22 protein-coding genes are annotated in these 51,623 nt (G+C 73.8%); 10 read left to right on the forward strand and 12 right to left on the reverse strand.

Annotated elements, in window-relative coordinates:
* Positions 1-448: 448 nt before the first annotated feature.
* Together AB0O82_RS31180 and AB0O82_RS31185 are read right to left on the reverse strand one after the other, a co-directional pair.
* On the reverse strand, positions 449-1,249 hold the full coding sequence (locus AB0O82_RS31180; protein WP_363587257.1) for a hypothetical protein: 801 nt from the start codon (positions 1,247-1,249) through the stop codon (positions 449-451).
* A gap of 67 nt (positions 1,250-1,316) precedes the next feature.
* Complete coding sequence (locus tag AB0O82_RS31185) at positions 1,317-1,823, reverse strand: SigE family RNA polymerase sigma factor (protein ID WP_363587258.1); 507 nt, start codon at positions 1,821-1,823, stop codon at positions 1,317-1,319.
* 272 nt (positions 1,824-2,095) lie between these two features.
* On the opposite strand from AB0O82_RS31185, the gene AB0O82_RS31190 reads away from it, so the two are divergent.
* Positions 2,096-5,044 carry a BTAD domain-containing putative transcriptional regulator gene (locus AB0O82_RS31190; RefSeq protein WP_363587259.1) on the forward strand — a complete coding sequence of 983 codons (2,949 nt, stop codon included), beginning with the start codon at positions 2,096-2,098 and terminating at the stop codon, positions 5,042-5,044.
* A 43-nt stretch (positions 5,045-5,087) separates the two neighbouring features.
* Here the strand turns inward: AB0O82_RS31190 and AB0O82_RS31195 are convergent, their stop codons facing one another.
* Positions 5,088-6,944 carry a protein kinase gene (locus AB0O82_RS31195; RefSeq protein ID WP_363587260.1) on the reverse strand — a complete coding sequence of 619 codons (1,857 nt, stop codon included), beginning with the start codon at positions 6,942-6,944 and terminating at the stop codon, positions 5,088-5,090.
* A gap of 612 nt (positions 6,945-7,556) precedes the next feature.
* Here AB0O82_RS31195 and AB0O82_RS31200 point away from each other — a divergent pair.
* From AB0O82_RS31200 to AB0O82_RS31210, 3 genes are all read left to right on the forward strand, one after another.
* Positions 7,557-7,904, forward strand: coding sequence for a hypothetical protein (locus tag AB0O82_RS31200; RefSeq protein ID WP_363587261.1), 348 nt, complete (start codon positions 7,557-7,559; stop codon positions 7,902-7,904).
* Between the two features lie 175 nt (positions 7,905-8,079).
* Positions 8,080-8,580 (forward strand): hypothetical protein, encoded by a 501-nt coding sequence (locus tag AB0O82_RS31205; protein ID WP_363587262.1) that lies wholly within the window; start codon positions 8,080-8,082, stop codon positions 8,578-8,580.
* The gene (locus AB0O82_RS31210) at positions 8,577-10,649 is read left to right on the forward strand and encodes an alkaline phosphatase family protein (RefSeq protein WP_363587263.1); all 2,073 of its coding nucleotides are present in this window, start codon (positions 8,577-8,579) and stop codon (positions 10,647-10,649) included. The genes AB0O82_RS31205 and AB0O82_RS31210 overlap by 4 nt, the downstream gene beginning before the upstream one ends.
* Before the next feature lie 56 nt (positions 10,650-10,705).
* On the opposite strand, the gene AB0O82_RS31215 is transcribed toward AB0O82_RS31210, so the two are convergent.
* From AB0O82_RS31215 to AB0O82_RS31250, 8 genes are all read right to left on the reverse strand, one after another.
* Positions 10,706-10,897, reverse strand: a complete 192-nt coding sequence (locus tag AB0O82_RS31215) for a hypothetical protein (RefSeq protein ID WP_244293816.1) — start codon at positions 10,895-10,897, stop codon at positions 10,706-10,708.
* Between the two features lie 33 nt (positions 10,898-10,930).
* Positions 10,931-11,668, reverse strand: a complete 738-nt coding sequence (locus AB0O82_RS31220; RefSeq protein WP_363587264.1) for an SRPBCC domain-containing protein — start codon at positions 11,666-11,668, stop codon at positions 10,931-10,933.
* A gap of 30 nt (positions 11,669-11,698) precedes the next feature.
* Positions 11,699-12,958, reverse strand: a complete 1,260-nt coding sequence (locus tag AB0O82_RS31225; protein WP_363587265.1) for a cytochrome P450 — start codon at positions 12,956-12,958, stop codon at positions 11,699-11,701.
* A gap of 11 nt (positions 12,959-12,969) precedes the next feature.
* Complete coding sequence (locus tag AB0O82_RS31230) at positions 12,970-13,185, reverse strand: MbtH family protein (RefSeq protein WP_363587266.1); 216 nt, start codon at positions 13,183-13,185, stop codon at positions 12,970-12,972.
* A 3-nt stretch (positions 13,186-13,188) separates the two neighbouring features.
* Positions 13,189-37,143 (reverse strand): non-ribosomal peptide synthase/polyketide synthase, encoded by a 23,955-nt coding sequence (locus AB0O82_RS31235; protein WP_363587267.1) that lies wholly within the window; start codon positions 37,141-37,143, stop codon positions 13,189-13,191.
* A 106-nt stretch (positions 37,144-37,249) separates the two neighbouring features.
* Positions 37,250-39,544 (reverse strand): ATP-binding cassette domain-containing protein, encoded by a 2,295-nt coding sequence (locus AB0O82_RS31240; RefSeq protein ID WP_363587268.1) that lies wholly within the window; start codon positions 39,542-39,544, stop codon positions 37,250-37,252.
* A gap of 188 nt (positions 39,545-39,732) precedes the next feature.
* Positions 39,733-40,074 carry a DUF5132 domain-containing protein gene (locus AB0O82_RS31245; protein WP_363587269.1) on the reverse strand — a complete coding sequence of 114 codons (342 nt, stop codon included), beginning with the start codon at positions 40,072-40,074 and terminating at the stop codon, positions 39,733-39,735.
* Positions 40,075-40,383: 309 nt separating this feature from the next.
* Entirely contained in the window at positions 40,384-42,084 is a 1,701-nt protein-coding gene (locus AB0O82_RS31250; protein WP_363587270.1) for a DUF885 domain-containing protein, read from the reverse strand.
* Between the two features lie 353 nt (positions 42,085-42,437).
* Between AB0O82_RS31250 and AB0O82_RS31255 the strand changes: the two genes are divergently transcribed.
* The 6 genes from AB0O82_RS31255 (at position 42,438) to AB0O82_RS31280 (ending at position 50,262) form a co-directional block, all read left to right on the forward strand.
* Complete coding sequence (locus AB0O82_RS31255; protein WP_363587271.1) at positions 42,438-43,472, forward strand: beta-ketoacyl-ACP synthase 3; 1,035 nt, start codon at positions 42,438-42,440, stop codon at positions 43,470-43,472.
* An 87-nt stretch (positions 43,473-43,559) separates the two neighbouring features.
* A complete protein-coding gene (locus AB0O82_RS31260; RefSeq protein ID WP_363587272.1) occupies positions 43,560-45,155 on the forward strand; it encodes an ABC transporter substrate-binding protein in 1,596 nt (531 codons plus the stop codon).
* Between the two features lie 74 nt (positions 45,156-45,229).
* The gene (locus AB0O82_RS31265) at positions 45,230-46,192 is read left to right on the forward strand and encodes an ABC transporter permease (protein ID WP_363587273.1); all 963 of its coding nucleotides are present in this window, start codon (positions 45,230-45,232) and stop codon (positions 46,190-46,192) included.
* Positions 46,193-46,199: 7 nt separating this feature from the next.
* Positions 46,200-48,140 (forward strand): dipeptide/oligopeptide/nickel ABC transporter permease/ATP-binding protein, encoded by a 1,941-nt coding sequence (locus AB0O82_RS31270; RefSeq protein ID WP_363587274.1) that lies wholly within the window; start codon positions 46,200-46,202, stop codon positions 48,138-48,140.
* Complete coding sequence (locus AB0O82_RS31275) at positions 48,137-48,928, forward strand: ATP-binding cassette domain-containing protein (protein ID WP_363587275.1); 792 nt, start codon at positions 48,137-48,139, stop codon at positions 48,926-48,928. The genes AB0O82_RS31270 and AB0O82_RS31275 overlap by 4 nt, the downstream gene beginning before the upstream one ends.
* The gene (locus AB0O82_RS31280; RefSeq protein ID WP_363587276.1) at positions 48,925-50,262 is read left to right on the forward strand and encodes an FAD-dependent oxidoreductase; all 1,338 of its coding nucleotides are present in this window, start codon (positions 48,925-48,927) and stop codon (positions 50,260-50,262) included. The genes AB0O82_RS31275 and AB0O82_RS31280 overlap by 4 nt, the downstream gene beginning before the upstream one ends.
* Here AB0O82_RS31280 and AB0O82_RS31285 read toward each other — a convergent pair.
* Entirely contained in the window at positions 50,252-51,340 is a 1,089-nt protein-coding gene (locus AB0O82_RS31285) for an alpha/beta hydrolase (protein ID WP_363587277.1), read from the reverse strand. The genes AB0O82_RS31280 and AB0O82_RS31285 overlap by 11 nt on opposite strands.
* Between the last annotated feature and the right edge of the window lie 283 nt (positions 51,341-51,623).

Genomic DNA, 51,623 nt, shown 5'->3' on the forward strand with positions numbered 1-51,623 from the left:
CGGGCCCTCCGGGCGCTTCGTTCTTTCGTGTTCCCAGCTTACCAGATGTTTTCCGCTCCGTTTCCGGCGCTTCGTTCATCCAACTCGCTGGTGTCCTCTGCGGCTTGACGCCCCGTCCGACGTTTCAAACTCTAGCCGATCTCCACTCCGAAAAGCGAATCGACCGCAATCCAATAAAACGAGCACACCGATATACACACCGGGCCTCGCTCGCACATAGCAAGCCGACCCGGCCCGAACCCGGGACGTGGTGTTTCGAAAGGATTGGCCGCCCCGGGACCGTCCGCGCCGATGCGTGTCCGGTGCTCCCTGCCGAGCGACTGGCTGACAGTACCCCTACTCAGCGCCCGAAACAAATGCCCAGCCCAAGGCGCGCCCGCCAAGGCGAGCACGGACAGACCGTGCTCGACCTCGGCGGACGCAATCCCTACGAACGCGACGCGCAGGGTCAGCCGACGGCGCCGAGGATCGGCGCCCAGGCGGCACCGGTGAGTGCGGCCACCGCCTGCTGCTCGGAGAGCGGAGGAGCGGCACGGGTCGGCTTCGGCGTCTCGGCGCCGGTGCCGCCGCCGGTGCTGTTCCACTGCACCATCTGAAGCTGCGCGCCGGTCGACTTCAGGGTCACCGTCACCGTCCAGCGGCGGGCGGTGTCGGGACGGACCGGGTGCGCGGCCGCGTTCTGCTGGAACATCACCAGGGCCCCGCCGGGAATCTCGGCGCTGCTCGGCAGCTCGCTCATCTTGCAGGTGTCACCGTCACGCTTGGGCTGCCACTCGCAGCTCAGCCCGTCGCCGTCCTTGAGCGGCAGCTGGAGCCGCACGGCCGAGACACCGACGAAGGCGGCGCCGTGCCCGTCGTCGAGGACCAGTCCGCCGTTGGCGACGCGCCCGTTGGACGGATCCGAGGGGTTGTTGCTCTGCCCGCTCTCCGCGCTGAACCGGCCGCCGGGGAACGACGCCTCCAGAGCCTGGATCATCTGGGTGTCGGTGATCGCGGAACGCGGCATCGCCATCGCCGCCACCCTGATGTCGGATCCTTCGGAGTGCATCCCGGCGAGCACGTCGGGGATCACCAGGCCGGCCGCCGCGATCACGGTGCAGGCGCCGACCCCGGCGATGACGCCGGCCGTGCGCCGACGCCGGCGGCTTCGCCCGCGCTGGACGGCTCCGCGCATGAGCGTGGTGAGGTCTGGTTCGAGGGAGTCGGTCGTGCGGTCCAGGGCGTGTGCGAGGTCTGCTTCGAACGGCATGCTGGCGTCACCTATTTCTGTCGCTGATGGGGGCTTCGTGGCGGTTTCGACCTGCGCGCACCGATGCTCAGTGCGGAACCAGGTCGGACAGGCTGTCGCCGAGCAGGGCACGCACCCTGCCGAGCGCCCGGGTGCCCTGGGAGCGGACCGCGCTGCTGCTCAGCTTGAGCATCCGGGCGGTCTCCTCGATGCTGCGGTCCTCCCAGTAGCGCAGCAGCAGCACCGCCCGGTCGCGGGGCGGAAGTTGGCCGAGCGCGTCCAACAGGGTGAGTCGCAGTGCGGTGTCGGGGCCGGCCGCCGCGCTGTCGGGCATGTTCCCGATGGGGCGCTCGCCGCTGCTCCGTCGACGCCGCAGGCTGAGGAAGGTGCGGACCAGGACCGTCTGGGCGTAGGCGGCCGGGTTGTCCGCCTTGGCCACCCGCTTCCAGTGCACGTACACCCGGCTGAGGGTCTCCTGGACCAGGTCCTCGGCAAGATGCGCGTCGCCGGCCGCGAGGACGTACGCGGAGCGGTACAGCGCCTTCGCCCTCGCCGCCACGAACGCCAGGTACTCATCCTCCTGTGCTGATTTCACTCGGTTCCCGCCTGTTCCCTTGTCCTGTGATCCCCGTGCATACCCCTCATGACTACGTAAGGCGTCAGCATGTCGCGCGGGCGGGGCACCTTCTTTTTTTTCACCGCTGCCGCGTCGGCCGCCCTCTACGGACACCTTCGTCTCCCCTTCGTCTCCCCGCGGCCGACCCCGCGAGAAGCAGCCCCGGCCAGCGGTGATGCGGTCGGTATCATGCGCCCGGGGGTTCGTTTGCAGGCAGAGGGGAACGGTCGGTGGGTGGGTTGCGGTTCACGGTGCTGGGACCGATACGGGGGTGGCGGGACGGCGGCGAACTCGCACTCGGGTCGCCGCAGCAGCGGAACCTGCTGCTCTCGCTGCTGCTGAGGGCCAACCACCCCGTGTCGACCGGTCAGCTCGTCGACGACCTGTGGGGCGAGGAGCCGCCCGCCAAGCCCGTAGCCGTGATCCGGACGTACGTCCACCGCCTGCGCCGCGTCCTCGGGCCCGCCCCGCTGACCTCGCTCAGCGGGGGCTACCTGCTCACCGTGGATCCCGGGGAGCTGGACACCCACCGCTGCGAGGAGCTCGTCGGCGCGGCGAAGGAGCTCAGCGGCGCCGGGGAGCACGCCCGCGCCGCCGCGACGCTGCGCCTGGCACTGGCCCTCTGGCAGGGCGAGCCGATGTCCGGACTCTCCGGCCCCTATGCCGAGCGGCAGCGCGGCGAGTGGACCGAACGCCGGGTGACCGTCCTGGAGTCGTGTCTGGAGGCCGAGATCGAGGCCGGACCGTCCGGCGAGGCCGTCGCCGAACTGACCGCGGTCGCGGCCGAGCACCCGCTCAGGGAACGGTTCTCCGAGCTGCTGATGCTCGCCCTCTACCGGGCCGGGCGGCAGGCCGAGGCCCTGAGCGTGTACCGCGACACGGACCGGCGGCTGCGGGCGCAGCTCGGCGTCGCCGCCGGGCCCGGTCTGCGCGAGTTGCAGCGCCGGATCCTGGTGGCCGACACCGCCCTCGTGGCGCCCGCGCCGCCCAGGCCCGACACCACCACCACGGCCCGCCCGCCGTACCACGCGCCGATCCGGCCGACCCAGGTACCGGCCGACCTCGCCGACTTCACCGGCCGCGAGGCGCAGACGGAAGCGGTGCGGGCCGTCCTGCTCGCGCCCCGCACCGTGCCCGTGGCGACGGTGTCGGGCCTGGGCGGCATGGGCAAGACGGCCCTGGCCGTCCATGTCGCGCACGGCCTGGCCGCCGACTTCCCCGACGGCCAGCTCTACGTCGACCTGCACGGGGCCGACGGCCGCCCGACCCCGCCCGAGGAGGTGCTGGGCGCCTTCCTCCGCGCCCTCGGCGTGCCGGCGGAGGCGCTGCCCGCCGGGCTCGCCGAACGCTCCGCCCAGTTCCGCTCGCTGCTCTCCGGCCGACGCGTGCTGATGGTCCTCGACAACGCCCGGGACGCCGAACAGATCAGGCCGCTGCTGCCCGGCCGGCCCGGTTGCGCCGTGCTCGTCACCAGCCGGGCCAGGCTCGGTTCACTTCCCAACGCGCACGTCGTCGAGCTGCCGGCCTTCGCCCCGGAGGAGGCCCTCGACCTGCTCGGCCAGGTGGTCGGCGGGCAGCGGTTGCGGGCCGAGGCGGACACGGCCAGGGAGCTCGTGCGGCTCTGCGGTCACCTCCCGTTGGCCGTGCGCATCCTCGCCGCCCGCCTCTCCTGCCGGCCGGGCTGGACCATGGCCCGGCTGCTCGACAAGCTGTCCGAGAATCGTCGCCGGCTGGACGTGCTGCGCACCGAGGACCTCGCCGTCGAGTCGGCGTTCCGCTTCGGCTACGACCAGCTGACGCCCGACCAGGCCCGGGCCTTCTGTCTGTTGGCGGTGCCGGACGTGCCCGACCTGTCGCCGGGCGCGGTCGCGGCGGTGCTCGACCTGCCCGAGCACGAGGCCGAGGAGCTGGCCGAGTCGCTGGTCGACTGCTCGATGCTGGAGACCGCGCCGCCGGACCGCTACCGGTACCACGACCTGCTGCGCGCCTTCGCCCAGCGGCTCGTCCCGGAGACAGCGGCCGACGTCGAGGCCGGCACGGGCTCGGCCCCGGAGGCGGACCGCCCGGCCGCCGTCCTCACCCGCCTGGTGATCCGCCAGCACGCCGAGACCGTCGCGGCCCTCGGCCCGGCCGCCACCCGCGCGGCCCTGACCGGCGCCGGTGCACCGTACGCTCCCGACTGCCGCGCGGTGGCCCGCGGTCGCGGCGAGTACCACGGCATCGGCGCTCTGGTCGGCCAGTACGCCGGGCTCCCCCGGCCACCCCGGCTCGATCTGGTGGCCGAACTGCTGCTCGGGGGCAGCCTGTTGTGCGAGACCGGCCAGGCCGCCCGGCCGCTGGGGCACGCGGCCAAGGTCCTGCTCCAGGCCGCCGTCCGGCAGGGCGACCGAACGGCCGAGGTCAGGGCCCGGCTGGTGCTCGGTCGGCTGCTGACCGAGGTCGGCTCCGAACCCGCGGCCCTCGGCGAGCTGATCAGGTCCCGCGACCTGTGCATCGCCCACGGCCTGCCGGGGCCGCTGCTCGCCCTGGCCCACGCCTCGCTGGCCGCCCTGTTCCTCCAGGTCGGTCGGCCGGGCGACGCGGTCGACGGCTTCGCGGCGGCGATCGCGGTCTGGGAACGGCTCGGCGACCGGCGCTCGGTGGCGGGCGAACTGCTCAACCTGGCCGGTGCGTTCACCGAGCTCGGCCGGCCCGAGGCGGCGGTCCGCGTCGTCGACCAGTCCCTGCTGATCTGCCACCAGCTCGCCGACCACGAGCTCCAGGCGCTCGCCCTCGACTCGTTGGGGACGATCGCCCACGATCGCGGCGAGTTCGAGCAGGCCCTGCGCCACCACCGCGGCGCCCTCGCCCTGCTGCGGCCGGACGACCGGCGCCGGACGGGCCGCACGCTCCTGCGGCTCACCGAGTCGCTGCGAGCCGTCGGCCGCGGCGACGAGGCGGTGGAGGCGGCCGACCGGGCGGTCGAGGTGCTGACGCTCGACGGCGACCGCCGCGGGCGGGGGCTGGCCCTGGCGGCGCTCGGTGACGCGCTCGCCGACCGCGGCGGCGCCGAGGACGCGGCCCGGGCGTGCCGGTCGGAGGCCTACGACATCCTGGCCTCCATCGGCTCCCCCGAAGCCGACCGGCTGCGCGCCCTGATCGGTCTCGGCGGGGCCGCCGACCGGCCCCGCCGGCAGTGGCCGTCCTGGCTGCCGGCGTGATCCTCCCCTCGCCCCGGGGGTGTTCGGCTGGCGGGCCGACGGCTCAGCGCAGCTCCCACACCTGGTTCTCCGCGTTCGAGCAGGCCGCCACCCTGACGTAGTAACCGGCTCCGTCGGACGTCAGACAGCCCTTGGTGGCGCCGTTGACGATCTGGTAGCCACCCCGAACCTGCGTGAAGGACCAGAGCTGGTTGTCGGTGAACGGCGGGCTCGTCCAGATCTGCACGCGCCCGTCGCCCGTGTCCAGGTCCAGCACCTTGGTGTAGTTGCTGGAGGCGTTGCGCAGGAAGTACTTCCCCTCGAAGACCTTCTCCAGCCGCCACACCTGGGCCGACGTGCCGTTGACGCTGAAGGTGCCGACTCGGTTGCCGTTCTGGTCCCCGGAGTAGGAGTTGTCCAGCGCGCCGCCGACGCTGGCGATCTGTGCCTGGGAGGGCAGCTGCGGCTGCGGTTTCGGCTCCGGTGTGGGCGGCGTGGGCGGCGCCGACGTCGCGGACGGTGTGGGCGTGGGCGGTTCGTGGGAAGCGGGCGGGGACGGGAGGGCGGAGGTCGGCGCGGGCGGGGCGGGGTTCTGGCCGGTGGTGGGCGCCGTGGAGGCCGGAGCCGGCACACCGGGCTGGGACGGGGAGGCGGAGGTCGGCGCGGGCGGGGCCGGGTTCTGGCCGGCGGTGGGCGCGCCGGAGGCCGGAACCGGCACACCGGGCCGGACGGGCCCGGCGGAGGTCCGCCCGGCGACCGGCTCGGGCTCGGCGCCGGGCGTGGGGCTCCCGCCCGCTTCCGGTCCGGCCGACGGCACCGGGGCCGTCGGCTCGGCGGGCTGCTGTCCGGCGGGTTGGCGGTCGGCTGCCACCGCCGCGGGAACGGCCGGGCCCGAGAGGCCGGCCACCGGGCCCGCGACCGCGGCGGCGTCCGGCGCGCCGTCCTCGTCGGACCGGATCACCGTCGCGCCGGAGGCCCCGACCACGCAGAGCAGCGACAGCGCCGTCACCCCGATCAGCCCGCGCAGGCGGAACCTGGCCCACGGTGCGCGTCCGGCGACCGGCCGGGGCCCGACCGGAGCCGGCGGCGCCGTCTCCTCGGCCGGTGCGAGGGCGTCCCGTACCGCCGCGGCCATCGCCGCCGCGTCGGGCCAGCGCTCGCCGGGATCCTTGGCCATCGCCCGCTCGACCAGCGCCCACACCGGCGCGGGCACGTCCTCCGGAAGCGGCGGCACGGGCTCCGTCAGGTGCTTGAGGATCAGTTCGAGGGCGGTCTCCCCGTCGAAGGGGAGCTTGCCGGCGAGGCATTCGTAGAGGACGACGCCGAGCGCGTAGAGGTCCGCCGAGGCGGTGACCGTCCCGGTGGAGGCCTGTTCGGGCGCCTGGTAGGCGGCGGTGCCGAGCACCATGCCCGGTACGGTCAGCCGGGCGTCGCAGCCGGGCCGGGCGATGCCGAAGTCCGCGATCACCGTCCGGTCGCCGCGGACCATCAGGTTGGCCGGTTTGATGTCCCGGTGGACCACCCCGGACTCGTGCGCGGCCTCCAACGCCTCCAGCACCTGGAGCGCCATCCGGAGGGTCTCCTCCACCGGCAGCGCGCCGTGGCGCTCCAGCACGGCGCTCAGCGGTTCCCCGTCGATCAGCTCCATGACCAGGTAGCCGACCGAGGGCCGCCCGTCCACGGCGCTGTGCCCGTAGTCGTAGACGCCGACGATGCCCGGGTGGCGCAGCTGCGCCATGACGCGGGCCTCGGCGTGGAAGCGTTCGGCGAAGCCGGATTCGTCCAGCAGGGCCGGCTTCACCACCTTGACCGCGACCCGGCGGCCCAGGACCTCGTCCTCGGCGAGCCACACGTCGCCCATCGACCCGCCGCCCAGCAGGTCCACCAGCCGGTAGCGGTCGGCGAGCACGGTGCCGCGCATGATACTCCCTGAATCAAGCCCGAGGACCGGAGCGAATCCGGAGACCGGCCCGGTTCCATGGGCGCACCTTGGTCCGGGGCGCCCTCCGAGGATCATGACACCGGCAAAACAACTACTGGCTGTCCATCATATGAATCACGATCGACTCAAGCCATTCCCGCCCCATGCCCCACCCCACGCCCCCGCGTCTCGACGGCCGCGTTGACGCAGCCGACCGGGTGGGGTGTCAGGCACACTCCCCCGGCTGCGACCGGTCACCGGTCACCGGTCCACTCGAAGGAACGCCGTCGTCGAGCCTCGCGGAAGCCGTCGGCGGGGAGGCGGCTCGTCCTCGGTCCCGGACGGCCGCGGAGCAGGCCGTCAAGGCCTCCCGAAGCGCCGGACCGACTTCTCGCGCTTCTCGCGCCAAAGGTTCGTAGCAAAATTACCTGTCACTGGAATGCAGGTCACCAGGCCTTTTCGCATCGCGCCCCCGGACCGGCCGACCTAGCGTGGTTCGCGGCGCTCCTCCCCGACATTCCTCGCCGCACGCGAGCCATGGGACTGAGCCTCAGATCCGCCCGAGCACAGCTTCGGCGGCACACGAACAGATGAATTCAGAAAGGCTCACGCATGGGCTTCAACCGTGTCGACGCGGTGATGGCCGTTCCCGACAAGCCGAACCAGCTCTGGGTGTTCTCCAACACCGACTACCGGCGCGTCGAAATCACCGTGACGAGCAGCCACCCGTACCCGGACAAGCTCATCCTCAAGGGCACCATCCGCGAGGACTGGCCCAGCCTGTCGGACTTCGCGAAGATCGACGCCGTCATGAAGGTCCCGGACGGCAGCAACGAGTACTGGGTCTTCTCCGGCGACCGGTTCGTGCGGATCAACGTCGCCAACGGGGAGCCGCACAAGGACACCAAGACCTACGGTCCGGCGCCGCTGAGCGAGTGGGAAGGCCTCACCAAGGGCTGACGGCCGCCTCGGGTGCCCGGACCGCACCGGACCCGCCGCATCCCAGCGCTGGACGCCCGGCCGGGCCGCCCCCGGCCGGGCGTCTCACGTACCCGTACGTGCCCCGAGCCGTCGGTCCCTTCGTCCACCCCACCTCCCCCGCCCACGTTCGCCCGCTCCGATCGGAGACCTGCCCATGGGTCAGTTCGTCACAGACGTCAACGTCCTGGTCGCCTACGACGACCCGGTGCGGAGTCCGTTCCACACACCCACCGGGTGGGAGTGGATCGACGTCGACCTGAACAAGGGCGCGCACGGCGCCTACCTGTACCTCGTCTTCGAACGGTCCGCCGACGACCGGCCCGTCACCGGCATCCGCGTCCTGAAGGACGACGAGAAGCCGCCCGCCGGGTACCAGAAGCTGCCGGTCGACCTCAACAGGGGGACGCCCGTACACGGCACGGCCCTGTTCCTGGCCGTCACCCGCCAGGAAGGCGCAGGCCGGCCCGTCGTCGACCTCACCGTCACGCACTGGAAGGACGGATCGCAGGAGATCCCTCCCGAGACGGGCTACACCCGCGTCGACACCGATCTCAACAAGGGCGCCAAGGGCGACCTCATCTACCTCGACTACCTCCGGGCCACCGGGAACGCACCCTCCGGTTCGCCCGCCACGCCGGACCAGGAGAACGCGTGAACACTCCCCACTCCCCGCAGAGCGCTCCGTCGCTGCCGGACTCGCTGCTGAAGGCCCTCAAGCGCAAACCCCGCCCCGGCGGTCTGAAGGCCATCCGACACGTGGTCTTCCTGATGCAGGAGAACCGTTCCTTCGACCACTACTTCGGCAGCAACTTCCGAGGAGTGCGCGGGTACGACGACCGCAACCTCGTCACGTTCCCCGGGACCGACGGCCGCACCGTCCTCGACCAGCCCGACCCGGACCACCCGTCCACGCCCCGGAGGCCCTACCAGCTCAGACCGGACCAGGGTACGGCCGAGCCGGCGGCCCACACCTGGCCCACCGGCCACCAGGCGTGGAACAACGGCCGCTACGACCAGTGGATCAAGGCCAAGGGGACCGTCACGATGGGCTACTTCGACCAGCCGGAGGTCGTCGGCACCTACCGGGCGCTGGCCGAGCGGTTCACCGTGTGCGACGCCTACCACTGCTCGGTGATGAGCGAGACCACCTCGAACCGCAACTACCTCTTCAGCGGATTCGGCGGCTGGGAGCCCGACGGGTCGCGGGTCACCGGATCGGCCGCGCACGACCGCGAGAACCCCGATGCGACCTACGCGGGGGACCGGACGCCGGGCTACAACTGGTCCAGTTACCCCGAGATCCTGGAGGGCAACAACGACCCCTTCGGCTCCGACGGGATCAGCTGGCGCGTCTACCAGGGCTGGGACAACTACTACGACAACAACCTGGACTTCCACGCCGAGTTCAAGCGGATCTTCCAGACCGTGCTGAAGACGGCCAAGCTCGACTACCTGAGCCTGTACGACTTCTACAAGGATCCGAAGCGCGTGCGCCCGGAGGACGTGGAGGCCCTCGCCAAGGCGGTCGCCGACCTGCCGCCGGCCGACCGGAGCCTCTACGACCGCGGGCTCTTCCGCTGCCCGCCCCCGCCGGACTCGAAGCAGAACCCGAAGAACTACCGCGACTTCGTCTACGCGTTCGCCCAGGACGTGGCGGCGAAGAGGGTCCCCCGGGTCTCGTACCTGGTGCCCTCGGACGCGGACTCGGAGCACCCGGGCGACGGCGGTTCGGCCCCCATGACCGGCGAGGAGGTCGTCGCCCAGGTCCTGGACGTCATCGCCTCCGACGAGGACATGTGGGACTCCACCGTGCTGTTCATCAGCTACGACGAGAACGACGGCTTCTTCGACCACGTGCCGCCGCCGGTGCCCCCGCAGGGCGTCGACGACGAGTACGTCGGCAAGGAGCCCATCGGCCTGGGCATGCGCGTGCCGATGATCGTCGTCTCCCCGTGGACCGTGGGCGGCTACGTCAACTCCCAGGTCTTCGACCACACCTCACAAATCCGGTTCCTGGAGGAGTGGTTGGGCGTACGGCAGCCCGCCATCAGCCGCTGGCGGCGCACCGTGGCCGGCAACCTCACCTCGGTCTTCGACTTCGACCGCACCGGCGACCCGCCACCGCAACCCGCCGACCCCACCCGGCGCCTGGCCCGCCCGCTGCCGTACCAGCCGGACGCCCACGGCGCCCTGGACCAGAAGCAGGGCGCGTTCGTCCTCCAGCCGACCAACACCGGCGCCGCCGCCGTCCACCTGACCCTGTACGACAACGTCGGCACGTCCGGCGCCTACGACGCCCCTCGACACTTCGACGTGCTCGGCACCACCACGCCCGCCACCAAAGTGCCGGTGCGCGGAGGAAGTTACGACTTCTACCTCACCGGCCCCAACGGATTCCGCCGCGAGTTCGCCGGGAAGGCCGCCGGGGCCGCAGCCGACACCTCCGTGGCCACCGCCATCGCCACCGCCCCGAAGCGCGTTCTCACCCTGACGATCACGTCGCCGAGCGCCACGCCGCAGACCGTCACCGTGGCGCCCCGGCACTACAGCACCGCGAAGGCGCTGACCGGGACCGTCGTCACGGGCAAACCCCTCGTCCTCGCCTGGGACACCGATGCCGCCGACGGCTGGTACGACCTGGACCTCGCGATCGCCGAGGACGCGTCCTTCCGCCGCCGCCTCATGGGCCACGTCGAGAACGGCCGGCCGAGCATCAGCGGCTGAACGGCGAAGAGGCCGGCGCCGGGGCGCGGCGCCGGCCTCTTCGGGTGTGAGGCGTCCTACCGGCGGCCGCGGGCCGGTGCGGGGTTGAGCTTGGCACTGAGCACCGACAGGAAGGTCGGGAGCCTGTCCACCGCGGTCTTGGGGACGGGGGTGACCTGGACGGTGTCCCGGACCACGTCCTGCACGACGAGCTTGTAGGTGCCGCCCTCCTCGACGAGTTCGGCGGCGTAGAGCAGTGTTTCTTCCACCAGTGATCCTCCGGTTGTCTGTCGTACGGCGGGTCAGGAGCCGTTGAGCCAGGCGCTCCACGCCTTGGTCGCCTGCTCCTCGTCCGCTCCCTCGGCGAACAGGTGGTGGCCCAGCCAGATCGGCCAGTTCCAGGTGCCGCCGTTGAAGAACCGGTACAGCGCGTCCGGGCCGCGCAGGCCGATGAAGTCGGGGCTGAGCCAGTCCACGACGACCGCCTCCGGGCCGCCGTCCGTACCGGGGACGTGGAGTTCGAGCCGGTCGCCGACGGCAGCGTCCTCGGCGAGGCCGAGGCGTCGGCGCAGGACGGCGAAGTCGGCCGGGTCGGCGGTGGGTTCGGGGCGCTGGGCCTTGACGTAGACGGCGGGGCGGCCGCCGAAGTGCCGCAGGTACTCGGCGAGGCCGTGCTGGTAGAAGTGGACGTGCTTCTCGGCCGCGTCCGCCTTGGTGTCCCAGGTCGCGTCCCAGACGCCCTCGTGCACCCAGTGGATTCCCATCCGCAGGTGGCTCGTTCCGCTGTCCACCGGCTCGATCCGGTAGCTGAGCGTGTTGGAGAACTCGTCGCCCAGGGTCGCCCGGACGGCGAAGTGGCTCGGCGGCTCCCACACCACGACGGTGCTGTCGGACCGGGTGGCCTTTCCGCCGACGCGCGGCTCGACCTCCATCGGGTACAGCCAGCCCAGGTTGCCGGCGCCGGTGGCGACCGCGGCCCAGACCTGTTCGGGTGTCGCGGGCAGGTCCTGTTCCTTGCGGACCTCGAACTCTCGGGTCATGGTCGGTTCTCCTTCGTCGTCGGTCGGGTGTCAGTAGGTGAGCGGGAGGGCGCTCAGCCGCCGTTGCAGCGGGTTGGGCCGCCATTCGAGGGCCGCCCCGCCGGCGGCTTCGTCGGCCAGCCGCAGCTGCGGGAGCCGGCGGACCAGCGTGCTGACGGCCACCTCCACCTGGAGCTTGGCCAGCGGGCCGCCGAGGCAGAAGTGCGGTCCGTGGCCGAAGCTCAGGTGCCGGTTGCCGGGGCGGGTCAGGTCGAGCCGGTCGGGGTCCTCGAAGCGCTCGGGATCGCGGTTGGTCGCACCGAGGAACAGGTACGCCAACTCGCCCTCCCGCAGGGTCCGTCCGCCGATCTCCAGGTCCTCCGCGACGACCCGGACGATCGCCTGGGTCACCGTGTCGTAACGGGCCAGCTCCTCGACGGCGCCGCGGATCAGCCCCGGGTCCTCGCGCAGCCGGGCCAGCTGGCCGGGGTGGCGCAGCAGGGCGAGCACGCCGTTGCCGACCAGGTGGGTGGTGGTCTCGTCGCCCGCGGTGATCAGGACGAAGCAGGTGGACAGCAGTTCGGAGTCGGTGAGCCGGTCGTCCTGCGCCTGCGTCGCGACCAGGGCGCTGATCAGGTCGTCGCCCGGTTCGCGCCGGCGCTGCCGGATGAGCCCGGACAGGTACTCCTCGTACTGCCCGATCGCCTCCTCGGACTTGTCGATGTCCTCGCCCAGCCGGCCGAAGCGGCGGAACCAGGTCTTGACCTGCGGGCGGTCCTCGGGCGGGATGCCGAAGAGCTCACAGACGACGGACATCGGCAGCGGGGAGGCGACCGCCTCGATCAGGTCCATGGCCGGGCCCGCCGCGAGCGCCTCGTCGATGAGCCGGTCGACGATCCGCTGGATGCCGTCGCGCAGGGCTTCGACCCGCCGGGCGGTGAACGCGCGGTTGGCGAGCTTGCGCAGCCGGGCATGGTCCGGCGGGTCGGTGTTGGTCATCACCCGGCCGAGCCGGTCGGTGAGCCGGCTGAAGGCCTTCAGGTCGCCGCCGAGCGCGCCGTAGGCGCGGGTCATCCGGTCCCGGTCGTTGGACAGCCGCAGGTCTCCCAGGGCCGCCTCGACGTCGGCGTACCGGGTGAGGTGCCAGATGCCCTCGGCGCTGCGGTGGACCGGGCTCTCGCGCCGCATGCGGGCGTAGAACGGGTACGGGTCCCGCCGGGCCTCGGGGGTGAGCAGGTCCGCGGCGAAGTCGTGGGGCGGGGCGAGGCCCGCCGCGGGGCGGGCCTCGTCCGTGGTGTCGGTCGCATTCACAACGGGCCGCGTTACCGCTGGGCGTCCATGGCGTCGGCGAGGCTCCTGGGCCGCATGTCGGTCCAGGACTTCTCGACGTACTCCAGGCAGGCGGCGTTGGTGTCGGGGCCGTGGGCGACGGTCCAGCCGTCGGGGACGTCCGCGAACTGGGGCCAGAGCGAGTGCTGGTTCTCGTCGTTGACGAGCACGAGGAAGGTGCCGTCCTGGTCGTCGAAGGGGTTGGTCATGGGTCAGTCCTCCTGGTGGGAAAGGGTGGTGGTGCCGTCGGTGTCGCCGGTCGTCTCGGTGATCCTGGCGGCCAGGATCGGCCCGATCTGGGCGAGCGAGCCGGCTTGGGTCATCCGGTCGTGCCGGGTGGTGATCTCGTGGGATTCGATCCGGCCGGCGACGTACGGGCGCCAGATTGCGGGCCCCGCGTTGTCCTCGGCCCGGTCGATCGTGGAGTTGAACAGCAGCAGGTCTCCGCCGAACCTGCCGGGGACGAAGTCGACCGCCAGCTTGGCGTTGTTGATCATGATCTCGACGATCACCTCGATCTGTCGCTCGTTCAGGCCGGCCAGCGCGCTGCCCCGCCGGTTCAGGACCTCGGCAACCTCGGCGTAGGTGATCTCCTGGTCGCCCAGCTCGTCCGGGTCGACGTCGAGCACCCCGACGAGCACGTCGCGCACGGTGGGCACCGGCACCTCCGCGAACTGCACGTCCTTCACCGGGTAGGCGTCGAGGATCGCCAGCAGTGCGGTCCGTTCGCCGCGCGACTGCAGCTCGCAGGCGAGCGCGTGGGCGATCAGCCCGCCGGCGGACCAACCGAGGAGCAGGTACGGGCCCTCCGGCTGGATCTTCTGGATCTGGTCGGCGTAGTCGGCCGCCATCTCCTCGTAGGACGTCGGCAGGGGTTCGGGCCGGCCGAGGCCGCGTGCCTGGATGGCGTAGACCGGGTGCTGCGGGCCGAGGTGGTTCAGCAGTCCGCTGTACGACCAGCTGATGCCGCCGCCGGGGTGGACGCAGAACAGCGGTGTGCCGGTCCCGGTCGAACGCAGCGGCAGCACCACGTCCAACGCGTCGTCGGGATTGTCCATGACCAGGCGCTCGGTGAGACCGGCCACGGTCGGCGCCTCGAACAGCATGCGCAGGCCCAACTCCAGGCCGAGCGTCTCGCGGACGCGGGAGGCCAGGCGGGCGGCCAGCAGCGAGTGCCCGCCCAGGTCGAAGAAGTTGTCGTCGATGCTCACCTGCTCCCGGCCGAGGACCTCGGCGACGAGACCGCACAGCAACTGCTCCTGCGGCGTCCGGGGTCCGCGTCCGGCATCCGAGGCCCCGTACTCGGGGGCGGGCAGGGCGGCCCGGTCGAGCTTGCCGTTGGCGGTCAGCGGCAGCGCGTCCAGGGTGACGAACGCGGCCGGCACCATGTAGTCGGGCAGGTCGCGGCGCAGCCGGCCGGACAGCTCGGCCGCCTCGGGCGCGCCCTCGGGGGCGGGCACCAGGTAGGCGACCAGGCGCTTGTCGCCCGGCCGGTCCTCGCGGGCGACCACGGCCGCCTGGACGACGCCCGGGCAGCCCGCCAGGACGGCCTCGATCTCGCCGGGCTCGATCCGCAGGCCGCGCAGCTTGACCTGGTGGTCGGCGCGTCCGGCGAAGTCCAGCGCGCCGTCGGTCCGCCACGACGCGAGGTCGCCGGTGCGGTACATCCGGCTGCCGGACGGCCCGTACGGGTCGGCGGTGAAGCGCTCCGCCGTCAGGCCGGCCCGCCCGAGGTAGCCGCGGGCCACGCCCGTCCCCGCGAGGTACAGCTCGCCGACCATGCCGGTCGGCATCGGGCGCAGCCGGTCGTCGAGCACGTAGGCGCGCGTGTTCGCCATCGGCCGGCCGATCGGCACGGTCGCGGCGTGTTCGGGGAGGTCGCCCACCGGGTGCCAGGTGGCCAGGGTGGTGGCCTCGGTGGGCCCGTAGCCGTTGACCACCGCGATGCCGGGGCAGGCCGCCAGCACCCGGGCGACGGCGGCCGGGGAGACCACGTCGCCGCCGGTCCACACCTCGCGCACCCCGGCGAGCAGGCCCGGGCGCTCCTCGGCGACCAGGCGGAACAGTCCGGCCGTGAGCCACAGTCCGGTCACCCCGTTCGAGGTGATCGTGTGCTGGAGCAGGTCGAGGTCGAGCTGCTCCGGCGGCGCCACCACGACCCGGCCGCCGTTGAGCAGCGGGACCCACAGCTCGTAGGTGGAGAGGTCGAAGGCCGTCGGGGAGTGCATCAGCACCCGCTCGTGTCCACCGCCCCGCCATTCGGGGGTGAGCGCGAGGCCCGCCACGTCACGGTGGGTGACGGCCACGCCCTTCGGTCGGCCGGTCGAGCCGGAGGTGTACATGATGTACGCCAACTGCCCGGGTTCACAGGGGACTTCGACGTCGGACGGATCGGCGGCCTCGGACTGCACCAGTGCGGTGAGCACCTCCCGGGTGAGCACCAGGGCGGCCCCGCTCTCCCGCAGGATCAGGTCGATCCGGGAGGAGGGGAAGCGCGAGTCCAGCGGCACGTAGGCGCCGCCGGCCTTGATGATCGCCAGGATCGCCACGACCAGCTCCGCCGAGCGGTCCAGCATGACCGCGACCGGCGTCTCCGGCCGTACGCCCTGGCGGATCAGCGCCCGCGCCAGGCGGCCGGCCCGCTGGTCGAGCTCCGCGTAGGTCAGCTCGGTGCCGCCGGCCACGACCGCGACCGCCTCCGGGGTGGCCCGCACCTGGCGGGCGAACAGCTCCGGCACCGCGGCCCGGGGCAGCTCGGCCGCGGCGCCGTTGGAGCCGGCGAGCAGTCGGCGGCGTTCCTCGACGGGCATGATGTCGATCCGGCTGATCGGCCGGTCGGGGTCGGCGACGGCCGCGCGCAGCAGACGGGCCAGGCGCTCGAACAGCAGCTCCACGGTGGGCGCGTCGAACAGGTCGGTGGCGTACTCCACGGCACCGACCAGGCCGTCGGGGGCCCCGTCCGGGCGGAACTGCTCGGCCAGGCTGAAGGTCAGGTCGACCCGCGCGGTCCCGGTCGGCGCCTCCAGGTGGCCGGTCTCCAGCCCCGGCAGCGCGAACTCGCCGAGCGGCGCGTTCTGCAGGGCCAGCATGATCTGGAACAGCGGGTGGTGGGCCAGCGACCGCGCGGGGTTGACCACCTCGACCAGGTACTCGAACGGCACGTCCTGGTGGTCGTACGCGCTGAGCGCCTTCTGCCGGACCCGGCCGAGCAGTTCGGCGAAGCCGGGGTCCCCGCCGGTGTCGGTGCGCAGCACCAGGGTGTTGACGAAGAAGCCGACGAGCTCGTCCAGCGCCTCGTCGGTACGGCCGGCGATCGGACTGCCGACCGGGATGTCCGTGCCGGCGCCGAGCCGGGTGAGCAGGGCCGCGAGTCCGGCCTGGAGCACCATGAACATGCTGGCGCCGCGCGCGGCGGCCAGGTCCCGCAGGGCCTGGTGCAGGTCGGCGTCCAGCCGGACCGCGACCCGGTCGCCCCGCTGGGAGGCCACCGGCGGACGCGGCCGGTCGGCGGGCAGCTGCAGCTGTTGCGGGACGCCGGCCAGCTCGTCCTTCCAGTAGGCCAGTTGCCGGGCGAACAGGCTGTCCGGGTCGGCGGTGTCCCCGAGCAGGTCGCGCTGCCAGGCGCTGTAGTCGGCGTACTGCACCGGCAGCGGGGACCACTGCGGGGCCTCGCCCCGGCAGCGGGCCGCGTAGGCCGCGGCGAGGTCACCGGAGAGCGGGCCCATCGACCAGCCGTCGGCGGCGATGTGGTGCACCACGACCAGCAGCGCGTGCCGGTCGGGGGCGAGCGCGTACAGCTCCGCCCGGACGGGCGGCTCCGTGGCCAGGTCGAAGCCGCGCCGGGCCGTCTCCGCCAGCCGTTCGGCCAGTGCGCTCTCGTCGATCTCCATCACCGGCAGCGCGGGGCGCGCCTGAGCGGCGCTCAGCACGACCTGGTACGGCACGCCGTCGATCTCGCGGAAGACCGTCCGCAGGCTCTCGTGCCGGGCGACCACGTCCGCGAGCGCGGCGTGCAGGGCCGGGCGGTCCAGTTCGCCGGTCAGGCTGAGCGCGAGCGGCATGTTGTAGGTGGCGCTCGGCCCGTCCATCCGGTGCAGGAACCACAGGCGGCGCTGGGCGAAGGAGAGCGGCACCCGGTCGGGGCGGGCCTGGGCGGTCAGTGCGGGCCGCGCAGCTCCGGAGCCCTCCAGGCTGGCGGCCAGCCCGGCCACGGTCGGGGTCTCGAACAGCGTCCGGACCTCCAGCTCCGCGCCGAGGACCGCCCGGACCCGGGAGGCCAGGCGGGTCGCCAGCAGCGAGTGCCCGCCCAGGTCGAAGAAGCTGTCGTCGACGCCGACCTGGGCCAGGCCGAGCACCTCGGCGAACAGCTCGGCGAGGAGCTGCTCCTGCGGGGTGCGCGGCGCCCGTCCGGCCGCGACCGGGCCGAGGTCCGGTGCGGGCAGCGCACGGCGGTCGAGCTTGCCATTGGCCGTCAGCGGCAGCGCCTCCAGCGCCACGAACGCCGAGGGGACCAGGTAGTCGGGCAGCCGGTCCCGCAGCCAGTCGCGGAGTTCGCCCAGGAGGGCGCCGGCGCCCCGGTTGCCGGTCGGGCGGTTGGTCAGCGAGGACAGCGACGATCCCGTGGCCCGGGCCGGCCGGTACGCCTCGACCGGGGAGCCGTGGAGCGCCCGGGGGTCGGTGAGGACGACGTCCACGGCGTCCGCCGCGGTGGCCGACCAGGTGATGGCCGTCGAGCGGCCGAACTCCGACCCGAGGGCGTGGAAGTCCTCCGGATCGGGGAGGCCGCCGTCCTCCGGGGCGTGCATCCGTTCCAGCAGCTCGGCGAGCGAGCCGTCCCCGTTCTGCACGGCCCGGGCCAGAGCGGCTTCCCGCGCCACCCGGCGGTTCGGCACCCCCGTGATCCGCAGCACTCCGCCGGACGGCCGGACGAGCAGCTCGCGCAGTTCGGCCGGCCCGGCGACCTGCCGCCCCCACGCCAGCTCGACGGACCGCTCCGGAGCCGTCGGGGTGACCGGTGGCTTGTGCAGCGTCACGTCGTAGCGGTAGCGGCTCAGTTCGTTGTGGTGTCGGCCGCGCTTGACCTCCACGGCCACCGCACCGATGTCCGCGCCGTGCTCCCGCAGGACGGCGAAGAAGTCCGGGTCGACCAGGAGCTCCTTCTCCACCCGCAGGGCCTGCTCCACCGTGCGGCGCACCGCCGTGAGGTCCGCACCTTCGCCGACCCGGTGGAGCTGGACGGCGGTGGCCAGCGGACGCAGCAGCCGCAGGTTGCGGACGTCGCCGACGAAGAGCGCGCCGCCGGGGGCCAGCAGCCCCATCAGCTTCCCGATCACGTCGGCGAGGTACTCGGCGGACGGGAAGTACTGCACCACCGAGTTGATCACGATGGTGTCGAACTCCCCGGCCGGGAGCCCGTCGGTGTCGTGCGCCGGGCGGGTCTGCAGCACCACGCGCCCGGCCAGGTCCTCCTGCCCGGCCACCTGGGCGGTGAGCGCCTCGATCGCGGTGGCGGAGAAGTCGGTCGCCCAGTACGTCTCGCAGTGCGGTGCGATCTGCGAGAGCAGCAGACCGGTGCCGACGCCGACCTCCAGCACCCGGCGGGGGCGCAGGGCCAGGATGCGGGCGACGGTCGCGTCCCGCCACTCCCGCATCTGCTCGACGGGGATCGGGCTCGCGTCGTAACTGCTGTTCCAGCCCACGAAGTTCTGGCCGAAGCCGGCGTCCTCGGGAGCGATGGGCAGGGCGTCGTAGATGTCCTGCCACTCGCCCACGTGGTCCGCTTCCAGGGCGCTGTCGCGGGCCTCCTCCTGGCGGGGGACGACGTAGCCGATGAGCCGGTCGTCCTGGGCGAGGACCGCGGCCCGGGCGACGGCCGGGTGCTCGGCCAGGGCCGTCTCGACCTCGCCGGGCTCGACCCGGAAGCCGCGCACCTTCACCTGGTCGTCCGCGCGGCCGACGTACTCCAGCTGCCCGTCGCCGAGCCAGCGGACCAGGTCGCCGGTGCGGTACATCTGAGCACCGGCTGGGCCGAACGGGCAGGCGACGAACCGTCCGGCCGTCAGGCGCGGCCGGTTCAGGTAACCGCGGGCCAGACCCGCGCCCGCGACGTAGAGCTCGCCGGGAACGCCGGGCGGCACCGGCCGCAGCCGGTCGTCCAGCACGTACACCCGGGCGTTGGCGATCGGCCGACCGATCGGCGGTACGCCCGCCCCCGGGGACAGCGGGTCGCTCATGGTCGCGCACACCGTCGTCTCGGTCGGACCGTACGCGTTGACCATCCGCCGGCCCGGCGCCCACCGGGCCACCAGCTCCGGCGGGCAGGCCTCCCCTGCCACGACCAGTGTCGACACCGCCACCGAGCGTTCCGGCACGGCGGCCAGGACGGACGGCGGCACGGTCGCGTGGGTGGCCGCCAGGCCCGGGTCGGTCAGCGCGGCCACCGGGTCCGCCGCCGGGGGCAGTACCAGGGCCGCACCGCGCAGCAGCGCGGTGTAGATCTCCGACACCGAGGCGTCGAAGCTGGGCGAGGCGAACTGGAGCACCCTGCTGCCGGGTTCGATCGCGAACCGCTCGATCTGGGCGGCGACCAGGCTCGCGACACCGCCGTGGGGGACCACGACACCCTTGGGGCGGCCGGTCGAGCCCGAGGTGTAGATCACGTAGGCCGGGTGCCGGACGTCGAGTGCGACGTCCGGGTCGGTGTCCGGCCAGTCGCCCTCGGCCACCATGGCGGCGTCGTCGACCATCAGCGCCGGGCGGGCGTCCGCCAGCATGAAGTCGATCCGCGCCTGCGGGTACACCGGATCCACCGGCAGGTACGCCGCCCCGGCCTTCAGGACGCCCAGGACCGCGACCACCGCCTCCACCGAGCGCGGCAGGGCCACCGCCACCAGCTGCTCCGGGCCCACCCCCCGGGCGATCAGCGCGTGAGCGAACCGGTTCGCCCGCGCGTTCAACTCCCGGTACGTCAACTCGACGTCGCCGCGGACGAGGGCGACCGCGTTCGGCGTCGCCGCCACCTGCGCCGCGAAGGCCTGCGGCACCGGGACGGCGCCCACCTCGCGGGCGGTCGCGTTGCCCCGTTCCAGCAGCCGGTGCCGCTCGTCGGAGTCGAGGAGGTCGATCCCCCCGATCGACCGGTCCGGGTCGGCGGTGACCACCTCCAGCAGGAGCGTCCAGCGCCGCACGAGGGCTTCGACCGTCGAGCGGTCGAACAGGTCGGTGGCGTACTCCGCCGCGCCGACGATCCCGTCCGGGCTGCCGTCGGGGCCGAACCGCTCGACGAGGCTCACCCCGAGGTCGAACTTGGCGGTTCCGGTGGCCACCGCGTAGGTGGCCACCTCCAGGCCCGGCAGCGAGAACCGGCCCATCGGGGCGTTCTGCACGGCCAGGATGGTCTGGAACAGGGGGTGGTGGGACAGCGAGCGGGACGGGTTCAGCGCCTCCACCAGGTGCTCGAAGGGCACGTCCTGGTGGGCGTACGCCGACAGCGCCGTCTCCCGCACCCGCCCGAGCAGTTCGGCGAAGCTCGGATCACCGCTGGTGTCGGTGCGCAGCACCAGCGTGTTCACGAAGAACCCGACCAGGTCGTCCAACCCCTCGTCGGTACGGCCCGCGATCGGGCTCCCGATCGGGATGTCCGTCCCCGCACCCAGCCGCGTGTACAGCGCCGCCAGCGCCGCCTGCAGCACCATGAACAGACTGGTGCCGGTGTTCCGCGCCAGCTCGGTCAGAGCGGCGTGCAGTTCGGGGCTCAGCTCCAGGCCGACGTGGTCCCCGTGCCAGCCCGCGACGGCCGGCCGCGGCCGGTCGGCGGGCAGCCGGAGCAGCTCCGGCAGGTCGGACAGCTGGCGCTTCCAGTAGCCGAGCTGCTCGGCGAACCGGCTCTGCGGGTCGGCTGCGTCGCCGAGCAGGTCGCGCTGCCAGAGCGTGTAGTCGGCGTACTGCACCGGCAGGTTCGACCGACTCGGCGCACGGCCCTCGCTCCGGGCGGCGTACGCCTCGGCCAGGTCGCGGGCCAGCGGGCCGGTCGACCAGCCGTCACCGGCGATGTGGTGCATCACCAGCAGCAGCACGTGCTCGTCCGGCGCCACCGCGAACAGCTCCGCCCGCAGCGGCGGCTCCGCCGCCAGGTCGAAGGGCCGCCGGGCGAACTCGGCGAGCCGTTGGTGCAGCTCGGCCTGCGAGACCTCGGTCAACCCGGCCCGGGGCCGGGCCTCGGCCGGGTCCAGGACCCGCTGGCACGGGACGCCGCCCACCTCCGGGAACACCGTCCGCAGGCTCTCGTGCCGGGCCACCACGTCGGCCAGCGCCTCGTCCAGCGCCGCCCGGTCGAGCGTCCCGGTCAGCTGGAGCGCCAGCGGGATGTGGTAGGTCGCGGTGCTGCCGTCCATGCGGTGCAGGAACCAGAGCCGGCGCTGGGCGAAGGACAGCGGTACGGCCTCCGGCCGCTCCCGCGCGGTCAGCGCCGGGCGGGCGTTGCCGGCCTCCATCAACGACCCGGCCAGACCCGCCACCGTGGGCTCCTGGAACAGCGCGCGCAGCCCCAGCTCCACGCCGAGCACCGAGCGCACCCTGGCGGCCAGCCGGGTGGCAAGCAGCGAGTGCCCGCCGAGGTCGAAGAAGTCGTCGTCGATCCCGACCTGCGGGCGACCCAGCACCTCGGCGAACAGCTCGCACAGGACCTGCTCCTGCGGGGTGCGCGGTGCCCGTCCCACAGCCGTGGTCGCGTCCTCGGGCGCGGGCAGCGCGGCCCGGTCCAACTTCCCGTTCGGCGTCAGCGGCAGCGCCTCCAGCAGCACGAACGCCGACGGCACCAGGTAGTCCGGCAGGCGCTCACGCAGGTACGCCGCCAACTCCGCCGGACGGACGGTCGTGCCCGGACGAGCCGTGACGTAGCCGACGAGCCGGTCGTCCTGGGCCAGGACCGCGGACTGCGCGACGGCGGAGTGCCCCGCCAGGGCCGCCTCGATCTCGCCGAGTTCGACCCGGAAGCCACGGACCTTCACCTGGTCGTCGGCGCGGCCGACGTACTCCAGCTCCCCGTCGGCCCGGCGGCGCACCACGTCCCCGGTGCGGTACATCCGCTCGCCGACCGCCCCGAACGGGCAGGCGACGAACCGCCCCGCCGTCAGGCCCGGCCGGTCCAGATAGCCGCGCGCCAGCCCCGGCCCCGCGACGTACAGCTCCCCCGCCACGCCCGGCGGCACCAGGCAGAGCCGCTCGTCCAGCACGTACACCCGGAAGCCCGCGACCGGCCGGCCGATCGGCGGCACGCCCGAGCCCGCCGCCAGCGGGGCGCTCATCGTCGCGCACACCGTCGTCTCCGTCGGACCGTACGCGTTGACCATCCGCCGGCCGGGCGCCCAGCGTGCCACCAGCTCCGGCGGGCAGGCCTCACCCGCCACCACCAGGGTGGTGGCCGTGAGCTCGGCGCCGTCCAGCGCGGCCAGGGCCGAGGGCGGCAGCGTCACATGGGTGACGCCGAGCCGGTGGTCCGTCAGCGCCTCCAGCGGGGCGTCCGCCGGGGCCAGGACGAGGGCGGCACCGCTGAGCAGGGCGCTGCACAGGTCCCAGAACGACGCGTCGAAGCTGGGCGAGGCGAACTGGAGCACCCGGCTGCCGGGCACCACGCCGAGCCGCTCGACCTGCGCCGCCACCAGGCCCGACACGCCGCTGTGGCTCACCACCACGCCCTTGGGGCGGCCGGTCGAGCCCGAGGTGTAGATCACGTACGCCGGGTGCCGGACGTCGGGCACGACCACCGGATCGGTGTCCGGCCAGTCGCCCTCGGCCACCAGGGCCGGATCGTCGACCACCAGCGCCGGACGGGCGTCCTCCAGCATGAACGCGATCCGCGCCTTCGGGTACGTCGGATCCACCGGCAGGTACGCCGCCCCGGCCTTCAGCACGCCCAGGACGGCCACCACCGACTCCACCGACCGCGGCAGCGCCACCGCCACCAGCTGCTCCGCACCCACACCCCGGGCGATCAGGGCATGCGCGAACCGGTTCGCCCGGGAGTCCAACTGACGATACGTCAGCTCGACACCGCCGGAGACCAGCGCGACCGCATCCGGCGCCGCCGCCACCCGCGCCGCGAACAGCGCCGGCAGGCTCGCCGCGGCCTCCCCTTCCTCCACGGCGGGGAGCAGCTCACCGCTCTCCTCGGCGGACAGCAGGTCGATCCCGCCGATCCGCCGGTCCGGAGCCGCGGCGACCGCGGCCAGCAACCTGGTCCAGCGGGCGACCAACGTCTCGACCGTCGCGCGGTCGAACAGGTCGGTGCTGTACTCGACCGCGCCGCCGAGCCCGGCCGGCGCACCGCCGGGCCCGTACTCCTCCGCGAGGCCGAAGGTCAGGTCGAGCCGCGAAGTCCCGGTGGGCACCGCCACTCCGGAGACCCGGAGGCCGGGGAGTTCGAAGTCGCCGCCCGGCGCGTTCTGCACGACCAGCCCGGTCTGGAACAGCGGGTGGTACGACAGCGACCGGGACGGGTTCAGTGCCTCCACCAGGTGCTCGAACGGCACGTCCTGGTGCCCGAACGCCTCCAGCGCCGCCTCCCGCACCCGCCCCACCAGCTCGGCGAACGACGGATCACCGCCGGTGTCCGTGCGCAGCACCAGCGTGTTGACGAAGAACCCGACGAGGTCGTCCAGCGCCTCGTCCGTACGCCCCGCGATCGGGCTCCCGATCGCGATGTCCGTCCCCGCGCCCAACCGCGTGTACAGCGCGGCGAGCGCCGCCTGCAGCACCATGAACAGCGTCGCACCCGATCGCCGCGCCAACTCCACCAGGGCGGCGTGCAGTTCGGCGTCGATCCGGATGTCCAGCAGGTCGCCGCCGTACGACATGGCGGCCGGGCGCGGCCGGTCGGCGGGCAGTTGCAGCTGGTCGGGCAGCCCGGCCAGCGCCTCGGTCCAGTAGCCGATCTGGCGGGCGAACACGCTGCCCGCGTCGTGCTCGTCGCCGAGGATCTCGCGCTGCCACAGGGTGTAGTCGCCGTAGGTCACCGGCAGCGGCGGCCACGCGGGTGTCCCGCCGCCCTGCCGGGTGGCGTAGGCGGTGGCGAGGTCGTGGGCCAGCGGGTCCATCGACCAGCCGTCGCCGGCGATGTGGTGCATCACCAGCAGCAGCACGTGCTCGTCCGGCGCCACCGCGAACAGCTCGGCCCGCAGCGGCACGTCCGAGGTCAGGTCGAAGCCGCGCACCGCCGCCTCGCGCAGCAGGGCCGGCAGCTCCGCCTCGCCGGCCGCGCGCGCCGTCAGCGGGACGACGGCCTCGGCGGCCTCCAGCACCCGCTGGTGCGGGACTCCGCCGGTGTGCGGGAAGACCGTGCGCAGGGTCTCGTGCCGGGCCACCACGTCCACCAGCGCGGCGCTCAGGGCGGCCCGGTCGAGGCGGCCGGACAGCCGCAGGGCCAGCGGCAGGTGGTAGGTGGCACTCGGTGCGCCGAACTGCTGGAGGAACCAGAGCCTGCGCTGGGCGAACGACAGCGGCATCGGCTCACGGCGCGGCCGGGGCACCAGGGCCTGCCGCGCGGTGCCCGCGCCGTTCAGCCCGGCCGCGAGCCCGGCGGGCGTCGGCGTCCGGAACAGGCTGCGCAGCTCCAGCTCGACGCCGAGGGTCGCCCGGACCCGCGACATCAGGCGGGTGGCGAGCAGGGAGTGCCCGCCCAGGTCGAAGAAGTCGTCGTCGACCCCGACCCGCGGCACGCCCAGGACCTCGGCGAACAGCTCGCACAGGATCTGCTCCTGCGGGGTGCGCGGCGCGCGCCCGGCTCCGGCCGGGCCGAGGTCGGGGGCGGGCAGCGCCGCGCGGTCCAGCTTCCCGTTCGGCGTCAGCGGCAGTGCGTCCAGGAGCACGAAGGCCGACGGCACCAGGTGGTCCGGCAGCCGCTCGCGCAGGTACGCCGCCAGTGCCGCCGCAGTGGCCGGGTCCTGCGTCGAGGCCACCGCGTACGCGACGATCCGGGTCTCGCCCGGCCGGTCCTCGCGGGCGAGCACCGCGACCTGGGCCACGCCCGGGTGCGCGGCCAGCTCCGCCTCGATCTCGCCGGGCTCGACCCGGAAGCCGCGCACCTTCACCTGGTGGTCCACCCGGCCCGCGAACTCCAGCTCGCCGTCGGCCGACCACCTGACCAGGTCACCGGTGCGGTACATCAGCGCGCCCGCCGGGCCGTACGGGTTCGCGACGAACCGCGTGGCGGTGAGCCCGGGCCGGTTCAGGTAGCCGCGGGCCAGCCCCGCCCCGGCCAGGTACAGCTCACCCGTCACGCCGGGGGCGACCGGCCGCAGGGCCGGATCCAGCACGTACGCCCGGCAGTTGTCGATCGGACGGCCGATCGGCACCGGAAGCGGGCAGTCGGCGGGGTCGGCCGGCAGCGGGAAAGCGGTGATCACGTGGGTCTCGGCAGGCCCGTAGTGGTTGTGCAGCGTCCGGCCCGGGCGACGGGCCTGGAAGCGGCGCACCGCGCCGCCGAGCCGCATCGCCTCGCCGGCCTGCGCGACCAGCCGCAGACTCGGCAGCTCCAGCCCGGCCTCCTCGGCGGCCTCGGCCAGCGCCTCGACCACCAGGTTGGGTGCGAACAGCTCGGCGACCCGGTGCCGGTCGAGCCAGTGCGCGAACAGTTCGGCGCTGCGGCGCTGCTCCTCGGTCGGCACGACCAGGGTCTTGCCGTACAGCAGCGCGGAGAGCACCTCCTGCACCGAGACGTCGAAGCTGATCGCGGTGAACTGCGCGGTGCGGGTGCCGGGTTCGCCGCCGACGGCCTCGTGGTGCCACGCCAGCAGGTTCAGCAGCCCTGCGGCGGGCATCACCACGGCCTTGGGCCGGCCGGTGGAGCCGGAGGTGTAGATGACGTAGGCCGGGTGCCGCGCGTCCACGGCGACGGCCGGGTCGTGCTCCGGCCGCTCCTCTGCCGGGGTGACGGCCGCGAGGTCGTCCAGGACGACGGCCGGCCGGGCGTCCTCCAGCATGTACGCGATGCGGGCGGCCGGGTAGTCCGGGTCGATCGGCAGGTACGCCGCGCCCGTCTTGAGCACGGCGAGGACGGCGACCACCAGCTCGGCGGAGCGCGGCAGCCGCAGGGCGACGACCTGCTCCGGCCCCACCCCGCGCGCGATCAGCGCGTGCGCCAGGCGGTTGGCCCGGCGGTTCAGCTCGCGGTACGTCAGCACGGTGTCCTCGAACACCACCGCCGGGGCCTGCGGGGTCGCCCGGACCTGCGCCTCGAAGAGGGCCGGCAGGCCGTCTGCGGGAACCGGTCGGGCGGTGTCGTTGCGCGCCACCAGCAGCTCGTGCCGCTCCTCGGCGGTGAGGACGTCGATCCGGCTCAGCGGCCGGTCCGGCTCGGCGACCACCGCCGCCAGCAGGCGCAGCCACCGGGCGACCAGCGCCTCCACCGTGGTGTGCTCGAACAGGTCGGTGCTGTACTCGACCCGCCCGACGATGCCCTCGGCCAGCCCGCCGGTGCCGCCGCGCTCCAGCAGGTGGAAGCCGAGGTCGAACATCGCCGTGGGCGTGCGGACCAGGAGGATCTCGGCGCCCAGACCGCTCAGCTCGAACTCCGTGCGGGGCACGTTCTGCAGCGCGAGCAGCACCTGGAACAGCGGCTGACGGGCGAGCGACCGGGACGGGTTGAGGGCCTCGACGACGTGCTCGAACGGCAGGTCCTGGTGGGCGTACGCGCCGAGCGCGTCCTCCCGGACCCGGCCCAGCAGCTCGGCGAACGACGGGTCGCCCGAGGTGTCGGTCCGCAGCACCAGGGTGTTGACGAAGAAGCCGACGAGGTCGTCCAGCGCCTGGTCCGTCCGGCCGGCGATCAGGCTGCCGACCGGGATGTCGTCGCCCGCGCCGAGCTTGTCCAGCACCGCCGCCAGCGCGGCCTGCAGCACCATGTAGACGCTGGCCCCGTGCTCCCGGCCCAGGCGCACCAGTGCGCCGTGCAGTTCCGCGTCCAGGTCGATCGCGAGGTGGCCGCCGGCATATGAGGGTGCGGAGGGGCGGTGGCGGTCGACGGGAAGCCGGATCTGCTCGGGCAGGTCCGCCAGCGTCCGTGTCCAGTAGGCCGTCTGGCGGGCGAACAGGCTGTCCTGGTCGGCCGCGTCGCCAAGCAGCTGGTGGTGCCACAGGGTGTAGTCGGCGTACTGGACGGGCAGCGGCGCCCACTGCGGTTCCTCGCCCCGGCAGCGCGCCGCGTACGCGGTGGCCAGGTCGGCCGACAACGGGCCCAGCGACCAGCCGTCACCGGCGATGTGGTGGACCACCACCAGCAGCACGTGCTCGTCCGGTGCCGTCTCGAACAGCTCGGCACGCAGGGGTGGTTCGATGGCGAGGTCGAATCCGCGCGCCGCGGCCGCCACCAGCAGCTCCGGCAGGTCCGTCCCGCCGGCCCTGGTGACCGACAGCCGCGGCCGGACCGTCCGCGCGTCCAGCACGTCCTGGTACGGCACCCCGTCGACCTGCGGGTAGACCGTGCGCAGGCTCTCGTGCCGGTTGACGACGTCAGCCAGCGCCTCCTCCAGAGCCGCCCGGTCCAGTGGGCCGGAGAGCCGCCACGCCAGCGGCATGTTGTAGACCGAACCGGCGCCCTCCAACTGGTCCAGGAACCACAGCCGGCGCTGCGCGAAGGACAGCGGGACCCGGTCGGGCCGGTCAGCGTGGCGCAGCGCGACCCGCGCCTGGCCGGCTCGGCCGAGTCCGGCGGCCAGCCCGGCCACCGTCGGCGTCTCGAACAGGCTGCGCAGTTCCAGTTCCACGCCCAGGGTGGCACGCGCCCGGGCCACCAGCCGAGTCGCCAGCAGCGAGTGTCCGCCGAGCTCGAAGAAGTCGTCGTCGACCCCGACCTCGGCCACGCCCAGCACCTCGGCGAACACCTCTGCGACGACCTGCTCCTGCGGGGTGCGCGGGGCCCTGCCGGTCCTCGGCGCGGTGTGGACGGGTGCGGGCAGCGCGCGCCGGTCCAGCTTGCCGGTGGCGGTCAGCGGCAGGCTCCCCAGGGGCACGAAGGCAGCCGGGACCATGTAGTCCGGCAGTCGCTCGCGCAGGTGGGCCCGCAGCTCGTCCGGCCGGAGTTCCGCCCCGGCGACGGCCACCGGGTAGGCGACCAGCCGCACGTCCCCTGCGCGGTCCTCCCGGACGGTCACCGCGACCTGGGCGACCTGCGGATGTTCCGCCAATGCCGCCTCGATCTCGCCGAGTTCGATCCGGAAGCCGCGCACCTTGACCTGGTCGTCGGTCCGGCCGAGGAACTCCAGGTTCCGGTCGGCGCCCCAGCGCACCAGGTCGCCGGTGCGGTACATCTGCGTACCGCGCGGACCGAACGGGTCCGCCACGAACCGTGCCGCGGTGAGCGCCGGCCGGTTCAGGTAGCCGCGGGCCAGGCCCGCGCCGGCGAGGTACAGCTCACCCGCCACGCCCGCGGGCACGGGCTGCAGCGTGCTGTCGAGGACGTACAGCCGGATACCCCCGAGCGGCCGGCCGATCACCGGGCGCGGACTCGATTCCAGCGGTGCGACGACGGCGTCCACCGTGCATTCGGACGGCCCGTAGTAGTTCAGGCAGGACACGCGGTCGACGGCCCGCAGCCGCTCCCACAGCTGGTCCGGAACGGCCTCCCCGCCCATCGAGACCACCGCGGGACGGCGCCCCGGGTCGTCCAGGAGCCCCCGTCCGACGAGCACTTGCAGATAGGACGGGGTGGCGTTGACGTAGTCCAGGCCGGCGCGCTTGACGTAGTCGACGAAGGCGTCCGGGTCGGACCAGGTCGCCTCGTCCAGGACGTGCAGCTCGTGGCCCGCGTACAGGCCGGACAGCTGGTCGCAGGAGGCGTCGAAGGACACCGAGGTGGTCAGCCCGATCCGCAGCCGCTCCTTCGTCCCCCGGGGGAACAGCAGCGGACGCTGGCTGACGAACAGGTTGAGCAGGCCGCCGTGGGTCGACACCACGCCCTTGGGCCGGCCGGTGGAGCCGGAGGTGTAGATCACGTAGGCCGGGTGCCTCGGTTCGACGGCCACCAGGGGGTCCGTCGCGGGGCAGTCGGCCACCAGCGCGGCTGTCGCCGGGTCGTCGAGCACCAGCCACCCGGCCGGGCGGGCCTCCGGCAGCCGGTCCCGGGTCCGGGCATCGGTCACCACCAGGACCGGGCCGGCGTCGTCCATCATGTGCCCGATCCGCGTGGCCGGGTACTCGGGATCGACCGGGACGTAGGCCGCCCCGGTCTTGAGCACCGCGAGGATCGCCACCACCAGCTCGGCCGACCTCGGCAGGGCCACCGCCACCAGCCTCTCCGGCCCCGCGCCCCGCACGATCAGGGCGTGCGCCAACCGGTTCGCCCGCTCGTCCAACTGCTCGTACGTCAGCGAGACGTCACCGCACACCAAGGCCACCAGGTCCGGCGTCGCCCGCACCTGTGCCCGGAACAGCTCCGGCGCGCTCGCGGCCGGAAGCTCCACCTCCGGTCCGGTGCCCAGTGCCGTCAGCTCATCGCGCTCCTCCGCGGAGAGAAGGCCGTACCGGCTCAGCCGCCGCTGCGGGTCGGCGACCGCGGCGCGGAGAAGTCGCTCCAGGCGCCCGAACATCGTCTCGACGGTGGCCGGGTCGTAGAGGTCGTCGGCGTACTCGACGATCCCGTCGATTCCCTCCGGGGAACCGTCCCGCGCCTGCCGCTCGGACATGGTGAAGATCAGGTCGAGTTTGGCGGTGGTCGTCGCCAGGGGCATGTCGTCGACGTGCAGCCCGGGCGGGGCGAAGTCGGCCCGGGGCGCGTTCTGCAGCGCCAGCATCACCTGGAACAGCGGGTGGTGCGCCAGCGACCGCGCCGGGTTGAGGGCTTCGACCAGGTGCTCGAACGGCAGGTCCTGGTGGGCGTACCCGGCCAGCGAGGTGTCCCGGACCCGCGCCAGCAGCTCGGCGAAGGTCGGATCGCCCGAGGTGTCGGTGCGGAAGACCAGGGTGTTGACGAAGTAGCCGACCAGCTCGTCCAGTGCCTGGTCGGTCCGGCCGGCGACCGGGCTGCCGACCGGGATGTCGTCGCCCGCGCCGAGCTTGCTCAGCAGTGCCGCCAGTCCGGCCTGGAGGACCATGAACAGACTGGTGCCGTGTTCCCGGGCGAGCTCGCGCAGACCGCGGTGCAGCTCCGCGTCCAGTCCGACGTGCACGAAGCCGCCCCGGTGCGAGGCGACCGCCGGGCGGGACCGGTCGGCGGGCAGCTGGATCCGCTCCGGGAGATCGGCCAACTGCCGTGTCCAGTAGGCCGCCTGGCGGGCGAGCAGGCTGTCCGGCTCGGCGGATCCACCGAGCAGCTCGTGCTGCCAGAGGGTGTAGTCGGCGTACTGGACCGGCAGTTCCTCCCACTGCGGTTCCTCGCCGCGGCAGCGCGCCGCACAGGCGGCGGTCAGGTCCTGCGCGAGCGGACCCAGCGACCAGCCGTCACCCGCGATGTGGTGGAGCACCACCTGGAGCACGTGCTCGTCCGGCGCCAGCTCGAACAGGTCGACCCGCAGCGGCGCATCGCCCGCCAGGTCGAACGGCCGGTCCTTCGCCGCCGCCATCAGGGCGGGCAGCTCGGCCTCGGTGGTCCGGCTCACGAGCAGCCGCGGGCGGCCCGCCACGACGTCCAGCACCTGCTGGTACGGGACGCCGTCGACGGCAGGGAAGACGGTGCGCAGGCTCTCGTGCCGCCCGACCACGTCCGCCAGGGCGGCCTCCAGGGCCCGCCGGTCCAGGGCCCCGGACAGCCGCCAGGCCAGGGAGATGTGGTAGTTGGCGCCGGCGCCCTCCAGCTGGTGCAGGAACCACAGCCGCCGCTGCGCGAACGACAGCGGGATCAGCTCGGGGCGCTCGCGCCGTACCAGGGCGGCCTGAGCCGGTCCGGCCGCCGCCAGGGCGGCGGCCAGGCCGGCCGGGGTCGGCGACTCGAACAGGGTCCGCAGCGGCATCTCCACGCCGAGCGTCGCGCGGATCCGGGCGGCCAGCCGGGTGGCCAGCAGCGAGTGCCCGCCCAGGTCGAAGAAGCCGTCCTCGACGCCGACCGAGGTCGCGCCGAGGACCTCGGCGAACAGCTCGCACAGGACCTGCTCCTGCGGGGTGCGCGGCGCGCGGCCGGTGCCCGCGGGGGCGAGGTCGGGAGCGGGCAGGGCCCGGCGGTCCAGCTTGCCGTTGGCGGTCAGCGGCAGCGCGTCCAGCACCACGAAGGCCGACGGCAGCATGTGCTCGGGCAGCCGCCCCGCCAGGTGCGCGCGCAGGTCGGCCGCGCGCGGTGCGGTGCCGGTGGCGGGCACCAGGTAGGCGACCAGCCGGGTGTCGTCGGCCCGGTCCTGCCGGGCCAGCACGGCGACCTGGGCGACGCCGGGGTGCGCGGCGAGGGCCGCCTCGATCTCGCCGAGCTCGATCCGGAAGCCGCGCACCTTCACCTGCTGGTCGGCCCGGCCGACGTAGCGCAGGCTGCCGTCCGCCGCCCGGCGCACCACGTCGCCGCTGCGGTACATCCGGGAGCCGGCCGGCCCGAACGGGTCGGCCACGAACCGCCCGGACGTCAGACCCGGCCGGTTCAGGTAGCCGCGCGCCAGGCCCGCGCCCGCGACGTACAGCTCGCCCGCGACGCCCGGGGCGACCGGGCACAGACCACCGTCGAGCACGTACGCCCGCAGGTCCGGGATCGCCGTGCCGATCTGGCCGGCCGGGGTACCGGACCGGTCGAGTGCCGCGTGGGTGACGTGCACCGTGGTCTCGGTGATGCCGTACATGTTGACCAGCCGCGGCGCGTCGTCCGGGTGCCGCTCGTACCAGCTCGCGAGGCGGGCGGGCTCCAGCGCCTCGCCGCCGAACACCACCGTGCGCAGGGCGAGTTCACGGCCGGTCCCGGGCGCCTCGGCGTCCGCCTGGATCAGCTGGTGGAAGGCGGACGGCGTCTGGTTGAGCACGGTCACCCGCTCGCGGGCGAGCAGTTCCAGGAAGCGGCCGGGCGAGCGGCTGGTCTCGTGGTCCACGACCACCAGCCGGCCGCCGTGCAGCAGCGCGCCCCACAGCTCCCACACCGAGAAGTCGAAGGCGTAGGAGTGGAAGAGCGTCCAGACGTCCTCGGCGGAGAAGCCGAACAGTTCCCGGGTGGTGTCGAACAGCCGCACCACGTTCCGGTGCGGGACCACGACGCCCTTGGGGTCGCCGGTGGAGCCGGAGGTGTGGATGACGTAGGCGGGGTGGGCGGGGTCGACCGCGACCTCCGGGTCGGTGTCCGGCTGTCCGTCCAGGTCGGCGGTGTCCAGCAGCAGCCGGTCCACGCCGTCCGCTCCGGGCAGGTCGCCGGTCCGGCCGGTCGTCACGAGCAGCGCGGGCCGGGCGTCCTGGAGCAGGTAGGAGATCCGGGCCGCGGGGTACTCCGGGTCCACCGGCACGTACGCGGCGCCGGCCTTGAGCACCGCGAGGATCGCGACCACCAGCTCGGCCGAGCGCGGCAGCGCCACCGCCACCAGCCGCTCCGGCCCCACGCCCCGGCCGATCAGGGCGTGCGCGAGCCGGTTGGCCCGGGCGTTCAACTCGCCGTACGCCAGGCTGGTTTCGCCGTCCGTGAGCGCGACCGCGGCCGGGTTCGCCCGGACCTGCCGCTCGAACAGCGCGGTGATGCTGCTCTCCGGCGCCTGCGCGCCGAGGCCTCCGCCGTCCGGGAGCAGCGCGCTCAGCTCGTCGGCGGACAGCACGTCCACCCGGCCGATCCGCCGGCCGGGGTCGGCGGCCACGGCCCGCAGCAGTCGCAGCCACCGCTCGACGATCCCGGCGGCGGTGGCCTCGTCGAACAGGTCGGTGCTGTACTCCAGGACGCCCGAGAGGCCGTCGGGCTGTTCGGCCAGGACGAAGGTCAGGTCGCACTTGGCCGTCCCGGTCTGGACCAGATCGGTCGCCACCCGCAGCCCCGGCAGCTCGAACGCGCCGAGCGGAGCGTTCTGCAGGGCGAGCATGGTCTGGAACAGCGGGTGGTGCGCCAGCGTCCGGGACGGGTTCAGTGCCTCCACCAACTGCTCGAACGGCACGTCCTGGTGCGCGTACGCGGCGAGCGCGTCGGCGCGCACCCGGCCGAGCAGTTCGGTGAAGGACGGGTCGCCCGACAGGTCGGTGCGCAGCACCAGGGTGTTGACGAAGAAGCCGACCAGGTCGTCCAGCGCCTCGTCGGTGCGTCCGGCGATCGGCGTTCCGATCGGGACATCGGTACCGGCGCCGAGCTTGCCCAGCAGCGCGGCCAGCCCGGCCTGGAGCACCATGAACAGGCTGGCCCCGCCGTCCCGGGCGAGCGCGCGCAGGCCCTGGTGCAGCTCGGCGTCGATCCGCACCGGCAGCTGGGCGCCCCGGTAGGACATCGCCGTCGGCCGGGGCCGGTCGAACGGCAGCTCCACCTGCTCGGGCAGGTCCGCCAGCTGCGCGCGCCAGTAGGCGAGTTGGCCGTTCAGCAGGCTGTCCGGGTCCGAGCCGTCGCCGAGCAGGTCCCGCTGCCACAGGGCGTAGTCGGCGTACTGGACGGGCAGCGGCGCCCAGTCCGGTTTCGCGCCCTCGGCGCGGGCCGCGTAGGCGGTCGTCAGGTCCTGCGAGAGCGGCCCCGTCGACCAGCCGTCACCGGCGATGTGGTGCACCACCAGGAGGAGCACGTGCTCCTCCCGTCCCAGCCGGAACAGTTCGGCGTGCAGCGGCGGCTCCGCGGCGAGGTCGAATGCGCGCCGGGCCGCCTCGGCCAGCCGGTCCGGCAGGTCACGCTCGCCGACCTCGGTCATCCGCAGCCGCGGCCGGGCCGCGTCGGGGTCCAGCACCCGCTGGTACGGCACGCCGTCGACCGCCGGAAACACCGTGCGCAGGCTCTCGTGCCGCTCGACCAGGTCCGCGAGGGCGTCCGCCAGGGCCCGCTGGTCCAGCTCTCCGGACAGCCGCAGCGTCAGCGGGATGTTGTACGTGGCGCTCGGGCCCTCCATGCGGTGCAGGAACCAGAGCCGGCGCTGCGCGAAGGACAGCGGGACCGTCCCCGGCCGCTCCCGCCGTCCCAGGGCCGGCCGTGCCCGGCCGGCGGCGTCCACCGCCGCCGCCAGCTCCGCCACCGTCGGCGCGTCGAACAGGTCGCCCAGCCGCAGTTCCACGCCGAGGGTCGTCCGCGCCCGGGCGACCAGCCGGGTGGCCAGCAGCGAGTGCCCGCCGAGGTCGAAGAAGCTGTCGTCCAAGCCGGGCTCGGACACCCCGAGGACCTCGGCGAACAGCCCGACGAGCAGGTGCTCGGTCGCGGTGCGCGGGGCGCGGCCCGGCGTGGCGGGCTGTGACTCGGGCGCGGGGAGGGCCCGGCGGTCCAGCTTGCCGTTCGGCGTCAGCGGCAGTACGTCCAGGACCACGAACGCCGACGGCACCATGTACTCCGGCAGCCGCTCGCGCAGCCGGGCCCGCAGGTCGTCCGGCTGGACGACCTGCCCCGCCGCGGGAACGGCGTAGGCGACCAGCCGGGGTTCCTCCTCGTTGCGCACCGTCACGGCGGCCCGGGCGACCTGGGGGTGTTCGGCGAGCACGGCCTCGATCTCGCCGAGCTCGACCCGGAAGCCGCGAACCTTGACCTGGTCGTCGGTGCGGCCGAGGAACTCCAGGTTCCCGTCCGGGTTCCAGCACACCAGGTCCCCGGTGCGGTACATCCGCGATCCGGACGGCCCGAACGGGTTCGCCACGAAGCGCCCGGCGGTCAAGCCCGGCCGGTTGAGGTAGCCGCGGGCCAGTCCCGCGCCCGCGATGTACAACTCACCCGGCACGCCGGTCGGCAGCGGCCGCAGGGCGCCGTCGAGCACGTGCAGCCGGGCGTTGGTGACGGGTCGGCCGATGACCGGGCGCGGGCTCGAACCCACCGGCGCGACCACCGAGTTGACCGTGCACTCGGACGGCCCGTAGAGGTTGAGTCCGCGAACCCCTCCGGCCTCCCGCAGGTCCGCCCAGAGCTGCTCGGGGACGGCCTCGCCGCCCGCCGCGACCAGCGTCGGCCGCCACTGCGGATCGCTCAACAGCCCGTGCGCGACCAGGACCCGGAGGTAGGACGGGGTGGCCTCGATGTAGTCGAGCCCGCAGCGCGCGGCGTAGCCGACGAAGGCGTCCGGGTCGGTCCAGGTCGCGTGGTCCAGGACGTGCAGCTCGTGGCCCCCGAACAGGGCGAGCAGCTGGTTCAGGGAGGCGTCGAAGGACACCGACGTGGTCAGCGCGACCCGCAGCCGCTGCCGTCCGTCGAGCACCGGCCGGAACATGGCCTGCCGGTGGTCGGTGAGCAGGTTCAGCAGGCCGCCGTACGTCGGCAGCACGCCCTTGGGCCGCCCGGTGGAGCCGGAGGTGTAGATGACGTACGCCGGGTGTGCCGGATCGACGGCCACCCTCGGGTCCGTATCCGGCAGCGCGTCCAGGTCGGCGGTGTCAAGCACCAGCCGGTCGACGGAGCCCGCCTCGGGCAGCCGCTCGCCGCTGCGGGCGTCGGTCACCAGCAGCGTCGGCCGCGCGTCGTCGAGCAGGTACCCGATCCGGGCGGCCGGGTACTCCGGGTCGACCGGGACGTACGCCGCGCCGGTCTTCAGCACCGCGAGGATGGCCACCACCAGCTCGGCCGAGCGCGGCAGCGCCACCGCCACCAGCCGCTCCGGTCCGGCGCCGCGGGCGATCAGGGCGTGCGCCAGCCGGTTCGCGCGCGCGTCCAGCTCCGCGTACGTCAGCGAGACGTCCCCGCAGACCAGCGCGACGACGTCCGGGGTCGCCCGCACGTGCTCCCGGAACAGCTCCGGCAGGCTCGCGGCCGGGACCGCCGCCGCCGGCCCGCTGCCGACGGCCGCCAGCTCGCCGTGTTCCTCGGCCGTGAGCAGCTCGATCCGGCCCACCAGGTCGTCCGGGTCGCAGTCCGCGAGGGTGTCGAGCAGCAGGAGCAGCCGCTGCTGGTGCGCGGCGAGGTCGTCGTCGCCGTACGCCTGCGGTGCTCCGTGGAGCCTGAGGAGCGGGGGGTTGCCGTCCCGGTAGTCGAACACCCAGACCGCCAGGTCGGTGGTCGAGCCCGACACGAAGTGGTGCACGGAGGCGGGGTGCCCGGCGAAGCTCGGCCTGGAGTTGAAGGCCATGATATTGACGATCAGCGGGAACGCCGTCCCGATGCCGCCGGGCGCGCCGAGGTCGCGCAGCAGGTCCTCACTGCGGTAGCGCTCGTGCGCGACGGCCGCCTCGACCTCCCGTGCCGTCTGGGCGACGAACTCGCGCCACGACATGTCCGGCCGCACCGTCATCCGCAGCGGCACCACGTTGGACATCGTGCCGGGCACGGCCATCAGGTCGCGGTCGGCGCCCCGGCGGGCGGTGACGGGCAGGGCGAGCACCACGTCCTGGGCGCCGGTCAGCCGGTGAGCGTAGAGCGCCGTCGCCGCGATCAGCAGCCGGGACCACCGGACGCCGACCCGGCCGGCCGCCGCCCGCAGGGCGTCCGGGCGCCGCAGTTCCCGTTCCTCGGCCAGCCGGAGGGCGAGGTTGGGGTCGGTCGGGGAGGCGCCGGTGAGCCGGGTGGGAGCGGGCCGGTCCGCGAACCGCTCCGTCCAGTAGGCGCGGTCGGCGGCGAAGTCCGCGGACGAGCGGTAGGCGGCGTCGCTGTCGACCAGGTCCCGCAGGGAACCGAACGGGCACGGCGGCTCGGCGCCGCCCCCGGCCAGCGCCGAGTACACCTCGCCGACCCGCTGCCGGACCAGCGAGCTGCTCAGCGCGTCCAGCACCACGTGGTGGTAGTTCAGGTACCAGAGGTACTCGGTCGGTGACAGCCGGATCAGCGCGTGCCCGAACAGCGGGTCGCGGGAGAGGTCCAGCGGGCGCAGCAGGTCACGTTCCATCCACTCCCGGGCCGCCGCACGGGGGTCGGGCTCCCCGCTGAGGTCGAGGTGCGCCGGCGCCCAGTCCCAACTCTCCCGGAGGACCTGGCGCGGGCCCTCGCCGTCGTCGAGGAAGCTCACGTGCAGGGCGTCGACCTCGTCGACCACCCGGCGCACCGCGGTCTCGAACAGCTCCCGGTCCACCGGCCCGTGGATCTCCAGGCACTCACCGACGCGGTAGCCCGGGATCGGGTTCCGGGACCGCTGTTCGGCGAGCCAGATCTCGCGCTGGGCCGCTGTCAGGGGAAGGGTGTCGCCATCGCGACGGGACATGGGGGTACCTCCGAAAGTGTGGGCAGGCGTGGTCGCAGGGCGCGCCGGAGCACACCGATCGCGGTGACGTCACGCGGTGGGTGCTCGGGTGGCGCGGCTGCTGCGGTCAGGCGGCGAGTTCGCCGGCCTGGAGCTGCCAGAAGGATGCGTAGAGTCCGTGCTGGGCGAGGAGTTCGTCGTGGGTGCCCTGTTCGGCCACGACGCCGCCCTTGTCCATGACGTAGATCCGGTCGGCGTGGCGGACGGTGGAGAGCCGGTGGGCGATCACGACCATGGTCCGCTCGGCGGCGAACCTCCGGAGCGTGCGCTGGATGGCGGCCTCGGTCTCGTTGTCCACGGCGGAGGTGGCCTCGTCGAGGATCACGACCGGCGCGTCCTTGAGGATCGCCCGCGCCAGGGCGATCCGCTGCCGCTGGCCGCCCGAGAGCGCGGCGCCGCGTTCGCCGATCAGGGTGTCGTAGCCGTCCGGCAGCGTCGCGACGAAGGCGTGCGCCTCGGCCATCATGGCCGCCTTGACCACGGCCTCGTCCGAGGCGCCGAAGCTGCCGTAGCGGATGTTGTCGGCGATGCTGCCGTCGAAGAGGAACGGGTCCTGGGCGACGAACCCGACCGCGTCCCGCAGGTCCCGGCGCGGCAGGTCGCGCACGTCGCGCCCGTCGAGCAGCACGGCACCGGACTCCGCGTCCTGGAAGCGCATCAGCAGCTTGGCGACGGTCGTCTTGCCGGAGCCGGTGGCGCCGACGAGGGCGGTGACCTGGCCTGCGGGAATGGTCAGCGAGAGGTCCTCCAGCACCGGCGGGCGGCCGGGGTAGGCGAAGGTCACTCCGTCGAGGACGATCTCGCCCCGCACCTTCCCGGTGTCGAGCGGTCCGCCGATGCCCTCTGCCTCGACGGGCAGGGCCCGCAGGTGGTGGACCCGGTCGTAGGCGGCGAGCGTGCGCTGGTACTGGTCGACGATGCCGCCGAGTCGGTTCATCCGCAGCAGCACCATCTGGGGCAGCCCGATCAGCGGGCTGAACACCTCGAACGGCAGGCTGCCGTTGAGTACCGACCGGCCGCCGATCAGCAGGGTGCCGGCCATCGAGCTGGTCGTGCAGACCCGGACGGTCTCGGCGTGGCGGATCGTGCTCCGGTCGGTCCGCTCGTTGCTCTCCTGGGCCACCGCGCTCAGCCGGTCGATGCGCTCGGCCTCGTAGTCCTCGGTGCAGAAGCTCTTGACGGTGGCGCCGGCCTCCAGGCTGTTGACCAGCTGGCTGTGCAGCCTGGCCCGGTTCTCACCGGAGACGGCGTAGTCGGCCGTGACCTTCTCCTGGTAACGGAGCGACAGCCAGGCGATGACCGGGATGGGCAGGAACGCGATCCAGGCGATCTGCGGTGCCAGCAGCAGGAACACCGGCACCAGGATGGCCAGGCTGGTGCCCAGCTGGAGCACGTCGTTGGCCGAGGTGGTGAAGAAGGCGCCCAGCTGGCGGACGTCGTCGGTGAGCACGCCGGCGATCCGGGTGGTCCGTTCGCCTTCCAGGTGCCGCAGTTCGAGGTGCTGGACGTGATCGTACGTGCGGCTCCGCCAGTCGTGCTCGATGTCCTGGCCGAGTCGGCGCCACTGGAGGTTCGAGGAGTAGGAGAGGCCCGCGACGGCGGCACAAGCGACGGCCACCAGCCCTGCCAGGCCCCAGAGTTGGGCGGACGCGGTGGTCAGACCGATGCGGACCAACGGCGCGGCCTCGCCCTTGATGAGGACCAGAGCCGTCCAGCCGAGGAAGGTGGCGAGCGCCATCTCCGCGACCTGGCAGGCGACCGAGAGCGCGGAGGCGCGGAAGAGCCGGCGCCGGTGCGGTCCGACGACCTCCAGCAGGGGGTGGCGTTCGGTTCCGGTCCCGGCCGGCTCGCCGGCCGTGTCGGCCGTTCCGCGCCAGGCCTTCCGAAGGACGGCCACGGTCGCGGTCGCGACCCCGCCGAGTGCCACCAGTTGCCTGCTCAGCGCCGACCCCCGGATCAGCGCGACGCCGGCAGCCACCCCGCCGCCGACGGCGAGGACCGGTCGCACGACGAGGCCGCGGTCCGGGCGCGGGGCCGGTGCGGCGGGCCGCGCCGACGCCGGACTCACCGTCCCGGTCGGCCCCTGCACGACCAGGGCGACGGCCCTGCGGACGATCCGGCCGACGTCCACGGCGCGCACCCGCGCGTCGTGCCGGACGAGGACTCCACCGGTGACCGGACTCGCCTGCGCCTCGGTGATCCCGGGGACGCGCCGCAGGGCGGCGGCGAGGATCTCGGCCGTCCGGGGCCGTCCGAGGACCGGCTTGACGTCCCAGCGCTGGCGCCCCGGGATGACCGAGCGCGGGCGCACGTCCGAATCCACGGGAAGGTTCCCGGCTGCTGCGGCCAGCAGAGATGGCATGTGTACGATCACCTGTTTGCGGAGGTCGCGGATGGACCGTCATTGGGCATGACGGAGCACCGCGGCAAATGGAAAGTCTGAAGGGGAAAGCGATACGGCCGACGGGGCGGCGGTAGCTGCTCGGGCACATCTTCCGAGACCGTTCGAAACATGCGCCCGAGCGACTGATCGGTCCGCGGGGCGGAGCGTCAGGGAGTCTTGCCGGCGCCGACGGTCGCGGTCGCGCGGATCTTCGGGGCCCTCGACTCGTGCTCGACCCGGTGGACGGGCTCGGTCTTGTCCTTGTGCGGGACGGGGCCCTCGGCGGCCCGGTGGTGCTCGTCGGAGGTGATCTGCGCGGCCACCATGTCGGCGGCCACCTCGGCCGCGAGGTCGTGGATTCCCTCTCCGGCCTCATGGGCCGCCTTCTTCACCTCCATGGCGATGCCGACGGACGTCTTGACGACGCCACGGACCAGCGGCTTGAGGAGCCGCTTGGCCAGCGGCGCGACGATGAGGCCGATCAGGAAGGGCGGTACTACGGGCGGCATGATGCTCCAACCTCTCTACGCAGACGGATGACAGGGGACCCCGGGGGCACTGCGAACTCCGGAGCACACACAACAGGGCGGACGGAAGCACCCATGTCCGAAATTCTTCGTTCCCGTGCCGGATTCCCTGCTGGGCCGAAAATTCCTCTGGGGTCCACCGCCCGCTCTCTGGCCACCGTAGTCGAGCCAGGTCCACCGAGAGCAAACGTCCTTGGCGGAATTCACCCGTGCGAGTGCTTTAAATCCAATCCGCCTCCACGGGCTGGAATATGCATACTCACCAAATAAGCCAATTATCCTATTTAACTATCAGGTCCCGTCCTGGGCCCCTCGTTCCACCCGTCGGCGCAACACGGGGAACGGCAGCCCGCCACCACCCAGCACGGCCTCGTGGAAGGTCCGCACCTCGAAACCGGCCCCCTTCTCGGCCTCCGCCCGGGCCCGCAACCGAACGAACTCCAGGTAGCCCGCACGGTAGGACAGCGCCTGCCCGGGCAGGTCCGTCGAGTACCGCAGCAGGTCCGAGGCGATCTGGCCGTCCGCCTCGGTGGAGTTGGCGCGCATGAAGTCCCGGGCCTGCTCCAGGCTCATCGTCCCGAGGTTGAGCCCGGTGTCCACGACGAGGCGCTGCGCGGTGAATCGCTCCTGCGCAAGGCGCCCGTAGGCGTCCCAGGGGTCGTCGTAGAGGCCCATCTCCCAGCCGAGGCCCGCCGCGTACTCGGCCCAGCCCTCGTTGAAGGCGCCGAACTCGGCCACCTCACGACGCAGTTGCGGCAGCACGCGGTTCTCGGCCTGCCGGGCGAGGTGGAAGTGGTGCCCGGGGGCCAGCTCGTGGTGGATCAGGGAGGCCGCGCCGATCAGCGAGCGCCCTTCCAGACCGGAACCGTTGTAGCGGTAGCGCCCGATCGGGGCGGCCGGAGTGGGCAGCTCGTAGTACCCGAAGGTCATCCCCGCCTCCAGCGCCGGATCCAGCCGCGCCAGTCCGTACGGCGCGGCCGGCAGCACCGCGAACCAGCGCGGCAGCAGCGGGGCGAGCCGGTCGAGGTAGCCGCGATAGCGGGCCTCGACCTCCTCGGGAGTCCGCGCGTAGAGCCGGGGCTCGGTGCGCAGCCGCTCGTGGAACTCCCCCTCCGGGCCGTGGAATCCGAGGGCGGCTCGGGCCTCCCGCATCCGCTCGGCGAGCTCCCGGCACTGCTCCCGGCCGAGCTCGTGGAGCCGCTCGGGCGGCGTGTCGCCCCCGCTGTGGATCCGGACGAACTCCCGGTACGCCTCCTCACCGCCTTCATACCGGGCCCAGCCGACGGCCTGCGGCGCCTCGCGCTGGTAGTCCGGGTCGTCGAGGACGGCGCGCAGGCCGTCGAAGGCCGGCAGCAACTCGGCTTCCACCAGCCGCCGCACGCCGCTCCGGACCCGTCCGCGCTCGGCCGGCCCCAACTCACCGAGCCGGGCCTCGTCCACCTCCACGCGCTCCGCCACCGACGCCCGCAGGCCCGCGAGGGTGGCGCGCACCCCGGGCAGGGCCGGAGCGGGCACCCGGAAGCCGCGCGCGGCCTGCCCCGCCGTCTTGTCACCGATCGAGCCGACCACCCGGGCCAGCTCGCGCACCAGCACCAAGTACCGTTCGGTGTCCGCTGGTTCGCCGAACCGGTGGCTCCGCAGGACCGCGTCGACGTACTGCGACAGCGGGAACAGCCGGTACGGCGTGGCCGCGGGCGTCAGCCAGTAGCAGCGGTGGGCGCGCACCTCCTGCTCGGCCAACCCCGCGAGGAATCCGACGGTGTCGGCATCGGTACCGGACAGCTCCGCGCCGTCGAGCGTCCGCGCCCGGGCCAGCACCTCCTCGGCGAACCGCGCCCGCTCCTCGGCCTCGGCGGGCGACGCTCCGGGGAGCGTCTCGACCGGGAGCCCCTGGCGGACTCTCAGCAGTGGATCGCGCTCCAGCAGGAACTCCCAGTAGCGGTCCGCCAGATGGCTCGTCGCCCGGCCCGGCTCGTTCGTCCTCGCGCTCATGCGGCCAGTGTGGCGGTGCCGGGCCTGCCGCCCTGCCCGGTCGCCCGAAACAGCGGCCTCGGTATCCCCCGAACGGATGAGGCGGCGGGTTTCGCCCCCGACCCGTACGGAAGGCGACCGCATCAACCGGAGCGCCGGGATGTCACCGTGCGCACGGACGTTCTGATGAGCTTACTTGTCCCCGGTCGGCGCGCCGGGAGGGTCGGCTGTGCGTGCGCCGGATCCGGTTCCCGGGATCGCGGCGCCCTCATCACCCGGACCGCCCGACGTAGCGTGCTCGGCGACCCCTGCGCCTCCGGCCGCCGCCACACCGCCCCGGAGGTCCTGATCGCGCCCGAGCGGAGCACCGTCGCATGACCGTCACCCAGGACAAGCCCCTGCACCACCACACCGGCGCGGGGTTACCCGCCCCGTTCGCCGTCGCGGGGACCGGGGTGCACCTGCCCCCGACCGTCGTCACCAACGAGCAACTGACCCGCTCCCTCGACACCAGCGACGCATGGATCACCAGCCGCACCGGCATCCGTGAACGCCGCCGCCTGGCCCCGGACCTGGCCACCTCCGACATGTGCGTCGACGCCGCGCACCAGGCCCTGGACGCGGCGGGCACCGCCCCCGCCCAGTTGGACGCGGTGATCGTCGCCACCTACACCTGGGACCAGCCCCTGCCCTCCACCGCGCTGATCGTCAAGGACGCCCTGGGCGCCCACCGAGCCCTGTCCCTGGACGTCACCCAGGCTGCCTGCGCATCCGGCGTCCAGGCCGTACTGATCGCCGCCCACCTCCTCCAGAACCCTTCCATCACCACCATCCTGGTCCTCGCCGCCGACTGCGCCTCCAGGATCACCGACCCCACGGACCGCACCACCGGCGTCTTCTTCGGCGACGCCGCGGCCGCCGTCGTGCTCACCCGCTCCGAGACCGCGGGCGCGGGCCTGCTCTCCTACGACCTGGGCTCCCAGCTCTCCTACGACGTCCAGGTCCCGGCCGGCGGCTCCCGGCTGCCCACCAGCGCATCCACCCTGGCCGCCGGCGCCCACTACCTGCGCATGGACGGCCGCTCCGTCTGGAACACCGCCACCACCCGCCTGCCCGAGAGCATCACCAGCGCCGCCCGGCAGGCCGGCGTGCCGCTCGACGAGATCCGGCACTTCTTCCTGCACCAGGCCAACCTGAACCTCCTCACCGAAACCGTGAAGGCCATGGGCGTCCCTCAGGACCGCGTCCCCGTCACCGTCGACCGGCTCGGCAACACCGGATCGGCCGGCCTGTTCACCGCGCTCCACTCCACCGTCGCCGCGGGCGGCCTGCGACCGGGCGACACCTACGTCCTGTCCGGGATCGGCGCGGGCTTCCAGTGGGGCACCCTCTGCCTCCGGCACGCCTGACCCCGACCACCGTGCCACATTCGAACACTCTTACCGGGCAAGCGAGTTGACTCGCCAGTGGCAGAACTCGGTGGCACCATGACGGCCATGCCCCGTCGTACCCCGCCGCCCGTCCGGACGGCCGCCGCCACCGTCCTGGCCGCCGCACTGACCGTCACGGTGGCCGGCTGCGGGGGCGCGGCCCGTCCCTCGACGAGCACCCCGCTCGTCGAACACGGGACCGTCCGGATCGCCGCGTCCAGCGAGACGCCGAGCTTCGACCCGTACACGGCCTTCGGCGCGGCCCAGGCCCGCTACGCCTACGACTCGCTGGTCAACGTCTCCGCCGACGCCACCCTGGTCTCCGGCCTGGCCTCCTCCTGGGAGGCCACCACCACCACGGCCGTCTTCACCCTCCGCCCGGGGATCACCTGCTCCGACGGCACCCCCCTCACCGCCACGGCGGTCGCCCGCGCGCTGACCTACGCCGGAGACCCGGCCAACCAGCTCGCCGGCGCCCAGACCGTCCTGCCCAGCGTCCCGTACACCGCGAGCGCCGACGACGCGACCGGCACCGTGACGGCGACCACCACCACCCCCTTCCCGTTCCTCACCCGCACCATCGGCCTGCTGCCGATCGTCTGCCCCGCCGGCCTCGAGCGGCCCCGGACGCTGGACCGCTCCACCCGGGGCACCGGACCGTACGTGCTGACCCACTACACCCCGGGCGGGCCGTACGAGTTCACCGTCCGCGAGGGCTACACCTGGGGCCCGGCCGGCGCGACCACCGCGGAGCCCGGCCTGCCGGCCCGCCTCGTCATCTCGGTGGTGCCCCAGGCCTCCACCACCGCGAACCTGCTGCTCACCGGGGGCGTCGACATCGCGGACGTGAACGGGCCGGACCGCACCCGGCTCACCGGCCACGGCCTGTCCACCACCGACGTGGCGACCGTCGTCGGGATGACCTTCTTCAACCAGCGCCCCGGCCGGCCGCTGGCCGAACCGGCCCTGCGCCGGGCCCTGGTGTCCGCGCTCGACCGCCAGGGCCTCGCCAACGTCGCCGTCGGCGGCACCGGCACGCCCGCCACCGACTTCGGCGCCGAGGGCGCCGTCTGCCACGCCGACCTCGCGGCCGCGAACCTGCCCGCGCAGGACGCCACCGAGGCACTGCGCGCCGCCGGCTGGACCCGTGGCCCGGACGGCCGGCTGACCAAGGACGGCAAGCCGCTCCGGCTGCGCCTGATCACCAGCCCCGACCTCGGCCCCACGCTGTCACCCGTCGCCGAGCTGATGGCCCGGACCTGGACGGTGCTGGGCGCGGACGTCAAGCTGGTCACCGAGAGCCTGCCCGCGCTCGTCAACGCCATGTACCAGACCGGCGACTTCGACGTCGTGGTCGGCACCTCCCCCGGCTTCGCCCTGCCCGTCGGCTTCATCCCCTTCTTCTCCGGCCCGCCCCCCGCCCAGGGCCTCAACTTCGCGGGCGTGGCCAACCCCGAATACGACGCCCTGGTCGCCCAGGCCCTCCGGGAACCGGACACCGAAGGCTGCGCCACCTGGAACCGGGCCGCCGCCGCCCTCTTCCGATCGGCCGACGCCCTGCCGATCGCCGACGGCCGGAGCAGCGTGTACGGGCGCAGCACCACCTTCGCCACCACCTTCGGCGGCCAGCTCGTCCCCACCAGCATCCGCCTGCACCGATGACCGGGGGAACCCGCGTGACCGTACCCCGCCGTTCGCCGCCTCTGCCGCATCTGCCGCGTCTGCCGCGGCACCTCATGCCCCGCCTCCTGCGGCACCCGTGGACGGCGTTCCTCGGCCGGCGCACCGCCCGGCTGCTCCTCTCGCTCGGGGTCGTGCTCACCGCATCGTTCGCGATGATCCGCCTGGTGCCCGGAGACCCGGTCCGCGCGGCGCTCGGCGTCGACGCCTCCCCCGCCCTGGTGGCCGCACGCCGGCACCAACTCGGGCTCGACGAACCCTTCCTGGCCCAGTACCGGCACTATGTCGACGGCCTCGTGCACGGCGACCTCGGCACCTCGCTGGTCACCTCGACACCGGTCGCGGAGCTCGTCCGCACCCGGCTGCCGGCCACCCTGGAGATCGCCGGCCTGGCCTTCCTCGTCACCCTCGCCGTCGCCCTGCCCGGCGGCCTGCTCGCCGCCGTCCGCACCCGGGACGGCCGGCATCCGCGCAGCGAACTGGCGTTCACCACGCTCACCGCCGGCCTGGCCGGGATCCCCGACTTCGTCCTGGCCGCCGGGCTCACCGCGCTGCTGGCCGTCGGCCTCCAACTGCTGCCGGTGGCCGGCACGGCGGGCGCCGGGTCCTTCGTCCTGCCGGTCCTCGCGCTCTCCGTGGCGCCCACCGCCGTCCTGGTGCGCATCGTCCGGGTGGAGGCGCTGAAGGTGCTGTCCGAGGACTACCTGCGCACCGCCCGCGGAAAGCGGCTGTCACCGCTACGCCGTTACCTACGGCACGCGGCGCCGAACATGGCCACCGCCGCGCTCACCGTCGCCGGAGGCCTGCTGCCCGCCCTGATCGCCGGCACCGTGCTGGTGGAGAAGGTCTTCGCCTGGCCCGGCATCGGTTCGGCCCTGGCGCAGTCCGTGAGCTCGCAGGACTACCCGGTGATCCAGGCGATGGTCCTGATCCTGGGCACGACCGTCCTGCTCGCCGCGCTCCTGGTCGACGTGCTGCTGGCGCTGCTCGACCCGCGCTCGACGATCCGGGAGAGCTGAGGTGCCGATGCCCCTTCCCACCAGGTACCTCCGCTCGCCCATGGCCTGGGCCGCCACCGCCATGCTGGCCTCTCTGATCGTGCTCGCGCTGGCGGGCCCGCTCGTCTGGGGCGCGGCGGCCGACCTGCCCGACCCCTCGGCGGTGCTCCAAGGCCCCTCCACTGCCCACCCCTTCGGCACCGACAACCTTGGACGGGACCTGCTCGCCCGGGTCCTGACCGCCACCCGGCCCTCCCTGCTGCTCGCGCTGGCCGCGACCGCGATCGGCGCGAGCACGGGCATCCTCCTCGGCGCGTCCACCGCCGTCGTCGGCCCCCGCGCCCGCCGCCTGCTCGCGGCACTGATCAACCTCCTGCTCGCCTTCCCCGCGCTCCTGGTCGCGCTCTTCCTCGCGGTCGTGTTCGGCGCGGGCGCGGCCGGGGCGATGCTCGCCCTCGCCGTCGCCGGTGTACCCGGCTTCGCCCGGCTCGCCCAGACCCTCGCCGCCGCCGTCGCGGGCACCGACCACCTGGCCTCCGCCCGGGTCCTCGGCCTACGCCGGCACCGGCTGCTGTGGCGGCACGTCCTGCCCAACATCGCCGAACCGCTGCTGCTGAGCGCGACCACGGCGGCGGGCACCTCCCTGGTCGCGCTCTCCGGGCTGAGCTTCCTCGGCCTGGGCGTCCAACCGCCCGGCTACGACTGGGGGCAACTGCTCAACCAGGGGCTCGACCGGATCTACGCACAGCCGCTGCCCGCCCTCGCCCCCGGCCTGGCCATCCTCTACGCGGCGGTGACGTTCCAACTGCTCGGCGAGGTCCTGGCCGGAGGCGCCGCCCGGCGCAACCCGGCGGACCGTGCGGACCGTACGCCCCGGCGACGGATCGCGCCGGGTGGGCCGAGTGCGCCGAGCGGGCCGGGTGGGCCGAGCGGGCCCGCCGAGGACGGCCTCGTCCTCCAGGTCGAGGAGCTGAGCGTCGAACTCCCCACCCCGGACGGTGTGATCCGGCCGGTCCGCGGGGTGAGCCTCTCCCTGCGGCCGGGCGAGATCGTCGGACTCGTCGGCGAGTCCGGCTCCGGCAAGTCGCTCACCGCGCTCGCGATCGCCGCCCTGCTCCCCGAACGTGCCCGGGTCTCCCACCGCACCCTCCGGCTGCTCGGCGCCGACCTGGACGCCATGACGCCGAAGCAGCGCGACCAGCACCTCGCGACCGGCCTGGCGATGGTCTTCCAGAACCCGGCCACGGCACTCAACCCGTCACTCCGGATCGCCACCCAGCTCACCGAGGCACCCCGCACCCATCTCGGCACGAGCCGCACCCAGGCCCTGCGCGATGCCGCGGACGCCCTGCAACGGGTGGCCCTGCCCCCCGCCCTGCTACGGTCACGCCCCCACCAGCTCTCCGGCGGCCAGCGCCAGCGCGTGATGATCGCCGCCGGCCTGATGATGCGGCCCGGCCTGATCATCGCCGACGAACCGACGACCGCCCTCGACACCACCGTGCAGCGGCAGATCACCGAACTGCTCTCCGACCTGCGGCGGGACACCTCCGCCGCCGTCCTGTTCATCAGCCACGACATCGCGCTCGTGAGCGGATTCTGCGAACGCGTCCTGGTGATGTACGCGGGCTCCGTCGTCGAAACCCTCCCCGCCGACCGGCTCGCCACCGCCGCCCGGCACCCCTACACCCGGGCCCTGGTCGCCTCGGTACCGGACCTCACCGCGGACCGCGACCGGCCGCTGCCCACCGTGGCGGGCGCGCCGCCCGACCCGATCGCACCCGCCCCGGGCTGCCCGTTCGAGCCCCGCTGCCCGTACCGGCAGGACCGCTGCGCCCGGGAGGCTCCGCAGCTGGACGACGTCGACGCGCTCCAGCGGGTCGCCTGCTGGTACCCCCCGCCGGCGCCGGCAGAGACGGACCGGGCGACGGAACATACGGAACATCAGGTGGAGGCGGACCCGTCATGACCAGCCTGCGGCTCTGCGACCTCACCGTCCGCCACCACGGCCCGCGCGGCCCCGTCACCGCCGTGGACCGCGTCTCACTGGAGGTCCCGGCCGGCACCACGCTCGGGCTCGTCGGCGAGTCCGGCTCGGGGAAGTCGACCCTGGCCCGCGCGATCGTCGGGCTCGCCCCCGTGCACGGGGGCCGGGTCCTCGTCGACGACCAGGACGTCCGGGTCCGTACCGTCCGTGCCCGGCGCCGGCTCGGCCGCCTGGTCCAGATCGTCCTCCAGGACCCGGACACCGCGCTCGACCCCCGGATGACCGTCCGCCAGACCCTCGTCGAGGCCGCCACCGTCTTCCAGTGGCTCGACCGGCACGCCCGTACCGAGCGCGTCGCCGCGCTGCTCGACCTCGTCGGACTGGACCCCCGGCTCGCCGGCCGCCTGCCCCGGCAGCTGTCCGGCGGCCAGCGCCAACGGGTCGCCGTCGCCCGCGCCCTGGCCGTCGGACCCGGACTCCTGATCGCCGACGAGATCACCTCGGCACTCGACGTCTCGGTACAGGCGTCCGTCCTCAACACGATCCGCGAACTCCGGCAACGGCTCGGCCTGTCCATGCTGTTCATCGGCCACAACCTGCCCGCGGTCTGCTACGTCTCCGATACGGTGGCGGTGATGCAGCGCGGCCGGATCGTCGAAACGGGCCCCACCGACGCCCTCCTGCGCGACCCGCAGCACCCCTACACGCGCGAGCTCCTCGCCGCCGTCCCCCGCCTGTCCGGCCCACCGCCCTCCCGGAGGTCCCGATGACCGTCGACCGACCCGACGCGGTGGTGGTCGGGGCCGGGGTGATCGGCACCGCCGTCGCCCTCGAACTCGCCCGCACCGGACGGCAGGTGGTCGTGGTGGACAAGGCCGGCGCGGCCGGCCACGGATCGACCGGCGCGTCCAGCGCGATCGTCCGGTTCAACTACTCCACCTTCGACGGCGTCGCCACGGCCTGGGAGTCCCTCCACCTGTGGGCGTCCTGGCCCGAGCACCTCGGGCTCACCACCGACCGCCGCCCGCTCGCGGCCTTCCGCCGCACCGGCGCCGTGCTGCTCGACGCGCCCTTCCCCGAACCCGCCGACACCGCGGCCCTGTTCGACCTGGCCGGCGTCCCGTACGAACGGTGGGACACCGCGACCCTGCGCGGGCGCCTGCCCGGGATCGACGCCGGGCGGTACTGGCCGCCGAAGCCCGTGGACGACGACGCCTTCTTCGACGGCCCGGCCGGTGAGCTCGGTGCCCTGTTCACCCCGGACGCCGGGTTCGTCGACGACCCGCAGCTCGCGGCCCAGAACCTCGCCGACGCGGCGGGCGAGCTGGGTGCGCGTTTCCTGTTCCACCGCACCGTGGTGGCCGTCGACCGGCACGCGGACCGCGTGGCAGGCCTCCATCTGGCCGACGGGGCCCGGATCGCCGCGCCGGTCGTGGTCAACGCCGCCGGCCCGTGGTCGGGAGGCCTCAACCGGCTGGCGGGTGTCGGCAGCGACTTCACCATCGGTGTACGCCCCCTGCGCGAGGAGGTCCACCAGATCGCCGCGCCCGACAGCTCCACCACCCGCCTCACCAGCGGCCCCACCGCCCGCCCCGGGCCGGTTCCGGTCGTCGCCGACCTCGACCTCGGCACCTACCTGCGCCCGGTTGCCGGGGGCCGCCTGCTCATCGGCGGCACCCAGCCGGCCTGCGACCCACCGGAGTGGATCGACGACCCGGACGAAGCCGACCCGCGCCCCACCGCCCACCGCTTCCGGACCCAGGTGACCCGCGCGGCCCGCCGCTTCCCCGGGATCACGGTCCCCAGCCGGCCCGTCGGCGTCGCGGGCGTGTACGACGTCGCCGACGACTGGACCCCGATCTACGACCGCACCGCCCTCGACGGCTACTACGTCGCCATGGGCACGAGCGGCAACCAGTTCAAGAACGCACCGCTGGTGGGCCGCTACCTCGCGTCCCTGATCGACCTGGTCGAGGCCGGCCACGACCATGACGGCGACCCGGTCCGCTACCGCTGCGAGCACACCGGCAACGTCGTGGACCTGGGCGCGTTCTCCCGCCGCCGCCCGGTCCGGACCGGCTCCGCCCGCACGGTCATGGGCTGAGGGTGCGCAGTTCGCTCACCAGATCCGAGACCACCCCGACCACGAACCCGGGCTCCTCGGTCGGGAAGTCATGGCCGGTTCCCGTCGGCGTGTGCACCACCCGGGACGCGGTCGACGCCGCCAGGTAGCGGGTCCGGGCCCCGAGGTAGAAGCGCGCCATCCGCTCGGCCTCGGCGGCGTCCCCGGCGGCGGCCAGCACCGTCTCCCCGCCCGTGAGGTCGCGGGGTATGACCAGCACCAGCGGCAGGTCGCCGAGGTCCCCGTCGTAGACCACGGTCTCCCAGCCCACCTCCGCCAGGCCGACGGGCGAGAGCTCCGCGAAGATCGACGCGGCGGCGCAGTACTGGCCGGTCCGACTGTCCCGGCCCCGGCCCCGGTGAACACCGAACAGGTGCCGCACCGCCGTCAGCAGGAACTCCCGGCGCATGCCCGCGACCAGCCGATTGGGCGGCGCGAAGGCGATGACCTCCAGGGGCGTCGGATCCAGCAGCACGAGTCCGGCCACCACGTCCGGCCGCCGCCTGGCGGCATTCGCGACCAGCAGCCCGCCGAAGGAATGGCCGACGAACACGTACGGGGCCCGCTCCCCCGCCGCCTCCAGCGCGGCCACCAGCTCCTCCGCCTCGGCCGCCGTCGTCCTCGGGAAGGGCCCGACGTCACTCCAGCCCGAGCCGAACCGGTCGACCAGCACCGAGCGGGTCCGGGCCGCCATCATCGCGTGCAACTGCCCGAACTCCTCGCCCGGCGCGTGCCCGCCCGGCATCCAGACCACCGTCGGCCCATCCCCGGCAACCCCCTCGGCGAGGACGTGCATCCGGCGTCCGCCCACCCCCACCAGCCGCCCCGGCGCCCCGCCCGCCCCCGCGCCCCGGCCGACCAGCAGCAGATGCCGCACCGCGCCGACCGCCAGCACCACACCCACAGTCACCACTAAGCACCCGAGCGCCACCACCCATCCCGCACCGCCCCCGACCAGCCCGACCCCCACACCCACCACCAGCACCGCGACCGGCACTCCCGCCCAGTCCCGGCTCAGCGACGCGAGCAGGGCATCCGCCACCCGTCCGTTCCGGCGCATCGGTCCTCCACGGCATCCGAGAGGCGACCTCTCCCCTTGTTCTTCCCCCAGCCGCCCACCCCGACGCGCCCCCACGAACACACCTTCGACACAGCAGGCCCTGCCCGCCCTGCGCCACACCCACCGCGCGCCCCGCCGCCGTGTCGCTGCCCATCGGAGAGGAGCCGGCCACCAGGCCACATCTCCACAAATGCAAAGAACCCCCATCCGGTTTCCCGGATGGGGGTTCTCTGTGAATGATTGTTCGGCGGCGTCCTACTCTCCCACAGGGTCCCCCCTGCAG

The organism is Kitasatospora sp. NPDC088264 (assembly GCF_040685715.1).
GTDB lineage: Bacteria > Actinomycetota > Actinomycetes > Streptomycetales > Streptomycetaceae > Kitasatospora.

Excerpts from the sequence above, each read along its gene's own strand:
- AB0O82_RS31270 (WP_363587274.1), top strand. The coding sequence starts at position 46,200 with ATGCCCCTTCCCACCAGGTACCTCCGCTCGCCCATGGCCTGGGCCGCC.
- AB0O82_RS31275 (WP_363587275.1), top strand. The coding sequence starts at position 48,137 with ATGACCAGCCTGCGGCTCTGCGACCTCACCGTCCGCCACCACGGCCCG.
- AB0O82_RS31260 (WP_363587272.1), top strand. The coding sequence starts at position 43,560 with ATGCCCCGTCGTACCCCGCCGCCCGTCCGGACGGCCGCCGCCACCGTC.
- AB0O82_RS31180 (WP_363587257.1), bottom strand. The coding sequence starts at position 1,249 with ATGCCGTTCGAAGCAGACCTCGCACACGCCCTGGACCGCACGACCGAC.
- AB0O82_RS31235 (WP_363587267.1), bottom strand. The coding sequence starts at position 37,143 with ATGTCCCGTCGCGATGGCGACACCCTTCCCCTGACAGCGGCCCAGCGC.
- AB0O82_RS31200 (WP_363587261.1), top strand. The coding sequence starts at position 7,557 with ATGGGCTTCAACCGTGTCGACGCGGTGATGGCCGTTCCCGACAAGCCG.
- AB0O82_RS31240 (WP_363587268.1), bottom strand. The coding sequence starts at position 39,544 with ATGCCATCTCTGCTGGCCGCAGCAGCCGGGAACCTTCCCGTGGATTCG.
- AB0O82_RS31230 (WP_363587266.1), bottom strand. The coding sequence starts at position 13,185 with ATGACCAACCCCTTCGACGACCAGGACGGCACCTTCCTCGTGCTCGTC.
- AB0O82_RS31255 (WP_363587271.1), top strand. The coding sequence starts at position 42,438 with ATGACCGTCACCCAGGACAAGCCCCTGCACCACCACACCGGCGCGGGG.
- AB0O82_RS31265 (WP_363587273.1), top strand. The coding sequence starts at position 45,230 with ATGCCCCGCCTCCTGCGGCACCCGTGGACGGCGTTCCTCGGCCGGCGC.
- AB0O82_RS31285 (WP_363587277.1), bottom strand. The coding sequence starts at position 51,340 with ATGCGCCGGAACGGACGGGTGGCGGATGCCCTGCTCGCGTCGCTGAGC.
- AB0O82_RS31195 (WP_363587260.1), bottom strand. The coding sequence starts at position 6,944 with ATGCGCGGCACCGTGCTCGCCGACCGCTACCGGCTGGTGGACCTGCTG.
- AB0O82_RS31220 (WP_363587264.1), bottom strand. The coding sequence starts at position 11,668 with ATGACCCGAGAGTTCGAGGTCCGCAAGGAACAGGACCTGCCCGCGACA.
- AB0O82_RS31280 (WP_363587276.1), top strand. The coding sequence starts at position 48,925 with ATGACCGTCGACCGACCCGACGCGGTGGTGGTCGGGGCCGGGGTGATC.
- AB0O82_RS31205 (WP_363587262.1), top strand. The coding sequence starts at position 8,080 with ATGGGTCAGTTCGTCACAGACGTCAACGTCCTGGTCGCCTACGACGAC.
- AB0O82_RS31250 (WP_363587270.1), bottom strand. The coding sequence starts at position 42,084 with ATGAGCGCGAGGACGAACGAGCCGGGCCGGGCGACGAGCCATCTGGCG.
- AB0O82_RS31245 (WP_363587269.1), bottom strand. The coding sequence starts at position 40,074 with ATGCCGCCCGTAGTACCGCCCTTCCTGATCGGCCTCATCGTCGCGCCG.